Consider the following 56,546-nt stretch of genomic DNA (forward strand, 5'->3'; position numbering starts at 1 on the left):
CCGGTCCTCCCGGCGGACAAGAAAACTGTCACCCATGCTATCGGTCCATTCTGTTACCTATCTATCCGGTTCGGACACCAGCCCCTTCTCCCCGTCGCCATACGGGGAGAAGTGCCCGGCAGGGCGATGAGGGGCGGCGCAAACTTCTGTAGTAGTTGGCCACCCCGACTTAGGGCAAATCGTTACAGCTTGCCGTTGCGCTGCTGGACCATCATGAAAGTGTCGTAATTGTATTCGGCCACCTGCGCCCAGAGATAGTGCTCCTTGCGGAAGCCCTTGATCGATTCCCAGATCTTCTTGAACGGCGCGTTCGAGGCTTCCATTTCGGCATAGACCTCGTTTGCCTTCTCGAAGCAGGCGGCCATGATCTCCTGGCTGAACGGGCGCAGTTTGGCGCCGCCGGCCACCAGCCGCTTCACCGCCGGAGGGTTCACATAGTCGTATTTCTGCAGCATGTCGGCGTCGGCGGCCTGGGCGCACGTGCGCAGCAGCGACTTGTAGGTCGGCGAAAGCTCGTCGTATTTCGCCTTGTTGAACATCAGGTGGACGGTCGGGCCACCCTCCCACCAGCCGGGATAGTAGTAATAGGGCGCGACCTTGTAGAAGCCGAGCTTCTCGTCGTCATAGGGGCCGACCCATTCGGCGGCATCGATGGTGCCCTTTTCCAGCGCCGGGTAGATGTCGCCGCCGGCGATCTGCTGCGGCACGACGCCGAGCTTCTGCACCACTTTGCCGGCAAAGCCGCCGATGCGCATCTTGAGGCCGGAGAGGTCGGCGACGGTGTTGATCTCCTTGCGGAACCAGCCACCCATCTGCACGCCGGTGTTGCCGCCCGGCAGGCCGAACAGACCTTGCGTGGCGAGGAACTCGTTGAACAGGTCGATGCCGCCGCCATGGTAGTGCCAGGCATTCATGCCGCGCGCGTTGAGCGAGAAGGGCACCGCCGCACCCAGCGCCCATGTCGGATCCTTGCCCCAGTAATAATATGCCACCGTGTGGCAGGCCTCGACCGTACCGGCCGTGGTGGCGTCGGCGGCCTGCAGGCCGGGGACGAGTTCGCCGGCGGCAAAGACCTGGATCTGGAAATTGCCGTCGGTGGCCTCCGACAGCATCTTGGAGAACACTTCGGCCCCGCCATAGATGGTGTCGAGCGACTTCGGGAAGGACGACGCAAGCCGCCATGTCACCTTGGGATTGGACTGGGCTATTGCCGGTGCGGCGAGCGTGGCCGCTGCCGCTGCTGCGCCGACGCCGGTGACGCCGGCCTTGCGGATGAATGAACGACGATCCATGCAGTTCCTCCCTTTTGGATCAATAGACCGACGCTCGGGAAATCCTCGGCTCCCCGCATCGGTTCGCACGGAACAATACACGGGCAAAGAGTCGAGTCCAGCACGGCGGCCGTAATTGGCGGCGAAGCCATGCTAGCCTGCAACTATAGTCTAATAGCCGATTTCGTGGCCCATGCGACGCGCTGAAACTTGGCTGGAAAAATGCCCGGGGATCGCTTATTTTAAAGGCAGGACATCCCTTGCCAGATGGAAAACAGACCCAAAATGCAGCAGCCGCTCGTCGCCATATCGACCGACGTCCGTCAATTCGACAACTACACCTGGCATGCCGCCCCCCAACAATATCTGGAAGCCGCAATCGTAGGTGCCGGCGTTTTCCCCCTGCTGGTGCCCTCGTTCGGCGACCGGCTCGACTTCGACGAACTTCTGTCGTCGGTCGACGGAGTCATGCTGACCGGCTCGAAATCCAACGTCGACCCCTCGCTCTATGGCGGCGATGCCAGCGAAGCGAATGGCCCCTATGACACCGCGCGCGACTCCACGACGTTGCCGCTGATCCGCAAGGCGATCGAGCGCGGCGTGCCGCTGCTTGCCATCTGCCGCGGCATTCAGGAACTGAACGTGGCGCTTGGCGGTACGCTGGGCACCGAGATCCAGGAGCGCGAGGGGTCGCTGGACCATCGTGCGGCGGTGAGCGACAAACAGGATGAGCGCTTCGCCATTCACCAGACCATTTCGATCAAACCAGGCAGTTGCCTGGCCGGCGTGTTCGGCGCGGGCGACATCAAGGTCAATTCGTTGCATCGCCAGGCGATCGACCGGCTGGGGTCGAAGCTCGAGATCGAGGCAGTCGCCACAGACGGCACCGTCGAAGCGGTTTCGGTCAAGGGCGCGCGCGCCTTCGCCGTCGGCGTGCAATGGCATCCCGAATACTGGGTCAAGTCGGACAGCAATTCGGCCAAGATTTTTCGCGCTTTCGGCGATGCGGTGCGCCTGCATGCCGCTGCGAAAGCCGGCGCGCGGGCCGCGGCCGAGTAGTCAGTCTCGCCGCTTCAAGTCACCATCGGCCGCGAGCGACAGCAATGGTAGCGCCGGGGCGTAGGATTCGTAGCCGTCGCCGTCAGCCGCGGCGAAGGTGACGATCGGATCGATGCCGTTGGCGCTGAAGGCGACCGTTCCGTCGTTTTGCTCGCGCCAGAATTTCGCCTGCTCGAGGCCCGGCAGGAGCCGGTGGCAATTCGGCGCCGCGGACAACAGCGACAAGCCATCCGAGACCGAGGCACCGCGCATGCCCCCTCGTCGCCATTGGCGACCAGCCTGTAGGTGTTGGACGGTGTGGCCTCTTCGCCGATGCTTTCAACACCGCCGCCATGAAACAGCTGAACGCCGCCGAACAAGGCGGCGGCCCCGATCAATGTGGAAAGCGTCTTCATCCTGATCTCACCCACGCATACACAGGATGAAGAATGATTTCAAAGGGTCAAGCGGGCGTTAACATGTGTGGCAAAGGCGTCTTATCGGCGACCACCGAAATTGACTATTGCGGAGCAGCCAGCGAATAGCGCTCCGAAAGGAGCTTGAAGAGCCATTCACGCTCGACATCGGTGGCGGCTGAAGCAAGCTCGACCCTCTGGGCTCCAGCATCGACTGTCAGGCGGCTACGAGTATCGCCCTCCCTCAGTCGCAAGGATACGAGCTGTGCGCGGTCGATCTTGATCAAACTCCGCTTGGGAAACAGCGATGACCATGCAGCAAACGTCCTGTACATCGGCATCCTAAATGGGGGCACTCCTGAATCGTAGGCAAGTCCAGCCGCTTCCAGTTTTAGCAATTCGGGAGCGGACCGTTGGAAAATCCGTCGAATTGTCAGCAATGCGAAAAGGCCGCCAATTGACCAGGCACAAAGCCAGAATACCAGAAATGCAGTCCCGCCTCCGACTGGCATCGTCATAATCTGGTGGAGAGCGGCAACCTCTCCCATAGCCCAGCCGCCAAGCCAAAAGACAACGAATACGCCTGCTAGATAGGTGGCTGTGGGTGGTTTTGGGTATGGGATCGAAACGACCTGTTCCCGGCCATTGGTGGCGATCGAGATCGAGGAATTTTCAGGCCGCTGTGTCGCCATCGAATCCATCTTTCGCTAGCTGCGAGCCTTCACATGCGCCGTCTCGGGCACCGGTGTCAGCGGCCGGCGCTCGCTGAACCATGACACCAGATTGTCGACGCAAAGATCGGCCATGGCGCGGCGCGTGTGCTCCGAGGCCGAGCCGACATGCGGCAACAGAGAGGTGTTTGGCAGGTCGAGCAACGCCTTGGGGACATTCGGCTCGTCGGCGAAGACATCGAGCCCGGCGGCGGCGATGGTGCCGTCGGCGAGAGCGGCCGCTAGCGCCGCCTCGTCGACCGTGCTGCCGCGGCCGATGTTGACGAAGACGCCGTTGGCGCCGAGCGCCGACAGGATTTCGGCATTGACCGCTTTCTGTGTCGAAGCACCGCCGGGCGCCACAGAAATCAGCGTGTCGACTGCCTCGGCAAGGCTCTTCAGCGTCGGATGGTACTGGTAAGCAAGACCTTCGACACGACGCCGGTTGTGATAGGCGACCGGCAGTCCGAACGCCTCCAGCCGCCGTGCAATGGCCTGCCCGATGCGGCCCATGCCGAAAATACCGACACGGCGCGCGCGCAAGGTCAGCCGGCTCAGCGGATAGTTGCCCCTGCGCACCCAACTGCCGTCCCGCAGCCAGGTCTCGGCGCGCGGCAGGTCGCGCACCGTGTTGATCAGCAGCCCGATCGCGGTGTCGGCGACTTCCTCGGTCAGGACGTCAGGGGTGTTGGTGACCATGATATTCTTCGTCGCGGCATGGCCGACATCGACCGAATCGTAGCCGACGCCGAACGAGGCGATGAGTTCGAGGTTGGGCAACGCATCCATCATCGCCGCACTGATGCCGGCAAAGGATGCAATGCCGCGCACGGTGCGGCGCATCTCCTCGGTGACCAACGCCGGATCGGCGCGCTCGATGCCGACGCGCCTGAATGTCCGCTCGATGCGCCCAATGGCGTGGTCGCTGAAGTCCGCCGGCACCAGAATGGCAACGGCTTGCAGATTTTCGGCCCTGGTCATGCACGCTCCACCGGTTTGCCGGTCGACTGGCGCACATGCAGTTCCGGCTTGATCAATTCCTGCGAGGGCCGCACCGTCTGCCCGTTGAGCTTGTCGAGCAGCGCTCTGGCGGCGCGGCGGCCAACCTCGCGCTGGCCGTTCCAGACGGTGGTCAGCGCCGGCGTGGCGATCGCCGCCTCTTCGAGATCGTCATAGCCGGTGACGGAGATGTCGATGCCCGGCACAAGGCCGGCGCGCGCGATGCCGTTCATCAGGCCGATGGCGACGAGGTCGTTCCAGCAGCAGGCGGCGGTCGGTCTGTCCTTCAGCGCCAGGAATTGGCCGGCGGCCTCGAAACCGGCCTGCTTGGTGCGCGGGCCGGCGATACGCCAGGACGGGCTGACCTCGAGCCCCGCAGCCTCCATGGCGTTGACATAGCCCTGGTAGCGGTCACGCCCGGTCGAGGTCTGGTCGGTGCCGCCGATCATGGCGATGCGCTTGTGGCCGAGCGAGATCAAATGGTTTGTGGCGAGGCCCGTGCCATAGGCATCGTCGCCGCGAAACACCGGCACGTCGGCGCCCTCGACGGTGCGGGCGATCAGTACCGCCGGCAGACCGTTCTCCTCGGCCATGACGATGTCGGACGCGGGCGTGCCAATGGCCGGCGACATGATGACGCCATCGGCGCCGAGTTGCAGCAGCGTATCGATGAAGGTGCGCTGCTTTTCGAGCTGATCATAGTGATTGGACAGGATGAAAGTCTGCCGGCTGCGGTCGAGTTCGCCTTCGATCGAGCGCAGGATCTCGGCGAAGAACGGGTTCATGATGTCGTGCACGACGACACCGACAATGCCCGAGCGCGAGGTGCGCAGGCTGGCGGCGCGGCGGTTGTAGATATAGCCGATGGTGCGGGCGTGTTCCTTGATGCGGTCGCGTGTCGAGCCGGCGACAAGCGGACTGTCGCGCAGCGCCAGCGAAACCGTGGCCGTGGACACGCCGAGCGCATCCGCGATCGTCGAAAGCTTGATCTTCTGTGCCAGTGACCCGCGCTCCCCGAAGGCCTGAATTCCAGACCTAAACTGTTTAAAGGCGGCGTTATGCCACCGATCGGAGGCAAATCAAAGTTTTTTTGCCAGCGCTTCCGCTTCCACATCGGAGGCCGCGCGGCTGCGCAGCCGAAGCCGATGTTCGCGATGGACGACGTAGAGGCCGCTGGCGACGATGATGGCGGCGCCGACCAGCGTCCAGCGGTCCGGGAACTGCTTGAAGACGATCCAGCCGGAAAGGATCATCCACACCATCTGCGAATAGGGATAGGGGGCGAGCGCCGTCGTCGTCGCCAGCCGATAGGCCTGCACCAGCAGCCAGTGGCCGACGCCGCCGAACACGCCAAGCATGAGCAGGACGAACCAGTGCCAGCCATCATGCGGCAAGGAGAAGGAAAACGGCAGCAAGGGCAAGAGCAGCACGGCCGGCGCCAGCGCCGAGAACAGGATCAGGCTTTCCGGCGTCTCGGTCGCCGACATGCGGCGCGTCATGATCACATAGAAGCAGTTCGACAGCATCGAGCCGAGCGCGAAGAGATGTCCGATGCCGAAAACACCGACACCCGGCCTCGTGATGATCAAGACCCCCGCGAAAGCGGCGAGGATCGCCAGCCAGCGCCGCCAGCCGGCCCATTCGCCCAGCAGCGGGCCGGCAAGGGCGGTGATCACCATCGGCCCGAAGAAATAGATCGATGTCGTCTCGGCCAGTTGCAGGGAGCGCAGCGCCAGGACGTTGAAAATGGTCGAGCCGAACAGGAAGGCGCCGCGCATCACATGCGCCGGCAGGTTGACCGGGCGAAATCGCACCGGCTCGCGCCAGCCACGCAGCAGCGCCCCGACCAGCACGACATGCACGGCAAAGCGCACCCAGGCGACGATCAGGACGGAGACGCCAGCCAGGACGAGATACTTGCTGGAGGTGTCGAGGAAGGTGAAGAAGACATAGGTGGTCAGCATGCACAGGATCGCCACCGGCGGCGTCGCGCTTTCGACATATCTTTGGGAAGGATTCACGTGCAGGCCGGGGAGAAGCTGGGCTGGAGCCCCACCTTTGCGGGAATTGCCGCTTGCCGGCAAGCCAAAAGCGTCTGGCACAACGACACGCCAGGACAGGCTTAGTACCCGCTCAGCTCAAGTCTGAGTGCAGGCTCCGTGGTCTTTTTTGTTGATCGACGCCGAAAGCATGCTGCCTTGACGACATGCACCTTTCCGCCTAGCCCTGATAGCATGAACATCGCAATGATTTTCATCGTGGTAAGAGAGCGCATGGGCAGGATGGTGTAACCATCCGGCGAAAGCACCCATGCGCGGTAAGCAGGCTCCTGACGGGGCCTTTTTTTATGCCCGGAATCGAGGCCGCCCCGTCAGACCCTCACTTTAATCCCACTGACAAGGCGAACGAGATCATGGCGAGCGATAACCCCATTCCGAGTCCGACCACGGACACAATCAGGAAAATGACATTCTCCGAACCGGCAGTCCCACCCCGGCTAACTACTCTTATCTTGCTTTCGGCTCTTGCGGTGTTGCCGGTGAACATGATTTTGCCGTCGCTGCCGAACATTGCCGCAGCGTTCCAAGCTGATTTCGCATTGGTCAATCTGTCGGTTGCCGGGTTTGCGACTATCACCGCCCTCATAGAGGCCGTCGGCGGCATGATATCGGACCGATTTGGGCGCAGGCTGGTCGTCTTGGCATCTCTCTCGATCTTCGTCGCCGCGTCCATCGGCTGCGCCCTGGCCCCCAACATCGGCATTTTTCTTCTGTTTCGCGCTATGCAAGCTTGCATTGGCCCCTGCTACTCCGTCGCCCTGGTCATCATCAAAGAGACATCAGGTGAGCGCGAAGCCGCCAGCAAATTTGGCTATCTTGCCATGGGTTGGGCGCTCGCACCCATGGTCGGCCCTTTGTTTGGGGGGTCGCTGGACGAACTGTTCGGATGGCGATCGAGCTTCATTGTCTTCGCTATCCTCGGCGCGGCCGCCTTGGCCTTATCCGTGCGCGAGCTCAGAAGAACGGCCATCCCATTGTCGCGATCCAATGGGAACTACGTTGCCTCGTATGGACTGCTCCTCCGGTCAGCGCGGTTTTGGGCACACACCTTGTGCATGGCCTGCTCGATGGGCGTGCTTTATGTGTTCCTCGGAGGAGCGCCATTGATCGTCGGTGCTGCGCTCGGTGGATCGAGCATGAAGCTCGGCTTTTACATGGGATTAATCCCGACCGGCTTCATTCTCGGCAGCTATTTGGCGGGGCGTTACGCCTCGAAGATCTCGCTGAGCGCCACACTTGTTTTTGCACGCCTCCTGACCTGCGCGGGTCTGCTGATCGGCCTGGTTCTGTCAAGCTTTGGCACCACTCACGTTCTGGCCTTCTTTGGACCTTGCATGTTCATCGGTGTCGGCAACGGGTTGACCATGCCCGCCGCCAACAGCGGCGCGTTGTCGGTACGGCCGGATCTGGTTGGCACCGCGGCAGGACTAGCCGCCGCAATGAGGATCGGCGGCGGGGCACTCATCGCCTCCATCGCCGGGCTGTTTCTTGCAGATTCAACTCCAGCGCTTTTTTCCATGATGCTGGTGTCGGCGGGATTGGCATTGCTGGCGGCACTGTATGCCGCTCTTCTCGATCGGCGGCAGCCGGTCGATTGAGTTTGTGAGTTTGCCTCTATGCATGCATGCGGGCACCCTTGGTGATCTTGTCGACGACCTTCTTGCCGTCGCGCAGCGCGATGCCGACCACCTTGGCGTCTTCGGGCGCGAATTCGGCAAAGACGGCGCGGTTGGCGGCGTCGAAGCCGGTGGAAAACATCTCCTCGACATAGAGCGAGGTGCCGACGCCGCGTTCCAGCGCGCGCCGGTGGATCGCGGCGAGCGTTGCCTGGTCCGCGGACAGCACGATGACCGGCTGGACCGACAGCGGGTTGTAGAGATTGCCGGCGCGGTCGCGATAGGGCTCGCCAATGATGTCGGGAAACTGCGCGACGACGCCGCTGGTCAGGAAGGCGGTGACGTTGAGTTTCTGCCAGACGGGCAGATCTTCCCGCAGTACGATTGCAAATTTCGTATCGAACATGAGAAAATGGACCATTCGAGGTTGGGCCCCGTATCGCGAGGCGGAAGGAGACGATGTCGTTCGAACTAGACCGCCAGGCCTTCGAGGGTCTTGGACGTTTGTGCGCCGATGCCGCTGAAAACTGCATCATCTCCGCTCCAGACCCTGCGGGGATGGAGCGCATCGAGGCCCGGTTTCACGGCAGCGCCTTCGATCCGCATCGCCACGACACCTATGCGATCGGAGTGACGTTGCGCGGCGTGCAGACCTTCCGCTATCGCGGCGCGGCAAGGCTGAGCCTGCCCGGTCAGGTCATCGTGCTGCATCCGGACGAATTGCACGATGGCGGCGCCGGCACCGAGGAAGGCCTGCGCTACCGGATGCTCTATCTCGAGCCGTCACTGATGCTCGACTGTCTCGGCGGCACGGCGCTGCCGTTCGTCAGGGACGGGGTGGTGACGGACGATACCTTCTGCGCGACGCTGCTTTCGGCGCTCGGGCCGTTGGAGCAGGAGCTCGACGAGCTGTTCGTCGACGACTTCCTGGCTCAACTGATGCAAAGCCTGGCCCGGCATGCCGGCAAGCCGGCAAAGCCAATAGCCGGGACGGCGTGGCGGGCGGCGACACTGGCGCGTGAATATCTCACGGAAAACCTCGACCGTCCCGTGCGTTCGGACGAGTTGGAAGCCATCACGGGTCTCGACCGCTATGCCCTGTCGAGACATTTCCGCGCGGCCTTCTCGACCAGTCCGCATCGTTTCCTGGTGATGCGCCGGCTTCAGAGCGCGCGCAGGATGATCGCCGCGGGCGAGCCCTTGGCGCAGATCGCGATCGAAGCCGGCTTCAGCGACCAGAGCCATTTCAACAGGCAATTCAAGAAAGCGTTCGGCATGACGCCAGGACGCTGGTCGTCCTTAACCCACGGAGCTGCCACGGCGGCTTGATTGTCGAAGAGATCAGTCGTCCGTCTCGGCGTCGTCATCGATCAGCACCAGTTCCTCGTTGGAGAGGTTGGCCTCGATGCGGGCAAGCAGCTTGAACAGCGCCTTCTGGTCTTTCTTGTCGAGACCTTTCAGCGCCTGCTTTTCGGTCTTCTTCACCGACTTCTCGATGGCGCGGATGGTTTCACGCCCGGTATCGGTGAGAAAGATGTGCGCCTGGCGGGCATCGGCCTCGGAGGCGCGTTTTTCCAGAAAACCCTGCGCCTGCAGCCGGTTGATGGTCTTGGTGATGGTCGGCGGACGCACGCCAAGACGCCCGGCGAGATTGCCCGGTGTTTGGCCGTCCTCGCGGTCCAGCGACAGCATGATCTGGTCCTGGCCGGCGTAGAAGCCGTGCGCCAGAAGCCGTGCCGCCAGTGCGGTCCTTGCCAGCCTTGCCGCTGAATGCAGCCGGCTCATCGTTGCAGTCTTGTCCGCCTTGGCCATGGTCATCCCTCTTCGGCCGTACCGGTGCGCACAGCATAGACGCAGCCGGCCGGTTGGCAATCGACGATCGAAAAGATTCCGGCATACCAAACAGCTTTGCCGGCAAGCATTTGCGGTGCCCGCCGTGGTGATGCCAGATGTTTATTTCAGTTAGATGACAAACGAGTTTCGCGTGAAGGGAATTCGGAGCAACCGCCGCGCGAATGCGATCCGACGACCGACAGCCCTGGCAAGAAGCCCCTTGATCATTCCATCGCCAAGGCGGCGACCGCTTTCCTCAGCCACGATGTCACTTTGGCCCATGGTTTGCCCGTGCAAAAGCCCGGCGCACATCCTATATGGAACCGACAATCCCCTTTCGTGGCCTGAATTTCAGGGCCCAGTCATTTCGAGGCAAGCCATGAGCGACGCACAGACGCAGATTCCCGTAACGGTTCTCACCGGCTATCTCGGCGCCGGCAAGACGACGCTGCTCAACCGCATCCTTTCGGAGAACCACGGCAGGCGCTACGCCGTCATCGTTAACGAATTCGGCGAGATCGGCATCGACAACGACCTGATCGTGGAATCCGACGAGGAAATCTACGAGATGAACAATGGCTGCGTCTGCTGCACGGTGCGCGGCGACCTGATCCGCGTCGTCGAGGGCCTGATGCGCCGGCCCGGCCGCTTCGACGCCATCGTCGTCGAGACCACCGGGCTCGCCGATCCGGTACCGGTGGCGCAGACGTTCTTCATGGACGACGACGTGCGTTCCAAGACCAAGCTCGATGCGGTGGTGGCGCTGGTCGACGCCAAGCATTTGCCGCTGCGGCTGAAGGATTCCAAGGAAGCCGAGGACCAGATCGCCTTCGCCGACGTCGTCGTGCTGAACAAGACCGACCTCGTCACCCCGGAAGAACTCGCCAAGGTCGAAGCGACGATCCGAGCCATCAATCCGGCGGCCAGGATCCACCGCACGACGCGCGCCGGCGTCGCCCTGTCGGAGGTGCTCGACCGCGGCGCTTTCGATCTGTCCAAGGCTTTGGAAAACGATCCGCATTTCCTCGAGGCGCATGACGACCATGAGCACCATGACCACGATCATGACCATCACGACCATGATGGCCACGACCACGATGGGCACGACCACCACCATCATGCGCATCCTTCCGACATCCATGACGTGACGGTGCAGTCGGTATCGCTGCGCGGTGGCGAGATGGACCCGAAGAAATTCTTCCCGTGGATCGAGAAGATCACCCAGATGGAAGGCCCCAACATTTTGCGGCTGAAAGGTATCATCGCGCTCAAGGGCGATGACGAGCGCTATGTCATCCAGGGCGTGCACATGATCATCGAAGGCGACCACCAGCGCGCCTGGAAGGACGGCGAAAAGCACGAAAGCCGGCTGGTCTTCATCGGCCGCGAACTGGATGCCGAGCGGCTGAAGAAGAGCTTTGACGCCTGCCAGGCCTCGTAAGGCTGTATCGATGGGCCTTCGAGATTGACTATGGGTCCATGTACACATATCATGTGTACATGGACCCGAGGAGATTTCCGATGCCCAGGTCGGCCGACACCAAAACCGAGCGCTATCAAATCCGCATCGCGCCTGCACAGAAGGCGATGATCGCTCGCGCCGCCGCGCTGTCTCATCAGGACGTTACCGACTTCATTCTCAACAAGGTGGTTCCCGAAGCACAGGCCGTAATCGAAGCAGCCGAGGTTGCGAAAGTGTCCGACCGCGATTTCACACGTATACTCGATCTGCTGGAGAACCCGCCGAAACCCAATGCCAAGCTCCGAGCAGCGATCGCGGCCTTGCCGGATACTCTGTGACGCTTCCCGCCTGGCACGAGGAGCCGATTGCGAAACGCCATGATCGGGCCTCGTTCGATTGCGGCGATGCGCAGATGAACGATTTTCTGCGGCGGTTCGCGCGGCAAAGCCACGAACAGAATGCCGCCAAGACTTTCTGTGCGATCGACGATGCGGCTTTGGACCGGATCCTTGGCTTCTATACGATCGCGCCGTCAGCCATTGCTCACGAAACCGTGCCGCAGACGATGACGAGAGGCTTGGCGCGGCACGAGGTTTCCGGCTTCAAGCTTGCCCGGCTGGCGACCGACCGCAGCGTCGCCAGGCAAGGCCTCGGAGGTCAACTGCTTGCCGCCGCCGCGTTGCGCTGCTTGCGACTTGCCGGCGAAGGTGGCGGCATCCTGCTCATCATCGATGCCAAGAGCGAGCGGGCCGCAAGATGGTATGCCAGCTACGGGGCCGAGCGCCTCCAGGGATCGAACCTGACCTTGGTGATGCCATTGGCGACGTTCGCAACCGATCTGCGGGCGAAGGGGCTGCTTTGATGACAGCTCTCGCGATCTGATCTGCCGGTTGCCGGAACCGCAAACGTCGAGTAAGCCGCCTCTGTAATCTCATCCAGTTGAACGAAGACAATCATGCCCACAGTCGCCCCGCTTGATCTCGAAGGCCATTGCGTCGCCGCCGTCTTCCTCGGCGACGTGCCGCATTTCGCGCTGGCCGATGGTGCTGTCCACCGGCTCGACAATGGCCACAAGACGGTGCAGGCCAACGATGGGCTGCTTGCCGCCTTCCATGACGCGGCCAACGACCGGCTGATCACCGGCGGCGAGGACGGCAAGGTGTTTGCCGTCAAAGCCGGCGGTGAGGCCCGGGAGGTGGCGAGCGCCGGCAAGAAATGGATCACCAGCGTTGCCGCCGGGCCGCAAGGCGCCATCGCCTATGCCACGGGCAAGACCGCCTTCGTGCGCTTCGCCGATGGCAAGACCCGGGAATTTGCCCATCCGCGCTCGGTCGAAGGGCTGGCCTTCTCGCCAAAGGGGATGCGCTTCGGCGTCGCCCGCTACAATGGCGCGACGCTGCATTTCCCCGCCGCGGAGGGCAAGCCTGTGGAACTCGAATGGGCGGGCGCCCACACCGGCATCACCTTCTCGCCGGACGGCGCCTTTCTGGTCACCACCATGCAGGAAAACGCCCTGCATGGCTGGAAGCTCGCCGACGGCAAGCACATGCGCATGAGCGGGTATCCGGGCAAGGTCAAAAGCCTGTCCTGGAGCGTGAAAGGCAAATGGCTGGCCAGTTCCGGCGCGCCGGCGGCGATCGTCTGGCCGTTCTCGGCCAAGGACGGCCCGATGGGCAAGGCGCCGCTGGAACTCGGCACGCGCGGCAATGCCATGGTGACGGCGGTCGCTTGCCACCCGAGCCAAGACGTCGTCGCCGTCGGCTATGACGACGGCATGGTTATGGCGGTGCGCTTCGCCGATGCCAAGGAAGTGCTTTTGCGGCGCCCGGGCAAAGGCGCCATCACCGCGATGATGTGGGACAAGGAAGAACGCCGTGTCGCCTTCGGCAGTGCCGCCGGCGACTGCGGCGTCATCGACATCACTGCGTAGTCCGGATGGCCGATCACTCGGCGCCGCAGGACACCTTGCCAATCAGATCGACGGGCTTGCCATCGCTGTCCTTGTCGGCCGTGCCGTCATAGACACCGAGCTTGTAATCTCCATCATAGACCCCTTCGTCGCTGGCCCTGGTCAGGATCGTCAGTTCGACCGAACTGTAGGTCTTGGCCACCTCCTGCTCGTGGTAGATGTTCAGCCGCAATTCCTTGTCGTCGAGCCAGTACTGGGTGAGGTTGGAGTTCTCAAAAGTGGTCTTTCGCAGTTGATCGCCGGTGGGCCTTGCCTTGATTTCGAGGTCACCGCGAAAATTGAAGGTCGGGCCGCCCATCCCGGTGGTGACGCCGGTATCGACCTGGAATTTCACCTGTGGATCATCGACGGAGCACCAGATACCGCCGGTCGCGGACGCCGTGCCAGCCGACGGGAACAGTGCCGCTACGCAGATGATCGTCCGCATTTCCCTTGCCCCAATTGCCGTTCCCATTGACGCCGACTTCGCGCAGAGCGTCAAGCGCGCCCAGCACGGGCTGAGCCAATGCAGAACGGACGCGCGGCCAATTGCCGTTGAGGAGGTGGATTGGCTATGAGGGGCGCGCCAGAGGGGTTTTCATGCACAACGACAGTTCGACGACCGTAGGCGGCATCAGCCGCGACCGCATTGCGCAATTGCGCGAGGCGGAAGGCGCTGCCTTCCGCAAGGCGCGGCCTAGATCGCAAGCCAAGGTCGGCAACGGCCTGCCCGGCTTCTTCGGCGGCGTGCCGATGCACTGGATGAACGACTGGCCGACGCCGTTTCCGATCCTGGTCGACAGCGCCCGAGGCGCCACGATCACCGACATGGACGGCAACAAGCTCGACGATTTCTGCCTCGGCGATACCGGTTCGATGTTCGGTCACTCGCCGCCACCGGTGGCGCGTGCCATTCGCCGCCAGGCCGGGCGCGGCCTGACCTACATGCTGCCTTCGGAAGACGCACTCGCCATCGGGCCGCTACTGCAGCAGCGGTTCGGCCTGCCGTTCTGGCAGATCGCGACGACGGCGACCGACGCCAACCGCTTCGCGCTGCGCGTCGCCCGCGCCGTCACCGGAAGAGAAAAAATCCTGGTCTTCAATGGCTGCTATCACGGCTCGGTGGACGAGACGATGGTGCGGCTGATCGACGGCAAGCCCGTCAACCGGCCGGGACTGGCGGGCGAGTTCCGCGACCTGACCCGCACGGCCAAGGTCATCGAATTCAACGATGTCGCCGCACTGGCAGCCGCGCTGAAGGACAGGGATGTCGCTTGCGTCATTGCCGAGCCGGTGCTGACCAATTCCTGCATGGTGCTGGCCGATCCTGGCTACCACGAGACACTGCGAAAGTTGACGCGCGAAGCGGGCACGCTGCTTTTGATCGACGAGACGCACACAATCTCGACAGGTCCCGGCGGCTACACCAGGAAATATGGGCTGGAGCCGGACTTGTTCGTGCTGGGCAAGCCGATTGCCGGCGGCGTGCCGGCGAGCGTGTGGGGCATGAGCGACGATGTCGCCTCGCGCTATGCCGACTACAACAGGACGAAAGAACCGGGTTATTCCGGCATGGGCACGACGCTGTCGGCCAACCCGCTGCAATTCGCCGCCATGCGCGCCACGCTCGAGGAGGTGATGACGCAGGAGAATTACGACCGCATGGATCATCTGGCACGGCGGCTCGATGCCGGACTGACCGGCGTGATCGATCATTACAATCTGCCCTGGCATGTTTCCCGTGTAGGGGCCCGCGTCGAGTTCATCTGCGCGCCCGGACCGCTGCGCAATGGCGCCGAGGCCGAGGGTGCGCATGCGCCGGAACTGGAAGCCGCAATCCATGTCGCGCTGGTCAATCGCGGCGTGCTGATCGCACCCTTCCACAACATGATGCTGATCTCGCCAGCGACGTCGGGCGCCCAGGTCAACCGGCTGATCAGCGCGTTTGGCGCGGTTGCGGCAAAGCTCGCGGCATGAGACAAGCCACCAAGCCAAACTCGAGTTCCATCATGAGTTCACCTTCGGGCTCGACGCCCACCGAGGCGCAAGCCTTCCTCGACGCCCATCCCGAGATCGAGGCCTTCGATATCGTGCTGACCGACGCCAATGGCGTCGGGCGCGGCAAGATCGTGCGCCGGCATGAGCTGAAAAGCATTTTCGAGGGCGGCCGGCACATGCCGATCTCCATCCTCGGCCTCGACATTACCGGCGAGGATGTGCATGAAACCGGGCTGATCTGGGACAGCGGCGACGGCGATCTCAGGGCCTGGCCGATTCCCGGCACGCTGGTGCCGCTTTACGGCACGAACCCGCCGCGCGGCCAGGTGCTGATGGCGATGTATCATCTCGACGGCCAGCCAATGTCATCGGACCCGCGGCTGGCGCTTGCCCGGCAGGTCGACATACTGGCTGCCAAGGGCCTCTATCCGGCTGGCGCCTTTGAACTCGAGTTTTTTCTGCTGGCCAATGAGCGCGATGCCGACGGCAAGGTGCAGCCGGCGCGCGCGGTGCTCGACGGCCGCGTCTCGGGCAAGACGGAAGTCTATTCCGTCGATCATCTGCACGGCATGGAGCCGCTGTTCTCCGACATTTACGCCGCCGCCAAGGCGCAAGGCATTCCGGCCGAGACGGTGATTTCCGAATATGCGCCTGGCCAGTACGAGCTGACGCTGAACTACCGCAAGGACGTGATGCGGGCGGCAGACGATCTGGTCATGCTGAAGCGGCTGGTGCGGGCGCAGGCGCGCCGTCACGGCGTCACCGCCTGCTTCATGGCCAAGCCGATCGAGAAATATGCCGGCTCCGGCATGCATTTCCACGTCTCGCTGCAGGACAAGGACGGCCGAAACGTCTTTTCGGAAACCGCCGGCGAGAACTGGTCGCTGCCGCTGCTGCGCGGTCTCGGCGGGCTGATCCAGACCATGGCGGAATCGATGCTGGTGTTTGCGCCGCACGCCAATTCCTGGCGCCGCTTCGTCTCGCAATCCTATGCGCCGGTGGCACCGACCTGGGGCGTCAACAACCGCTCGGTGGCGCTACGCGTGCCGGCGGGCGATGCGAAAAACCGGCGCATCGAGCATCGTCCGTCCGGCGTCGACGCCAACCCCTATCTGATTGCGGCGACGGTGCTCGCCGGCATCGTCAAAGGCCTCGACGAAGGGCTCGATCCAGGCCCCGAAACGACCGGCAATGGCTATGAGGCGGCCGTCACCCGTACGACGATGCCCGCCGATTGGCGCGCCGCCATCGAAGCGGCCAAGGCGTCCAGCTTCCTGAAGGGCGCGCTCGGCGAGGATCTGCACCGCACCTTCGTGGCGATCAAGCAGTCCGAATACCTGCGCGTGGCGCGTACGGTCAGCGAGCTGGACTATCATCTCTACCTGCATGAAGTCTGATGGCTGGACGACCCGACGGCGATCGCTTTTTCGCCGTCACCCTCAAATCAGGTGGCGTACCGGCCCTCCAGACAGAAATATCGGCGGAACCTTCCCGAGGCCTCGCTCATTCCTGACGTGATCGCGGGAGCGGACAAGGCCGCCAGAGATATGATTGCGAAGATGCCGACAACGCCTGCGCCGCACCATGCCAAGGTGCAGGCGAGGCACTGGCCGAAGCGTGAGCCAGCCGAGATGCCTGATGACGATGCCGCCGACACGGTTCCCGAATTGCGCGAGGCCGCGAAGGGATGCCGCCGCTGTCCGCTTTGGCGCGATGCGACGCAGACCGTATTCGGTGAAGGGCCTGACAATGCCAAGGTGATTTTTGTCGGCGAACAGCCGGGCGACCAAGAAGACCTCGTCGGCCAGCCGTTCGTGGGGCCGGCCGGCAAGATCTTTGATGCCATATTGGATGATGCCGGGGTCGACCGCCTGAAGGTCTACGTCACCAACGCGGTCAAGCACTTCAAATTCGAACCGCGCGGCAAGCGGCGCATCCATTCCAAGCCCAATGTCGGCGAGGTTCAAGCCTGCCGCTGGTGGCTCGACCAGGAGTTTGACCTGATCAAGCCGAACCTCGCCGTGGCGCTCGGCGCCACGGCAGCATTGTCGCTGCTCGGCAAAGCCACACCGGTGACGAAAATGCGCGGCCAGATGATCGAACGCGAGGATGGCTTGCGTGTCTTCATCACCGTCCATCCCTCCTTCATCCTGCGCATTCGGGATCACGCCGACAAGGAAGCTGAACGCGAGCGGTTTTTGCGCGATATGAAGCAGGTGAAGAAGCTGATGGCCGCTTGAGCATTAAGGACAGCGACGCAGCGCAGACCCGAGGATGACGAACGTTTGAGGCTGTGAAGCTAACGAACGAGAATTGCCCTCAAATCGTTGACGTTCGTGCCGGTCGGGCCGGGCACGAAGAGATCGCCGACGGCATTGAAGGCCGTCCAGGCATTGTTACCGGCCAGCATCGCCTTGGCATCCACACCCGCCGCGCGCATGCGCGAAACGGTCGAACCATCGGCGAAGGCGCCGGCATTGTTTTCCGAACCGTCGATGCCGTCGGTGTCGGCGGCCAAGGCATGAATGCCATCCATGCCGCTGATGCCGATGGCGAAGGCAAGCAGGAATTCCGAGTTGCGGCCGCCCTTGCCTTTGGCCCGCAAAGTCACGGTGGTCTCACCGCCCGAGAGGATCAGAACCGGCTTTTGAAAGGGCCGGTTGCGCGTCGCCACTTCGCGGGCGATTGCCGCATGGACGCCGCCGACCTCGCGTGCTTCGCCTTCGATGGCATCGGAAAGGATGACGGCTTCTATGCCTTGCCGCCTCGCTTCCACTGCTGCCGCTTCCAGCGACACGCCGGCAGAGGCGATCAGATGCACCTCGTTGCGCGAAAAGCGCTGATCGTCGGGATCTGGTGCATCGGCCCCAGGCGACCGGATGTGCGCCATGACCGCGTCCGGCAGGTTCATGCCATAGGCGGATATCGACGCCAGCGCGTCTTCACGGCTGCCGGTATCGGGAACGGTTGGGCCTGAGGCGACCAGGGCCGGATTGTCGCCGGGAATGTCGGAGACCACCAGCGACACCACCTTGGCCGGCCATGCGGCGGCAGCCAGCCGACCGCCCTTGATGGTGGAGAGATGCTTGCGGATGGTGTTCATCGCCGCGATCGGCGCGCCCGAGGCAAGCAGCGCCTCGTTGACGGCGATCTCGTCGGCCAGTGTCAGGCCGGCAGCGGGAGACGGCAGCAGCGCCGAGCCGCCGCCGGAAATCAGCGCCACGACCAGATCGTCCGCCGTCAGCCCTCGCACCTTCTCCAGCAGCCGCCGCGAGGCCTCTAGCCCCGCGGCGTCCGGCACCGGATGCGCCGCCTCGATGATCTCGATGCGCTCGCATTGGGCGCCATAGCCGTAGCGGGTGACGACCAGCCCTTCGATCGGGCCATCCCAAACCTTCTCGAACGCCGCCGCCATCTGCGGCGAGCCCTTGCCGGCACCGATGACGATGGTGCGGCCCCTGGGCCTGGCCGGCAAATGGTCGCGGATAGTGCGCTCCGGGTCGGCGGCTGCGACCGCCGCATTGAAGATCGAGGTAAGAAAAGCCTTGGGATCGGGCACGGTCATTCGGGGTCCGCGGACAGCGCCAGTCCGCGCCTGTCCATGCCCAGGTGATCGCACAGCGCATCGACCACCACGCCATGATCCTGGCGCTCCGGCAGGCCGGACACCGCGATCACGCCGATGACACCGGCACCCTTGACCGCGACCGGGAACCCGCCGCCGGCGAGCACATAGTCAGCAATATCCAGCCCCTCGCCGATCTTGAAGGTGCGGTCGGAGCGCTGCTGCTCCAGAACCAGACGGTAGGTGCTTTTGAGGTAGCGCTTGACAACATTGATCTTGCGCCGCGCCCAGTCGGGATTGGATGCATTCGACCCCGGCATGGCGGCATAGAAAAGCGGCCGATCCCATAGCCTGATATCGACGATGATCGGCAGATTCTCGGCAATTGCACGACCACGGATGGCTGCGCCGATCTCGAAGGCGACGGCCTCGTCGAAAGCCTTGAAGACAAGGGTCTCTTCCTGTCTCTTGATCAGAGCGATGTCGTCAGCAACGGCCATGTCGTTCCCCTGTCAACTTCGTCGCACGCTTTGACCGATGGCTGCCGCCGGGTCAAGCAAGGAACGCACGAGCAGCGCCTAATTCGCCATGTCGCTCTTGGCAGGCCGCCCCGCGACATAGACCTCGCGCACGGCGCGGTCGTCGCCCAGCGTCTGCAGCAGGAACAATTCCTGCGCCAGCGTCTCGGCCGTTTCCATCCTGAGCCGCATGGCGGGCGTTGCGCGGGCATCGAGCACGACGATGTCCGCATCGGTGCCTTGCTCCAGCGTGCCGATCTTGTCAGCCACCGACAGCGCCTCGGCATTGCCGCGCGTGATCTGCCAGAAGGACTGGAACGGGTTCAGCTTCTCGCCATTGAGCGCGATCACCTTGTAGCCCTCATCCATGGTGCGCAGCATGGAATAGTTGGTTCCGCCGCCGACATCGGTGGCGGACGCTATGCGCAACCGCTTGTCGCGGCGGCGAAAGCGCTGATAGTCGAACAGGCCTGAGCCGAGGAACAGGTTCGAGGTCGGGCAGAAGACGGCCACCGAACCACTATCCGAAAGCGCGTCCGCCTCGCGCTCCGACAGATGGATGCAGTGGCCGAACAGGCTCTTCTTGCCCAGCAGCCCGTAATGCTCGTAGACGTCGGTGTAGTCGCGCGACCAAGGGTAGAGCTGCTGCGTGAAGGCGATCTCGGCGTGGTTTTCCGACAGATGCGTCTGCATGTGCAGGCCGGGATGTTCGCGGCTCAGCGCGCCGGCCATCTCCATCTGCTCCGGTGACGAGGTGATGGCGAAGCGTGGCGTGATGGCATAGTGCTGCCTTCCCTTGCCGTGCCACTCCGCGATCAGTGCCTTGGTATCGTCATAGCCGGATTGCGGCGTATCGAGCACACCTTCGGGCGCGTTGCGGTCCATCATCACCTTGCCGGCGATGTTGAGCATGTCGCGCGCATGCGACTCGGCGAAGAAGGCTTCCGCGGAGGCCTTGTGCACCGAGCAATAGGCGGCAACCGTCGTGGTGCCGTGGCGCACCGTCTCGTCAAGGAACAGGCGCGCGATGCGGCGGCCATGCTGAGCGTTGGCGAATTTGGTTTCTTCGGGAAAGGTGTAGGTGTTCAGCCAGTCGAGCAGTTCGGCGCCATAGGACGCGATGATCTGCATCTGCGGGAAATGCACATGGGCATCGATGAAGCCCGGCAGCAGCAGATGCGGCCGGTGATCGATTTTTTTCACCGTCTCGCCGGCCTGTTTCTCGACATCGGCGTAAGCGCCTGATGCAACAATCCTGCCGTCGCTTATCAGCAGACCGCCATCCTCCTCGTAGCGCCAGGCGGAGCGGTCGTCGATGGTTTGCGGCCAGCGCACGAAGGACAGCGTGCGGCCACGCAGAAGTGTCGAGGCCATGTCTATTTCCCCGCGCCTTCGAACCAGGCCACCAGCAGCGCCCTTTCCTTGTCTGATATCTGCGAGACATTGGCGGGCGGCATGGCGTGGCTGCGCCCGGCCTGCAGGTAGATTTCGCGGGCATGCTCGGCAATGCCGGCGTCGGTGTCGAGCATCACCCCCTTGGGTGCGTGATAGATGCCCTCATAGACCGGCTCGGCCGCGTGGCACATCGAGCAGCGGCCGAGCACGGTGTCGCGCACGGCCGGGAAATGCGCCGAGGCGATATAGACCTCAGCCGCGGCGGAGGCCTTCGGTTCGCCCGTCAGCACCTTCGGCACCGTCGACAGCCAGATGATGATGAGGAACAGGACAAGGGCGCCGAGCCACGTCCAGTGCGGATTGCCGGCACGCTTGTGCACGGTGTTGAAATAGTGGCGGATCAAGACGCCGATGATGAACACCAGCGAGGCGATGACCCAGTTGAACTGGGTGCCGAACGCCAGCGGATAATGGTTCGACAGCATCAGGAACAGTACGGGCAGCGTCAAATAATTGTTGTGGAGCGAGCGCTGCTTGGCGATCTTGCCGTATTTCGGATCCGGCTTGCGGCCGGCGATGAGGTCGGCGACGACGATCTTCTGGTTGGGAATGATGACCATGAAGACATTGGCCGACATGATCGTGGCGGTGATGGCGCCCAGATGCAGGAAGGCGGCGCGGCCGGTGAACAGATGCGTCAGCCCCCAGGCGATGAACACCAGCACGCCATAGAGCACCAGCATCAGGCCGGTGTCGCTTTTGCCGAGCGGCGAGCGGCATAAGAGATCATAGACGACCCAGCCGACGCCGATCGTGGCCATCGACAGCAGGATGCCAACCGGCACCGACATCGGCAGCACATTGGGATCGATCAGGAACAGATCGGCCCCGGCGTAGTAGACCACGCAAAGCATGGCGAAGCCGGACAGCCAGGTGGCGTAGGATTCCCATTTGAACCAGGTCAGGTGTTCCGGCATCTCGGACGGCGCCACCAGATATTTCTGGATGTGATAGAAGCCGCCGCCATGCACCTGCCATTCCTCGCCGAAGGCGCCGACCGGCATGCCAGGGCGCTGGCGCAGCCCAAGATCGAGCGCGACGAAGTAGAAGGACGAGCCGATCCAGGCGATGCCGGTGACGACGTGCAGCCAGCGCACGGCGAAGCTCAGCCAGTCCCAGAAAATCGCGAAATCCATCATTGAAGTCGTCCCTGCCGATCGGGTGACTTTACGGTGTGGCGCGCAAACGAAAAGAGGCGAGGTGTACGATGACTTTCAAAAAAAATTGGAAAATACTAGGTTGATGGCCGCAAACCGGCGAAGGTGCTCCGCATGGCCTATCTCGACAACATCGCCGTCTTCGTCCGCGTCGTCGAGCTCGGCAATCTGTCGGCGGCCGGGCGCGACATGCGCATTTCGCCGGCGGTCGCCTCCAACCGCATCAAGGAACTGGAGAAGCATCTCGGCGTGCGGCTGTTCAACCGCACCACCCGGCAATTGATGCCGACCGAACATGGCACTGTTTTTTATTCCGGCGCCAAGCAGGTGCTGGAGGCGATCACCGAGGCGGAAGCGGCCGTCTCGGCGCTGTCCGGCCAGCCGCGCGGCACCATTCGCGTCACCGCACCGCTCGGTCTCGGGCGACGGCTGGTGGCCTCGGGCATTCCCGATTTCCACGACAAATACCCTGACATCGAGGTGCGGCTCAGGCTTTCGGACCACAATGTCGACATCATGAAGGAAGGCATTGACGTCGCCTTCCGCCTCGGCATCATCGAGGATTCCAGTCTTCGGATGCGCGGTATCATGGAATGCGAGCGTGTGCTGGTCGCCGCACCCAAATATCTGGAGGCGCGCGGCGAGCCTATGGAGCCGCAGGAGCTGATCGGCAGGAAACATGACTGCCTTATGCTGCGCTATTCCGGCGCGCTCGAATATGTCTGGACCTTGCAAACGCCGGCCGGCCCACAGAAATTCGAGGTGCATGGACCCTACGACACCGACGACGGCGACGTGCTGACGGGCTGGGCGCTGTCGGGACGCGGCATCATCAACAAGCCGCGCTTCGAGGTCGAGCCGTTCATCCGCGACCGCCGGCTGAAAGTGATCTTGACCAGCACGCCGCCGACTCCGGTACAGTTCGCTGCCGTCTATCCGCACAAGAAGCTGCAGGACCCCAAGGTGCGGCTATTGCTCGATTTCATGGCCGAGCGCTGCCAGCGGCTGATCAAGGATCTTCTGGCCGGCAAGTGATGGCCTCCTGGCCCATCCGATCCGGTTGCCTTGCGCGAAAGCCAGCCGGGGTTGGTAGCCGGATGGCTGCCGTCGCGGGCAGCCAAATGGCCGCTTTAACGTCATGCCGTCCTTTTTGCCCTGTGAACTCAATGCCTTTGCCACCCTGATCGTGCCGGAGCTGCAGCGGCGCGGCCTGTTCCGCAAGGACTATGAAGGCACCACGCTGCGCTCGCATCTCGGCCTGAAATGGCCTGACTGAGGCAGGTGCGGTTATGCCTCGTCCATCATCCGTGCGGTGCCGGAAACCCTGATCGAACTGCCTATCTCCACAGGAATATCGGCATGCAGGCGTGAGCGCATGCCCATGTCCTCGCCTTGCACGACATCTATCGCGCCGCCATGCGGCCAGCCAATGTCTCTGAGATAACCGGCAAAGGCGGCTGTCGACGCGCCCGTCGCGGGATCCTCATAGACCCCACCGGATGCAAAGGGATTGCGCGTGTGAAACAAGCGCGGCGTTTCGGCGTAGGCGAGCAGGATCGTCACCAGCCCTTCCCTCCGCATGAAGAGCTGTCCGGCCTTAAGGTCGTAGCGCATGGCCGCCAGCGCCTCGCGCGAGTTGAAAGCCAGCACAAGATGGTCGGCGCCGCCATGGATCAGCGCCGGTGGAATGGCCGGATCGAGATCGGCCACAGCGTAGCCGAATAGCGCCAGCGATTCGCCAATCAGCTCCGAAGCGGCGGGCTTGCTGCGTGTGGGCGGCGACTGCAGCGCGGCGGCAACGTTCGCGCCATCTCGAAAGCCTTCAACGGTAATGCTGGCTTGGGCGAGCTTGAGTGGGAAGAGCCCATCGCCAAACCGCCGAACCAACGCGGCGCCCAGTGCAATGGTGGCGTGGCCGCAGAAGGGGACCTCGGATTCCGGCGAGAAATAGCGGACGCGCCAGCTGTCGCCATCGGGCGCGGCGAAGGCGGTCTCCGAGAATCCGACCTCCGCCGCGATATGCTGCATTTCGGCGGCATCGGGCAAGGCGTCATTTATCAGGACTCCGGCCGGATTGCCGCCGGAGCTGCCATCCGAAAAAGCCGCGATTTTGAGAACGCCCATATGCCTTCGCCTCATGCTGCAACGCCGGTTGCATATAGCAAATGCGTGCTTCGGGCGATTGAAAACGACAGGCCGCCGGCGAGCGGCCTCGGCTAACCGGCCATGATCCCGGCCTGATGGCCCTGATGGTCGGCATTCGACACGGCCCGGTGAATGACCAGCGCAGTCATGATCTCGGCGGCCGCCAGCGCGGCGATGACGGACGGGCGCTTGTCCTTGACGGCGTCGCCGCCGATCGGCGAGACCAGGCGGGCAAACTCTGCCTCGTCGCCGTCCGCCGATTTCAGGAACCAGCTCCTGAATGTCGCCTTCTTGGTCTTCGAGCCGATCATGCCGACATAGGCCGCGTCGCCGCGCTTCAGCGCTTCGGCGACGATCAGGAAATCGAGCGCATGGTCATGGGTGAGGATGGCGAAGGCGGCGCCGGCCGGAGCGTTGCGTACCTCGGCCTCCGGCAGCGGCGTCAGCCGCGTCTCGACGGTTTCCGGCATGCCTTCCAGCGCCTCGGATCGGGTCTCGACGACGACAACGTGGATCGGCAGCAGCGCCAGCGACGCGGCCAACGCCTGGCCGACATGGCCGCCACCGAAGATATAGACATGCGGGAGATGCGCCTCTTCCGATTCAGCGTTCGCTATCAGCTTTTCCTCGATTGTGCCGTCGACCAAGCGGATCAACACTTCGACCCGGCCCCCGCAGCACTGGCCGATTTCCGGCCCGAGCGGAACGTCGAGCGTGACGACAGTTTCGTCAGCGTCGCGCTGCCCCTCACCCTTACCCTCTTCCCGTAAGGACGGGGGGTCGCCGGCGTTACGGCCGTTTCCCTTCTCCCCGTCACTATAGGTGCCGGTCCACCCTCCGCATCTGCTGCGCAGCTGCTGCGGAGGACGGTCAGGCGGATGAGGGGCGGCGCCGACATCGGCAAATTCGCTGGAAGGTGCGGAGCGCAAAGAGCCCAGTATCTGCCGCGCCTTGTCGATCGCCATATATTCGAGCTGACCGCCGCCAATGGTGCCGAAAATCGCCGATGCCGAGACAAGCATGAAGGCACCGGCCTCGCGCGGCGTCGAACCCTTTGTCGCCGCAACTTCGACAAGCGCGACCCGACCGGCATGGTCGAGAAACACTTTCAGCTCTTGAACCTTCGAGTTCATCGTCTGCACTTCCATCCACGAAATATAGTGTTTTTCGGCGCGATTTGCACGTTTTGGAGCCTCAAGACGGCTCTGAAGCCTCCCGCTTCAACCGTTCGATCGCCATCAGCACGCGTTCTGGCGTTGCCGGCGCGTCGAGGCGCGGGCAGATCTTGTGGTCGGCGACGCTGGCCACGGCATCCGACAGGGCGTGCAGCACCGCCATGCCGTGCGGCAGCGGCGGTTCGCCGACCGCCTTGGAGCGATGGATGGTCGGCTCATAGGCCTGCGACCAGTCGGTCAGCGCCACGTTGAAGATTTTTGGGCGGTCCGACGCCAGCGGAATCTTGTAGGTCGACGGCGCATGCGTGCGCAGCCGGCCCTTGTCGTCCCACCACAGTTCCTCGGTGGTCAGCCAGCCCATGCCCTGGACGAAGCCGCCCTCGACCTGGCCGAGGTCGATGGCCCGGTTCAGCGACCGGCCGCAATCGTGCAGGATATCGGCGCGCTCGACGACATATTCGCCGGTCAGCGTGTCGACCGACACTTCGGCGCAGGCCGCGCCATAGGCGTAGTAGTAGAAGGCGTGGCCCCGGCCCTTGCTGCGGTCCCAATGGATCTTCGGCGTCTTGTAGAAGCCGGCGGCCGAGAGCTGCACACGCGCGACATAGGCCTGCTTGACCAGATCGTTGAAGCTGACCTCCTGGTTGCCGACGCGCACCCGGTTGGGCAGGAACACCACCTGGTCGACGGGGATCTGGTATTTCTCGGCGGCGAAGTCGGTCAGCCGCTGGCGGATCTGGCGCGCCGCATTCTGCGCCGCCATGCCGTTGAGGTCGGCGCCAGAGGATGCCGCCGTCGGCGCGGTGTTAGGCACCTTGGCGGTGGTGGTGGCGGTGATCTTCACGCGGTCGAGGTCGATCTGGAACTCCTCGGCCACGACCTGGGCTACCTTGAGGTGCAGGCCCTGCCCCATTTCGGTACCGCCATGGTTCATGTGCACCGAACCGTCGGCATAGACATGCACCAGCGCGCCGGCCTGGTTGGCCTCGGTCTTGGTGAAGGAGATGCCGAACTTGACCGGCGTCAGCGCCAGGCCGCGCTTGACGAAGCGGCTGTTGGCGTTGAACGCGGAAATCTCGCGGCGGCGGCGCGCATAGCTGGCGCTCTCCTCCAGTTCCGCCACGATGCGCTGGATGATGCAGTCCTCGACCTTCTGGTGATAGGGCGTGACGTTGCGGCCGCCGATCGCTTCCATCGGATCGTAGAAATTCAGCTTGCGGATTTCGAGCGAATCCTTGCCGACCGCGAAGGCGACCTCGTCGATGACGCGCTCGGCGCCGACCATGCCTTGCGGGCCGCCGAAGCCGCGAAAGGCGGTGTTGGACACGGTGTTGGTAAAGAGCGGCGCCGACTTGGCGTGCACCGCAGGATAGAAATAGGCGTTGTCGCAGTGAAACAGCGCACGATCGCCGACCGGTCCGGACAGGTCTGCGGAAAAGCCGCAGCGCAAGGCGTAGGTGAAATCGACGCCGAGGATGTTGCCCTCGTCGTCGAAGCCGACCTCGTAGTCGATGGCGAAATCGTGCCGCTTGCCGGTTGCGGTCATGTCCTCGTCGCGGTCGAGCCGGATCTTGACCGCGCGCTTCAGCTTCTTGGCCGCGATGGCGGCGATCGCGGCGCACTGGTTGGCCTGTGTTTCCTTGCCGCCGAAGCCGCCGCCCATGCGGCGCACCTCCACCGTCACCGCGTTGCTCGGCACGCCGAGCGTGTGGGCGACCAGATGCTGCGTCTCGCTCGGACCCTGAGTCGAACAGTAGACAGTCACCTCGTCGTCCTCGCCGGGAATCGCGAGCGACACCTGGCCTTCGAGGTAGAAATGGTCCTGGCCGCCAAGCCACATGCGGTTCTTGATGCGGCGGGGCGCTGCCTGGATTGCCGCGGCCGCATCGCCGCGCTTCAGGATCAGCGGCGTGGTCACCTGCTTGTCCTTCGTCGGATCAAGGTCCCAGATGTCGATCACGGCGGGAAGCTCATCATACTCGATCCTGGCCAGGCGCGCGGCGCGCCGGGCTGCCTCGCGCGTCTCGGCAATCACCGCGAAGATCGGCTGGCCGAAGAACTGCACCTTGCCTTCCGCGAGCACCGGATCGTCATGCATGTTGCTGGGCGAGACATCGTTTTCGCCCGGCACGTCGGCATAAGTCAGCACGTCGACGACACCAGGGGCCGCGCGCACCGCCGAGAGATCGACGCTTTTCAGAACGCCATGTGCCACCTTGGACAGGCCAAGGCCGGCATGCAGCGTGCCTGCCGGTTCCGGCATGTCGTCGATATAGACGGCGCCGCCGCTGACGTGCTTGTGGGCTGAATCATGCTGCTGGTCGGTGGCGACGCCACCGACGATCTTTTCCGCCTTGAGGTTTGATGGTGCGTGGTCGTTCATTCAGCCTCCTTCCCTTCACCCCGTTCACGGGGAGAAGGTGGCCCGAAGGGCCGGATGAGGGGCAGCGCCGACATTGACGAGTTTACCAGAAGCGATCGACGCTGGCGCCGCCCCTCATCTGCCTGCCGGCATCTTCTCCCCGTGAACGGGGAGAAGGACGCTACCCGCGACCGTTTGCCTGTCTGCTCACTCGCCTTGATTCGCATCAGGCCGCCTCGTCGCGCGACACCTGGAACGGCGCTTTCGTTCCTGTCGTCTCGACGTAAAAGCGCAGCAAGAGGTTCTTTGCCGCCAGCGCTCGATATTCGGCGCTCGCGCGCATGTCGGTGAGCGGCGTGAAGTCCTTGGCGTATTCGGCCATCGCTGCCTCCACCGTCGCTTCGCTCCAAATCTTGCCGATCAAAGCCTGTTCAACCGCCGACGCCCGCTTCGGCGTTGCCGCCATGCCGCCATAGGCGATGCTGATATCGGCTACCGTGCCGTCCTTGGCCAGAGCCAGACAAAAGGCGCCCAAGGTCGCGGTGATGTCCTCGTCACGGCGCTTGGTGACCTTGTAGACGGCGAATTTCACATCCTTTGCCGGCACGGGCACATGCACAGCCTCGACAAACTCGCCTGGCTGGCGGTCCTGCTTGCCATAGGCGATGAAGAAATCCTGCAACGGGATCGTGCGCCGCTTCTTGCCCTTGCGCAATGTCATCCGTGCGCCGAGCGCGATCAACGGTGGCGGCGTGTCGCCGATCGGCGAGCCGTTGGCGACGTTGCCGCCGATCGTGCCCATGTTGCGAACCTGTTCGCCGCCGATGCGGTCGAACAACGGCCCCAGCGCCGGGATGCGTTTCGACAGTGTCGAAAAGGCTTCGGTGTAGGTGACGCCGGCGCCAATCGATATGACGCCATCTTCTTCCGTGATGGTGCAAAGCCCCGGCAGATCGCCGATGAAGATCGCCGGCGAGATGTCGCGCATATGCTTGGTCACCCACAGGCCAACGTCGGTCGAACCGGCGACGACGGTGGCGGTGGGTTCTTTTTCGAAGACAGAAGCGAAATCGTCGGCATCGGCCGGCACGACCAGCCGAGTCTTGCCGGAGCCAATCTCGATCCTGGCGCCATCGCGCAACGCCCGCAGCCGTGTCGTGATGTCCCGGCGCTCCGCCGCCAGCGGATCCTTCGCCGCCTTGCCATAGCTCGAGATGGCATGCGCGGCGCGCATGATCGCCTCATAGCCGGTGCAGCGGCAGAGATTGCCTTGCAAGGCCTTTTCTATCGCCGCATCCGACGGGTCCGGCGACTTCATCCACAAGCCATAGAGCGACATGACGAAACCCGGCGTGCAGAATCCGCATTGCGAGCCATGGAAATCGACCATCGCCTGCTGCACAGGATGCAACTGACCAGCTTCGCCGCGCAGATGCTCGACCGTCACGACATGGGTGCCGTCGAGCGAGCCGAGGAAGCGGATGCAGGCATTGACGCTTTCATAGACCAGTCCGGTGGCCGATAGCTTGCCGACGAGCACGGTGCAGGCGCCGCAATCGCCCTCGGCGCAGCCTTCCTTGGTGCCGCGCAGCGAACGGTCGAGCCGCAGCCAGTCGAGCAAGGTCGCGTCTGGCGCCACGGATGACAGCGCGACATCCCTGCCATTCAGAATGAAGCGGATTTCGTCGCGAATGTTGACCTTGGCCATGCCTCAGCTCCCCCTGTAAGTGGAATAGCCGTATGGCGAGATCAGCAATGGTACATGATAGTGCACCGCCTCCGCCATGCCGAAGCGGATCGGCACGCTGTCGAGGAAGGCAGGCTCCGGCAGCTTCGTGCCCTGGACACGCAGATAATCGCCAGCCGCGAACACCAGTTCGTATTCGCCGGGGCGGAAGTCGGCGCCTGCCAGCAGCGGCGCGTCGCAGCGGCCGTCTGCATTGGTGACGACCGTCTTCAGAAGCGTGCGGGCGGAACCGTCAAGATGGTAGAGCGCGATCGACAATCCAGCCGCCGGCTTACCGGTCGCGGTATCCAGGACATGGGTCGTCAGACGCCCGCCATCGGCTTTCGACGTTTCTGCCATTGGCCGCCTCCCATTTTCCAATACGAACAAATTGGCCGGTACAATCGAGCACTAACGATGAATTGTGCGCCAATTAAAGGCGATGCATAAGTCCCGGTCGAGCGGAGTGCGACAAAAACACTTTCAAAAATTTTGAGGGGAATGCGAGAAGCACCCTTTCGATATTCTGATCATACTTCCGGTGATGCCGGGTGCGGAGGGACGATGCGTTACACCAGGGACATGCGTGGCTACGGAGCTAATCCGCCGGATCCGAAATGGCCTGGCGGCGCGCATGTCGCCGTGCAGTTCGTCGTCAACTACGAAGAGGGCGGCGAGAACTGCGTGCTCCACGGCGACAAGGCTTCGGAAGCTTTCCTGTCGGAAATCGTCGGCGCGGCGCCCTGGGTGGGCCAGCGCCACTGGAACATGGAATCGATCTACGAATATGGGGCGCGGGCCGGCTTCTGGCGGCTGCTGCGCCTGTTCAGCGAAGAGCAGGTGCCTGTGACCTGCTACGGCGTCGCCACGGCGCTCGCGCGCTCACCCGACCAGGTCACGGCCATGCAGGAAGCCGGCTGGGAAATCGCCTCGCACGGACTGAGATGGATCGACTACCGCGACCACGACGCCGAGGACGAGCGCCGCGATCTCGAAGCGGCGATCAAGCTGCACTATGAGGTGACCGGCCAGCGCCCGACCGGCTGGTATACGGGCCGCACATCGGTCAACACGGTGCGGCTGGTGGCCGAAGAAGGCGGCTTCGACTACGTCTCGGACACCTATGACGACGAACTGCCTTACTGGTTCGAGCATAGCGGCAGCACGCAGCTCATCATCCCCTACACGCTCGACGCCAACGACATGCGCTTTGCCACGCCGCAGGGTTTCAACTCGGGCGACCAGTTCTTCGCCTATCTCAGGGACAGTTTCGACACGCTCTATGCCGAGGGCAAGGCAGGCAGGCCGCGCATGATGAATATCGGCCTGCATTGCCGTCTCGTCGGACGGCCGGGCCGGGTAGCGGCGCTGAAGCGCTTCGTCGATTACGTCAAGTCGCACGACAAGGTCTGGCTGGCACGGCGCATCGACATCGCCAAGCACTGGCAGGAGAACCATCCCTACAAGCCGGCCGCTTTGCGCCCGTCGAAGATGGAATTCGAGACGTTCGTTCACACCTTCGGCGGCGTGTTCGAGCATTCGCCGTGGATCGCGGAACGGGCCTACGAGCTGGAGCTTGGCCCGGCGCACGACACGGCGGGCGGCCTGCACAATGCGCTCTGCCGCATCTTCCGTTCCGCCAGCGAGACCGAGCGGCTCGGCGTGCTCAACGCCCATCCCGACCTCGCCGGCAAGCTCGCCAAGGCCAGGCGGCTGACGGCGGAATCGACCAGGGAACAGGCTTCCGCCGGCCTCGACGCGCTGACCGACAAGGAACGCGAACTGTTCTCCAAGCTCAACGCCGCCTACGTCACCACCTTCGGCTTCCCCTTCATCATCGCGGTGAAGGGCAAGACAAAGGAGGAAATCCTCGCCGAATTCGAAGCCCGTATAGGCAACAGCCGCGGCGTCGAGTTCGAGACCGCCTGTAAACAGGTCGAGCTCATCGCGCTGCTCCGCCTCAAGGACATGCTTCCACAATAGGTTTGAACCATGGATACGATCAGGATGCCCGAGCGCACCTATTATGCCCCGCAGGGCGGCCATTCCGGCCAGACCGAGCTTCTGACCGGCCGCGCCGTCTTCACCGAGGCCTATGCGGTCATTCCCAAGGGCGTGATGCAGGACATCGTCACCAGCGCCCTTCCGTTCTGGGACAAGACCCGCGTCTGGATCCTGTCGCGGCCGCTGTCCGGCTTCGCCGAGACGTTTTCGCAATACATCGTCGAGGTCGCGCCCGGCGGCGGCAGCGACCGGCCGGAGCCCGATGCCGGTGCCGAAGGCGCCCTGTTCGTGGTCGAGGGCGAACTGACGGTTCTGCTCGACGGCAAGAAGCATAGCTTGAGGCCCGGCGGCTTTGCCTTCCTGCCGCCGGCCAGCGGCTGGACAGTCCGCAACGAAAGCAAGGCGGCTGTCCGCTTCCACTGGATACGCAAGGCTTATGAGGCAGTCGACGGCCTCGAGATTCCCGAGGCTTTCTTCACCAACGAACAGGAGATCGCGCCGACCCCGATGCCGGGCACCGAGGGCCGCTGGGCAACGACGCGGTTCGTTGATCCCGCCGATCTGCGCCACGACATGCATATGACCATCGTCACGCTCGAGCCGGGCGCGGTCATTCCCTTCGCCGAGACGCATGTCATGGAACACGGGCTCTATGTGCTCGAGGGCAAGGCTGTCTACCGGCTCAATCAGGACTGGGTCGAAGTCGAGGCCGGCGACTATATGTGGCTGCGCGCCTTCTGCCCGCAGGCCTGCTATGCCGGCGGCCCCGGCAAATTCCGCTATCTGCTTTACAAGGATGTCAACCGGCACGCCAAACTCGGCGGGGCAGATATCGCGAAGCGCACGTCATGACCCCCATCGTCGCGCGGCCGCTGACCCGCGAGGCCTTTGCCGAATTCGGCGACGTCATCGACATGGGCGGCGACAACCACTACCCGATCAATGGCGGCAAGGCCGAGCGCTACCACGACCTCGCTACCGCGCAGGCGACAGGACCAAATGCGCGCGTGCTGATCTCGATGGTGCGCGGCACGCCTTATGAGATGCCGCTGAAGCTGACCATGGTCGAGCGCCACCCCTTGGGCAGCCAGGCCTTCATCCCGCTGTCGCCGCGTCGGTTCCTGGTCGTCGTCTGCCATGACGGCAAGGAGGGGCCGGACGAGCCGCATGCCTTCATCACCGCGCCGGGGCAAGGCATCAACTATTCCCGCAATCTGTGGCACGGCGTGCTGACGCCGCTCGGCGAGGCGCAGGATTTTTTGATCGTCGACCGCGGCGGCGACGGGTCCAACCTCGAAGAATTCCATTTCTCGCACGCCTACGAGATCCATCTTCCTGACGAGAGCTTGTGATGACCGACATTTCGCTGATCGACCGCCTGCTCGACGTCATCGAGCAAGATATCGTGCCGAAGACGGCAGAAGGCGTCGCGCTCGGCAACAAGCTGTTCGGCGCGGCGATCCTGCGCAAGGACGACCGGTCGCTGGTACTAGCCGAGACCAACAACGAGATGGAAAACCCGCTCTGGCATGGCGAGGTGCATTGCCTGAAGCGCTTTTACGAAATGCCCAAGGCCGAACGTGTCGACACGAAAGACGCCATCTTCATCGCCACGCATGAGCCCTGCTCGCTCTGCCTGTCGGCGATCACCTGGACCGGCTTCGACAATTTTTACTACCTCTTCAGCCACGAGGATTCGCGCGACAGTTTCGCCATTCCGCATGATCTCAAAATCCTGAAAGAGGTCTTCACCCTCGACCCCGGCGGCTACAATGCCGAGAATGCCTATTGGAAAAGCTTTTCCATCCGTCGGCTGGTGCGCGCACTGCCCGAGGTCGAACGCCAGCGGCTGGAGGCGCGCATCGCCAGGATTTCCGCACGCTATGACGAGCTGTCCGACGCCTATCAGGCGAACAAGGCCGAAAACGACATTCCGCTTAACTGAGTTCCGTCTCAATAACCGCCACTTGAATTACCCCCTTTAAGGGGGCATATTGGCTTATGGAGAAACGTAGGCCCACTTACGATCTTGATGCAATCAAGTCGATGTTTGGGTCTGTCGACACCCTGGCGATCACAACGTCCGCACTGCGGGATGCTGTCGGGCTGGGCTTCGATCGCGCCGGCATGGTCGAGGTGATCGACAGCATGACGCGGAAGATGTTTGTGAAGTCGATGACGACTTTCGCGGATCATCGAGTGTGGCAGGATGTCTATCACGTGCCAGCGCGCGACATGCTTCTCTATGTGAAATTCCAGGCGGATGTCGTGACCGAATTCACGATCATATCGTTCAAGGAGAAATGACCATGGCGACAAGGGAGAGCAGTGAAACGAATATGATGGTCTCTCCCGAAACCGGAGAAACGTTGGCGCGCGGGGTCCGTCCATTCACCGTAACCTATAAGGGCGAGAGCATGATCGTCGACCTGCCCGGCTACTATCCGCCATCGGATGGCGAGGGTGTACATGTCGGCGACGACATGGCCGCTGTAGATGCCGCCTTGCGCGCCCTCAAGGAGAAGATCGACGGCGTGCCGGCCCCGTCAACCATCCGCCGCATGCGCGCGAAGCTCAAGCTTTCGCAGCGCGAGGCGGGATCCCTGTTCAAGGTCGGAGAAAATGCCTTCGACAAGTACGAAAGAGGCTTGATCGAACCGAGTGGCCCGACAATTCAGTTGATGACACTGCTGGAGAAACATCCCGAACTGCTCGACGAATTGCGGTAGCGGCACAGGTCGCATATTTCGCTGCTCCAGTCGCGAATGACGATTGAAAGTTCTCGTGCCGCGGGGCGTTATGCCTGCCATGAAAACCATCACCGAATTTCCCCGCAAGGTCGTCGAATTTCCCGACATGGGCATCGTCATGCCCGATGGCTGCCGGCTGTCGGCGCGGGTGTGGATGCCGGAGGATGCGGGCGATGACCCGGTACCTGTCATCCTCGAGCACCTGCCCTACCGCAAGCGCGACGGCACGATCTTTCGCGATCAGCTTACCCATCCCTATTTCGCCGGCCACGGCTACGCCTCGATCCGCGTCGACATGCGCGGCAATGGCGATTCCGAAGGGCTGATGGACGACGAATATTCCGAGCAGGAACTGCAGGACGCCTGCGATGTCATCGCCTGGGCGGCGGCGCAGCCCTGGTGCAACGGCAATGTCGGCATGATGGGTATTTCCTGGGGCGGCTTCAATTGCCTGCAGGTGGCGGCCAAACAGCCGCCGGCGCTCAAGGCGGTGATCAGCCTGTGCTCCACCGTCGACCGCTATGCCGACGACATCCACTACAAGGGCGGCTGCCTTTTGAACGAGAATTTCGGCTGGGCCTCGACCATGCTGTCCTACTCGTCGCGGCCACCAGATCCGCTGCTTGCCGGCGACAACAGATGGCGCGACCTGTGGCTGAGACGGCTGGAGAACCAATCGTTCCTTTTGCCGCTGTGGCTGAGCCACCAGCATCGCGACGCCTATTGGAAGCGCGGCTCGATCTGCGAGGATTTTTCCGCTGTTCATGCCGCGGTGCTGTCGATCGGCGGCTGGCATGACGGCTACCGCAACACGATCTCGCACCTCGTCACCAATATCGAGGCACCGGTCAAGGGCATCGTCGGGCCGTGGATCCACAAATACCCGCACTATGCCGGACCCAAGCCCGCCATCGGCTTCCTGCAGGAAGCGCTGCGCTGGTGGGACCACTGGCTGAAGGGCGTCGAGACCGGCGTCGAGGCCGATCCCGACTACCGCGCCTATGTGATGGACAGCGTGCGTCCCGCCCGCTGGCATCCCGAGCGGCCCGGCCGCTGGATAGCCGAGCAGGAGTGGCCGTCGTCCAACATAGCGGTCGAAGCGATCGAACTAATTCCCCCTGATGCAGGGCCTTCCACGGTCGCTTCACCGCAGACCTGCGGGCTCGCCGGCGGCGAATATTTTCCGTTCACCTTCGGGCCGGAATTGCCGGGTGATCAGCGCCCTGACGATGCGCTGTCGGCGTGTTTCGACCAGCCTGAGCTCACCAAGCCGATCGAGATTGTCGGGGCGCCGGAGCTTAAGATCCAGCTTGCCTCCGATCGGCCCCAGGCCAACATCGCGGTCCGGCTTTGCGACGTGCATCCCGACGGTGCCTCGGAACTTATATCCTATGGCGTGCTCAATCTGACGCACCGCAACTCGCATGAATTCCCCGAAGCGCTGGTCCCCGGGGAGACAGTTTCGGTGCGTGTCGTGCTCGATCAATGCGCCTACCGCGTGCCGGCCGGCCACCGTCTGCGCGTTGCCATTTCGGCCGCCTACTGGCCAATGATCTGGCCTTCGCCGGAACCGGCACGACTGACCCTGTCGGACGCCACGCTATCGGTGCCGTTGCGCCTGCTGGCAACAGGCGACGAAGCCGTTTTCGGCGAGCCGGAAGGTGCCGCGCCCTGGGCGACCGAGACGATCCGTGCCGCGAATTCCGAACGCCATGTCGACCGCGACGAAAAGACGGGAATCGTCACGCTTTCCATAACGGACGACTTCGGCGAGGTGCGCGATCTCGACCATGGCCTTGTCAACGGCAGCATCGCCCGCGAAACCTGGACCATCCATCCTGACGATCCTCTGTCAGCCTCGGGAAAAACACATTGGACGCAGACCCTGTCGCGAAACGGATGGTCGGTCCGCACCGAGACATGGGCGCAAATGCGGTCGGATGCGCAAAACTTCATCGTCAGCGCCAGAATCGAGGCTTACGAGGGCGAAAACCTCGTCTTCGAGCGCGATTTCGACGAAAAGGTCCCGCGAGCGCTGGTTTGAGTGCTGAAATCGTTGGTCCAAATGCGACGTGCGATTTACGCCACGGCATGTCGCATTCGGTCTTGCTTACCGCTTTCCGTTGCGGTCATTATTCCCTTTAACAACAAGCAAGAAAATCGACCACAGAGTCGAACCAACAGAGTGAGGAACTCAAATGTCAAACGAACTGGAATTCCTTAGCCGGCGCGTCGCGTCGGGCAAACTGAGCCGTCGTGATTTCCTTGGCCGTGCGGCAGCGCTCGGCATCGCCGCACCCTTCGCCAACGCATTGCTTTCGAGCGCGGCGCGGGCGGCGGGGCCGGTCAAGGGCGGCACGCTAAAGGCCGGCCTGGTCGGCGGCGAATCCACCAACAGCCTGGACCCGGCGCTGATGATGACGCAGGTGCCGTTCGCCTTCGGCAAATGCTGGGGCGAAATGATCGTCGAGCTGTCGCCCGAGGGCAAGCTCGAGAACCGCATCGCCGAAGACATCGGCTCATCCAAGGACGCCAAGGTCTGGACGCTGAAGATCCGCGACGGCATCGAATTCCATAACGGCAAGACGGTGACCGCCGAGGACGTCGCCGCCACGCTCGAACGCCATTCGGACGAGAAGTCGAAATCCGGCGCGCTTGGCTACATGAAGGGCATCGACACCATCAAGGTCAACGGCAAGGAAGTGGTGCTTACCCTGAAGGAGGCCAACGCCGACCTTCCGTACCTGCTCAGCGACTATCACCTGATCGTCCAGCCGAACGGCGGCAAGGACAAGCCCGACGCCGGCATCTCGGCCGGCCCCTACAAGGTCAAGACCAACGAGCCTGGCGTGCGCCATGTCGGCGAGCGCTTCGCCAATTACTGGCAGGGCGACAAGATGGGCCATGCCGACCAGGTCGAAGTCGTCGTCATCAACGACGCGACGGCGCGCACGGCGGCCCTGCAGGGCGGCCAAGTCAACATGATCAACCGCGTCGAGCCGAAGATCGTCGACCTGATCAAGCGCGTACCGGGCGTCACCATCCGCAACCATTCCGGCCCCGGCCATTACGTGTTCATCATGCATTGCGACACGGCGCCGTTCGACAACAACGACCTCAGGATGGCGCTGAAGCTGGCGATCGACCGCGAGGAAATGCTGAACAAGGTGCTGCGCGGCTACGGCTCGCTCGGCAACGATTTCCCGATCAACGCGTCCTATCCGCTGTTCACCGAAATCGAGCAGCGCAAATACGATCCCGACAAGGCCAAGTTCCACTACAAGAAGTCGGGCCATGACGGCACAGTGCTGCTGAGGACCTCGGACGTCGCCTTCCCGGGCGCTGTCGATGCGTCCCAGCTGTTCCAGCAGAGCGCGGCCAAGGCCGGCATCAAGATCGAGCTCAAGCGCGAGCCCGGCGACGGCTACTGGAACGAGGTGTGGAACAAGCAGCCCTTCTGCGCTTCCTACTGGGGCGGCCGCTCGACCCAGGACCAGATGTACTCGACCGCCTATCTGTCGACGGCCGACTGGAACGACACGCGCTTCAAGCGCCCGGACTTCGACAAGATGGTGCTGGCGGCGCGCGCCGAACTCGACGAGGCCAAGCGCAAGCAGATGTACCACGACATGGCTGTCATGGTGCGCGACGAAGGCGGCCTGATCCTGCCGATGTTCAACCAGTTCATCGACGCAACGGGACCGAAAGTCGCCGGTTGGGTGGAGGATCCGCACCAGGAGCTGTGCAACGGCTACGCTTTGGCGAAGTGCTGGCTCGAAGCCTGAGCACGGCCCTGCGGAGATGTCCTCGCCCCTCGTGAAACTGGTGGCCCAGCGCATCGCGCTGGGCATCCTCCTTCTGCTGGCCGTTTCGGTCCTGATCTTCGCCGGCACCCAGATCCTGCCCGGCGACGTCGCGCAAGCCATCCTCGGACAGTCGGCGACGCCGGAGTCGCTGGCCAACCTGCGCGAGCAGCTCGGGCTCAACCAGCCCGCCTATATCCGCTATTTCCACTGGCTGGGCGGCGTGCTGACCGGCGATCTCGGCACCGCCATGTCGAGCGGGCAGGACATCGCGACATCGATCAAGGAACGGCTGTGGAACACGCTGTTCCTGGCTTTTTGGGCGGCAATCGTGGCCATTCCACTGGCGATCACGCTCGGCCTGATCGCGGTGCGCTACCGCAATGGCTGGGTCGACAAGCTGATTTCCGGCTTGGCGCTCGCCTCGACGTCGTTCCCGGAATTCTTTATCGGCTATGTGCTCGTCTATTTCTTTGCCGTGCAGTATCAATGGTTCCCTGCCATCTCGACGGTCTATGACGGCATGCCGTTCGGCGAGCGCATGCAGGCGATCGCGCTGCCGGCGGCCGCGCTGACGCTGGTGGTGCTCGCCCACATGATGCGCATGACGCGGGCGGCCATCCTCAACGTCATGCAGTCGGCCTATGTCGAGACAGCGGAACTGAAGGGCCTGTCGGCGTTCAGCGTGATCCGGAAGCACGCATTTCCGAATGCCATTGCGCCAATCATCAACGTCGTGATGCTCAATCTGGCTTATCTGATCGTGGGTGTCGTCGTCGTCGAGGTGATCTTCGTCTATCCCGGCATGGGCCAATATCTCGTCGACCACGTCACCAAGCGCGACGTGCCGGTGGTGCAAGCGGTCGGCCTGATTTTCGCCGCCGTCTACATCAGCTTGAACATCATCGCGGACATAGCGGCGATCGTCGCCAATCCGCGTCTCAGACATCCGAAGTAGGGAGCGACCGATATGCTCGATGTCAGACGCATTCCCATCCCGGCGCTGATCGGCCTGGCGCTCACCGCTCTGTTCGTGCTGGCGGCAGTCTTCGCGCCATGGATCGCGCCGCACGGCAATGCCGAGATCGTCAGCGACACTCCCTGGGAACCCATGTCGGCGCTGCATTGGCTGGGCACCGACAATCTTGGGCGCGATTTGTTGTCGCGCATGATCTACGGTGCCCGCATCACCTTGTTCATCGCCGTGCTCGCCACCGCGCTCTCCTTTTCGCTCGGCGCCATTCTCGGCTTTTCGGCGGCGGTTTTCGGCGGCTGGTTCGACACGGGACTGTCGCGCCTCGTCGATCTGCTGATGTCGATCCCGACGCTGATCATGGCTCTCGTCGTGCTTTCGGTGCTGCCATCCAACTTGGTGACGTTGATACTGGTGATGGGCGTCCTCGATTCAACCCGCGTCTATCGTCTGTCGCGCGCGGTCGCTGTCGACATCAACGTCATGGACTATGTCGAGGCAGCGAAGCTGCGCGGCGAAGGCAGCGTCTGGATCATCTTCCGTGAGATCCTGCCCAACGCGCTGTCGCCACTGGTTTCTGAACTCGGCCTGCGCTTCATTTACGCGGTGCTGTTCCTGTCGACGCTGTCCTTCCTCGGCCTTGGCGTGCAGCCGCCGGATGCCGACTGGGGCGGCATGGTGAAGGAGAACAAGGACGGCATCGTGTTCGGTATAGGCGCCGCGCTCATTCCGGCGGCCGCGATCGCGGCCCTAGCGATCTCGGTCAATCTTGTTGCCGACTGGGTGCTGAACCGCACGACAAGCCTGAAGGGAGGACGCGGCTGATGGCTGACGGCAAGGCAAAGTCCACCCCTCTGCTCGACATCCGCAATTTGCGCATCGAGGCGACGGTCTATCCCCCTGGCGAGACACCAAAGACCATCACGCTGGTCCACGACGTGTCGCTGACACTGGAGAAGGGCAAGGTGCTCGGCCTGATCGGCGAATCCGGCGCCGGCAAGTCGACCATCGGCCTGTCGTCCATGGGCTATGGCCGCGGCGGCGTGCGCATCACCGGCGGCGAAGTCATCCTCAACGGCCGCGATATCCTGAAGGGCGGCAAGGACGGATTCCGCAAGCTGCGCGGCCGCGAGGTCTGCTATGTCGCGCAGTCGGCGGCGGCCGCCTTCAATCCGGCGCACAGGCTGATGGACCAGGTGGTGGAAGCCACGCTTCTGCACGGAACGGCGACACGGGCCGAGGCAGAGAAACGCGCGATCGCGCTGTTCAAGAAGCTCAGCCTGCCGAACCCGGAAACCATCGGCGAACGCTTTCCGCATCAGGTGTCGGGCGGACAGTTGCAGCGTGTGATGACGGCGATGGCGCTTTGCTCGGAGCCTGACCTGATCGTCTTCGACGAACCGACCACGGCGCTCGACGTGACGACGCAGATCGACGTGCTGTCGGCGATCAAGGACGCCATCCGCGACACCCATGTGGCGGCGCTCTACATCACCCACGACCTTGCCGTCGTTGCCCAGGTCTCGGACGAGATCATGGTGCTGCGCCACGGCCGGCTGGTCGAATGGGGGGGCACCCGCCAGATCATCAAGGAGCCGCGCCAGGAATACACCAACGCGCTGGTCTCGGTGCACGAGATCGAACATGCCGAACAGAACCCGGGCGCGACGCCGTTCCTGTCGGTCAAGAACGTCACCGCCGCCTATGGCGGCGGCCACGTCAAGGTGCTCAAGAACGTTTCGGTCGACATTTATCCGGGCCAGACACTGGCCGTGGTTGGCGAGTCCGGTTCAGGCAAGTCGACGCTGGCGCGCGCCATCACCGGCCTGTTGCCGCCCGAGCAGGGCACGGTGACCTTCGATGGGCGCCCACTGGCCAACCGGCTCGCCGACCGGCCGAAGGAGGATCTGCGCCAGTTGCAGATGATCTACCAGATGGCCGACGTGGCGATGAATCCGCGCCAGACCGTCGGCACCATCATCGGCCGGCCGCTCGAATTCTATTTCGGTATCCGCGGCAGGGAACGCGACCGCCGTGTCGCCGAGCTGCTCGACGAGATCGAGATGGGCAAGGGCTTCGTCGACCGCTATCCGGCCGAGCTTTCGGGCGGCCAGAAGCAGCGCGTCTGCATCGCCCGTTCGCTCGCGGCGAAGCCGAAGCTGATCATCTGCGACGAAGTGACATCGGCTCTCGACCCGTTGGTGGCCAACGGCATCCTCAAGCTGCTGCTCAACCTGCAGCAGCATGAGAAGGTAGCCTACCTCTTCATCACCCACGACCTGGCGACGGTGAAGTCGATCGCCGATTCGATCGCGGTGATGTATCGCGGCGAAGTGGTGCGCTATGGCTCCAAGAGCAAGGTGCTCACACCTCCCTTCGATGCCTATACCGACCTGCTGCTGTCGTCCGTTCCGGAAATGGAGATCGGCTGGCTGGAAAAAGCGATCAAGGGGCGGCGCATGGCCAGCGCGGGGAACTAGCCAAGCGCAACATGGCTATGCCGATGCGCGCGAAGGCGGGTTGATCGTGCGCTTCTTCAGCCAATTCATCGACGCCGCCGCCACCGACAGACAATCGCATGGAGCCGTCCGTGGCGCTCAAGACCAAGCTTCTGCTGATCATCCTCGACGGCGTTCCATACCGCAACTGGCGCCGGCTGATGGGCAATCTCGAAGGCTGGGTGCAGTCGGGCGAGGCTCGGGTGTGGAAGATGCGCTCGGTGCTGCCGTCGACCTCGGCCTGCTGCTATGCCTCGATCCACACGGGCGTGTCGCCGCAGGTGCACGGCATCCTGTCCAACGAGAACCGCTTTCGCGTCGGGCAGCCCGACATCTTCTCGGAAGTCAGCAAGGCCGGCGGCAAGACCGGCGCGGTCACCCATTCCTACTGGTCCGAATTCTTCCGCTCCTACCCGTTCGACCTGATCGAGGACATGGAGTATGACGAGCCCGGCGGGCCGATCACGCACGGCCGCTTCCACTCCATGACCGGCTACAATCTCAAGAACCAGATGACGCCGAGTGATGTCGACCTGTTCGCGACACTGACCATGCTCACCCGGCGCCATGGCATCGATTACGGCATCCTGCACACCTGCACGCTGGACTCGATGGGCCATCGTTTCGGCCATGACTGCCACGAGATGGACCATGCCTGCTACGCCGTGGACGGCATGCTGGCGGCCTTCTTGCCGGGCTGGATCGAGGCCGGCTACGAGGTCATGGTCACCGCCGACCACGGCCAGACCGACCGCGGCCATCATGGCGGCCATGACGACGAGATGCAGGATTTCGCGCTGTATTATTTCGGACAGGGCAAGGGGCCGCAGGCCGACACACTGCTCGACCAGTTACAACTGGCACCAACGGTGTTGAGCCGGCTGGGCGTGCCGGTGCCGGCGACGATGAAGGCGAAGGCTTTTCTCACCTGATCAAGCGGCTGGCACCGCCCCTCATCCGCCTGCCGGCATCTTCTCCCCGTGAAACGGGAGAAGGGATGCTCTGGCCACGTCCCCGCTCTTCGGTTAGCCTCCCAGAATTCCTTGGCGGAGGATGAACCTTTTTGGACCGATCGGCGACAGAGCAGACAGGAGCCAGGCGGCTCGACCGGCCATGACGGCGGCGACGGAGACCGATCGCGCGCTTGTCGACCGGGTCGCGAAGGGCGACCGGGCCGCCGTGCGGCTCCTGTTCATGCGTCACCACGCGCGGATCTACCGCTTCGTGGCGCGCCAGACGGGATCGGAAATGATGGCTGACGATATCGCGAACGAGGTGTTCCTCGAACTGTGGCGCCAGGCTCCGGGCTTCGAAGGGCGCTCCGAAGTCTCGACATGGCTGCTCGGCATCGCCCGCTTCAAGGCGCTCTCGCTGCTGCGCAAGAAGAAGGAAGACTGGATCGACGACGAGGCCGCCGCCGCGGTCCCCGACAGCGCCGACACGCCCGAAGTCGTCACCATGAAGGAGGACAAGGCCGCTGCCTTGCGCCGCCTCATCGACGCCTTGCCCGAGGAGCACCGCACGGTGATCGACCTCGCCTATTATCAGGGGCAATCGGTGACCGAGATCGCACAGGTGCTCGACATCCCGGTAGCGACCGTCAAGACCCGTATGTTCTACGCCCGCAAGAAACTCGGCGAAGCCCTGAAGGCCGCCGGTTACGACAGGGGGTGGCCATGAGCGCCGCTGAAAAGATGTCGCGCCGCGACGAAATGGAAACGCTGCTGCCGTTCTACCTGAACGGTTCGCTCGAAGGTTCGGATCTGGAAGCCATCGAAGAATGGCTGGCCAACGATCCCGCGGCACTTGCCGCGCTCGGCGAGGCGGAAGCCGAGTTCTCCGGCACGGCGGCCGCCAATGAGACGATCCGTCCGCCGGCCGATGCGCTCAGCCGCTTCGCCAAGGCGCTCGACGCGGAGGCAGGGCCGGCTCGGGCGCCTGCTAGCGCATCCTGGCTGGCGCAGGCCTGGGGCCGCTTCATGGCGGTGCCGGTCGGCGTCGCCTGGGCGGCGGCTGCGGTGCTGCTCGCCTTGATCGCGGTGCAGTCGCTGATGCAGCCCGGCGGCAAGGGCGGCAATTTCGAGGTCGCCGGCGCACAAGACGATCTGGCCAAATTGCCGTTCGCTCTGGTCAAATTCAAGCCGGATGCCAGGATGGCCGATATTGCCGCCTTCCTCGACGCCAACAAGCTCAGGATCATCGGAGGACCGACCGCCGACGGCGTCTTCAGGCTCGCCATTCCGGCGACGACAGCCGCCGACTATGAGAAACTGCGCGGCCTTATTGCCGCCCAGCCTTTCGCGGAGACTGTGATCGAGGGAAGGAAACCTGTTGATGGCGGCTGAGGCGGTCATTCGATTTGCGGCTATCCTTGCGGCGGCGATGACAATCGCCGCCGTGCCTGCGTCGGCGCAGAGCAACGATGCCACTCCCGAGCGGACGAAAATCGATTGCAGCAAAGAGGCCAATGCGACAGCAGCCGAATGCGTCAAGAACGGCGGCGGCACCAAGGGCGGGACGGGTGCGGCCCAGGCCGGCGCCGTTTTTCTGCCCGCCTTGATCGTCGACCTCTTCCCCAACCCGGTCGCCCCTCCCGCACCGGTGCCGACGCCACAGCCGGAGCCCGCGACACCCCCTGGAGGCAACCAGGCCGGCCTGCCAGCAAGTGGCCCGATCGTCTCGCCGACCGATCTGATCGCCGTTCAGCCGCCGCGCGCCGTGACCGGCGAGTTCGTGCCCGACGAGGTGCTGGTGACCGTCAATGGCGATGCCGGCGCCGTGCAGCAGATCGCCGCCTCCTTCGGCCTTGAAGTGCGCTCGCAGCGCCAGTCCCGCCTGCTCGGCACCACCTTGGTGCGTTTCGGCATTCCCGACGGCCGTCCGGTCGGCGTCGTTCTGGCGCAGCTCGCCGCCGATGGCCGCACCGAGCGCCGCGAGCCCAACCACATCTATTCGCTGCAGCAGGCGGCCAGCATCGTCAACTATGCCTTCGACCGCATCGCGCTCGACGCCAAACAGGCCAGTGGCGAAAACGTCCGCGTCGCCGTCATCGATACCGGCATCGACGACACCAATCCCGCACTTGCCGGAGTCATTGCCGCGCAGTTCGACGCGATGCCCGGCGTGCCGATCGAAAAGCGCGATCATGGCACCTCCGTCGACGGTCTGATCGCCGGCGTCGGCCCTCTGGAAGGCATGGCGCCGGGCGCGAAAATCTACCATGCGCGCGCCTTCGAGGGCGGCAAGTCGACCATGGACGTCATCCTGACGGCGCTCGACTGGGCGGCCGACCAGAATGTCAGCATCGTCAACATGAGCTTCGTCGGCCCGAAAAACGACCTGCTCGGCACCGCCTGCCGCAATGCACGGGCGCTCGGCATGGTTCTGGTCGCGGCAGCCGGCAACAACGGCCCGAAGGCGCCCTATGGCTACCCAGCCGCCTTTGACGGCGTCATCGCGGTGACAGCCACCGACGCCAAGGACGGGCTGATGCCGCAGGCCAATCGCGGCGCTTATGTCTTCATCTCGGCGCCGGGCGTCGAGATGGTGGCGCCGAGCGGCGCCGGCTCGGACGTCGTTACGGGCACCTCGTTTGCCGCGGCTGTTGTCAGCGGCGCCATCGCCAACCTCATCCACGCCGCGCCCGACCGCTCGGCCGACGAGATCGAGAAGGCACTTGCCGACACCGCGAGGGACCTCGGCCCGAAAGGGCGGGACAATGATTTCGGCTACGGCCTGCTGGACATCAGGGCAGCCGGAGCGGCGAAGGAGTAGTCCGACCGCTCATGAGAGAATTGTGAAACGAGAAGTCCCTACAACAAGGCCGATGGATGACTAGCTCTCAAATGGAGAAATACGTCTGGTCTTCCGTCCTATATTACATCGCGGCTGTAGCCGCATCTCTAATTATTTTTTTCTATGTCGAGACGCTTGGTAGGCTATTGGGTTTCGTTGTACTACTCGGATATATTATACTGATTATACTTCTCAACGCATGGCGACGGAGAAGGCATCCGAGAAGCGCCTACCAAGTGAAATTGGCTCAACGAGAATTAAACGACTGATCTCTACCTCGGCGCCCCCGCCACCGATCCCCTGACCACAAGGTCGACCGGCCAGACCTCGCCGCGGGCGCCGTCCTCGAGCCCCGATATCCGGGCCGCCAGCCGCTCGGCGATGCGTGCGCCGGCCAGCCGGATCGAGGAGCGCGTCGTGGACAGCGGCACGGAAAAATTCTCCGGCTTCAGCCAGGGAAAGACGTCGTCATGGGCGATCAGCGAGACATCGCCGGGAATGCCGAGGCCAAGATCACGCACCGCGCGCACGACGCCGAGCGCCATGATCAGGCTTGAGCAGGCGATTGCCGTCGGCGCCCCGTCCTGCTCGAGCAGGCGCCGGGCGGCGCGATAGCCGTTCTCTTCGGTCATGACGACGGAGCAGACGTGTCGCTCGCCCAATGGCAGGCCGCTTGCGGCCAGCGCCCGGCGCATGCCGCGCTCGCGATGAATGGCGAAGGTTTCCCTGTCATCGCCGTTGATCAGCGCCAGCCGCCGGTGGCCGAGCTGCACGAGCAGCCGCGCCGCCTCGTGGAAAGCGCCTTCATTGTCGATGTCGAGAAAGGGATAGTCGAAGTCCAGGCCCTCGCTGCGGCCATGGACGATGAAGGGAATGCCGAGCGTGTCGACCAGCGCCACGCGCCGATCCTGCGGCCTCGGCGAAGAGATGTAGACAGCGTCAACCTGCCGGTTGGCGACGATGCGCCGGTAGGTCGTTTCCTGGTCGTCGGCATCGGTCGGGGACAGGACAAGGTCGAGCTCGTGCGAGCGGGCATAGTCGCCAAGGCCGGACAGGAATTCGACGAAGTGGGGATCGATGTCGACGGCGGCACCTGTCGGCAGGACGTAGCCGATCATTCCGGACTTGCCTGTGGCCAGCCGGCGCGCGCTCGGATTGGGACGATAGCCGTGGCGCTTGGCGGCGTCCATCACGCGCCTGCGGGTTTCCTCGTTGACTTCGGGATAGCCGTTCAGCGCCCGGCTTACCGTGGTCTGCGAAAGCGCCAGCATATGCGCGAGTTGCTTGAGGTTCACGAGAGGCCTCCCTGCCTCAAAGCGCTTTTAAATTGAATCGACCCAAACATGATCCGGGATGCGGCCATATCGCAGAGACCATAAGCGTGCCGGACCCGGGTTTGAAACAGAAATTGCTGTTGCACCGCCAAAAAAGCATGTTGCGGCGCACTTTTCGAGCCGTGGCTGCTGGCAATTAAATCGATTAACTTGCGAACCCTATTGACTCCTGATCGATTCAATGGCGAGATCGACAAAGCCAAAGCGCTTTGGAAGACTCTTCGAAAGGTTGCGGTTCCCTTGCGACTGAGTCACAGTCCTGCGGCGTCGGCGGGCGGAATGGAGGTTCCGTCCGGTGTGTGTGACCCACTGGGAGGAATACCGATGAAGAAAATGCTTTTGCTGGGCGTTGCGTCTGCCGCATTCGCCCTGAGCGCGCCCGCGCACGCCGACTTGAAGTTCAAGCCCGGCGAGGACCAGCGCTTTCACTGGGCGAATTATGAAGACCTCAAGAAAGTCGACCTCAAGGGCGAGACCCTGTCGATCTTCGGACCGTGGCGCGGCGAGGACGAGACGCTCGTCCGGTCGGTACTCGATTATTTCTCCGAGGCCACCGGCGCAGAGGTCAAATATTCCTCGTCCGAGAATTACGAACAGCAGATCGTCATCGACACCCAGGCCGGCAGCCCGCCCAACATCGCTGTCCTGCCGCAGCCGGGCCTCATCCAGGACCTTGCTTCCAAGGGCGTGCTGACCCCGCTCGGCGACGACGTCGCGGCCTGGGTCAAGGAGAATTACGCCGCCGGCGACTCCTGGGCCAAGCTTGGCACCTATACGGGCAAGGACGGCAAGCCGGGCTTCTATGCCTTTCCCTACAAGATCGACGTCAAGGGACTGGTCTGGTACTCGCCCGACAATTTCCAGGAAGCCGGTTACAAGGTGCCGAAGACGCAGGAAGAGCTCGCCGAACTCGAGAAGAAGATCATCGCCGATGGCGGCAAGCCGTGGTGCATCGGGCTTGGTTCGGGCGGCGCGACCGGCTGGCCGGCGACCGACTGGGTCGAGGACATCATGCTGCGCACGCAGCCGCCCGAAGTCTACGACAAGTGGGTAAAGAACGAGATCCCGTTCACCGATCCGGCAGTGGTCAACGCCATCGACATCTTCGGCAAGATCGCCACCGACGACAAGATGGTCGACGGCGGCGCCAAGGCGGTCGCGGCGACCGACTTCCGCGACAGCCCGAAGGGCCTCTTCACCGTCCCGCCGAAATGCTACATGCATCACCAGGCATCGTTCATCCCCTCTTTCTTCCCCGAGGGCACAAAGCTCGGCCAGGATGCGGACTTCTTCCCCTACCCGCCCTACGCCTCCAAGCCGGAACTGGGAACGCCGCTGGAAGTGGCCGGAACGCTGGTGATGATCACCAAGGATTCCAAGGCCTCGCGCGAATTCATCAAGTTCCTGCAGATGCCGCTCGCGCATGAATTGTGGATGGCGCAGAAGAGCTTCGTCACCCCCTTCAAGGGGGCCAACAAGGACGCCTATGGCAGCGATGCGCTGAAGAAGCAGGGCGAGATCCTGGTCGGCGCCACGACGGTCCGCTTCGACGGCTCCGACCTGATGCCCGGCAAGGTCGGCGCCGGGTCCTTCTGGACCGGCATGATCGACCTGGTCGGCGGCAAGTCCGCCCAGGACGTCGCCACCGACATCCAGAAGAGCTGGGACGCCATCAAGTAGGCGGCCGCGGCGCGAGCTGATCCTTCCTGATCTTGCTACTGGATCCGGGCTACGCCCGGATCCCGACCGGCGATGCCCGCCGTAGCCTTCGCGTTTCGATTGTTCCGAATGACTGAAAGTCGGCGCATCCGGTCGCCAGCATGGCCTGGCCGATCATGCGCAGGGAGAGGGACCCATGGCGGCTCAGATTTTCTCGGCAATATTCGTCATCATCATCGGCGTCGGTGGCTGTGTCGCCTATTTCTGGGGCGCCAACAAACTGCTCGACCTGATCTTCCCAGCGCGTGGGGTGTCCGGGACGGCCGCCGTCAACAATCTACGCCGGCAGGGATTGGTGCGGCCCTGGCTGTTCGTGGGTCCGGCGCTGATCATCCTGACCATCTACCTGATCTATCCGGTGATCGCGACGCTGTGGCTGTCTTTCTTCGGCCGCGGCGGCACGAATTTCGTGGGGGTCTCCAACTACGAGTGGGCGCTGCGCGACCCGGATCTGCGGAACGCGATCCTGAACAACATCCTGTGGCTGGCGGTGGTGCCGGCGGCCTGCACCTTCCTCGGCCTGATCATCGCCGTGCTCACCGACAAGATATGGTGGGGCACGATCGCCAAGAGCCTGATCTTCCTGCCACTGGCCATCTCCTTCGTCGGCGCCAGCGTGATCTGGAAGTTCATCTACGAATATCGTGGCGACGGCCAGATCCAGATCGGCCTGCTCAACGCCATCATCCAGCATTTCGGCGGCCAGCCGCAGGTCTGGATATCACTGCCGTTCTGGAACAACTTCTTCCTGATGATCATCCTGATCTGGATCCAGACCGGTTTCGCCATGGTCATCCTGTCCTCTGCGCTGCGCGGCATCCCCGAAGAAACGCTGGAAGCCGCGGTCATAGATGGCGCCAATCCGTTCCAGATCTTCTGGAAGATCATGGTGCCGCAGATCTGGGGCACCATCGCGGTGGTGTGGACCACCATCACCATCCTGGTGCTGAAGGTGTTCGACATCGTCCTGACCATGACCAACGGCCAATGGAACAGCCAGGTGCTGGCCAATCTGATGTTCGACTGGATGTTCCGCGGCGGCGGCGACTTCGGCCGCGGCGCGACCATTGCCATCATCATCATGATCGCGGTCATTCCGATCATGATCTGGAACATCCGCCAGGCCAACAAAGAGACGGGAGGGCACTGATATGGCCGTCGCGACCGGAAATTCCTTCGCCAGCCGTTTCGGCGTCCATATCGCGGTGCTCGTCTTCGTGGTGATCTGGACCATCCCCACGCTCGGCATCCTCGTCTCGTCGCTGCGCGACAAGGACCAGATCATCGCCTCGGGCTGGTGGAATTCCTTCGCCAGCTCCAGCCAGACCGAGGCTGGGCGCCTGCCGCCCGCCTCCGCGCAGACCCAGAAGGACGGCAAGTTCGTCCTCGAGGGCAACATCTTCGGCGACGGCGCCAAGCGCAACATCAGCGCCTTCGGCGTCAAGGCAGCAGCACCTACACAATATCCGGCCGGCACATCGGCCGACCTCGGTGACGGGGTGACCCTGCAGGTCAGTGCCGACGGCAGCTTCGTCATGGCATCGCCCAAGGCCTTCGAAGGCGATCGCGGCCAGCGCGTCTACTATGCCTCGTCGGCGCCGCCGAAATTCACCCCCGACAACTACCAGACCGTGCTGTTCTCCGAAGGCATCGGCCGCTCCTTCATGAATTCGCTGACGGTCACCATACCGGCGACCGTGATCCCGATCCTGATCGCGGCCTTTGCCGCCTACGCGCTGGCCTGGATGCGGTTTCCCGGACGCGCCTTGCTGATAGCGGTCATCATCGGCCTCCTGGTGGTGCCGCTGCAGATGTCGCTGATCCCGCTGCTCAGGCTCTACAACGGCGTCGGCACTTTCTTCGGCGTGCCGTCCAAAACCTATCTCGGCATCTGGCTGGCGCATACCGGCTTCGGCCTGCCCTTCGCCATCTATCTGCTTCGGAGCTATATTGCCGGCCTGCCGCGCGAGATCATGGAATCGGCGCGCATCGACGGCGCCAGCGATTTCGAGATCTTCGTCAAGATCGTGCTGCCGCTGTCCTTCCCGGTGCTTGCCTCCTTCGCCATCTTCCAATTCCTGTGGGTATGGAACGATCTCCTGGTGGCAATGGTTTTCCTCGGAACCGCGCCCGACCAGATCGTGCTGACGGCCAAGCTCAATGCGCTGCTCGGCTCGCGTGGCGGCAACTGGGAGATCCTGACGACATCGGCCTTCATCACCATCATCGTGCCGCTGATCGTCTTCTTCTCGCTGCAGCGCTATTTCGTCCGCGGGCTGCTGGCCGGCTCGGTGAAAGGAGGTTGAGACCATGCAATCGGCTTTGAAGGCGACTTCGAAACCAGACCCCGCCGTCGACCGCGACTGGTGGCGGGGCGCGGTGATCTACCAGATCTATCCGCGCAGCTACCAGGACTCCAATGGCGACGGCATCGGCGACCTCAAGGGCATCATCGGCAGGCTGCCCTACATTGCCACCCTTGGCGCGGATGCCATCTGGATCTCGCCGTTCTTCAAATCGCCAATGAAGGATTTCGGCTACGACGTCTCGGATTATTGCGACGTCGACCCGATGTTCGGCACGCTGGCGGATTTCGACGCCCTGACGGCGGAGGCACACCGGCTGGGTCTCAAGGTGATGATCGACGAGGTGCTGTCGCATACCGCCGACATCCACCCCTGGTTCAAGGAAAGCCGCTCCAGCCGCGCCAATCCGAAGGCCGACTGGTATGTCTGGGCGGACGCAAGGCCCGACGGCACGCCGCCGAACAACTGGCTGTCGATCTTCGGCGGCTCGGCCTGGCAATGGGACACAAGTCGCCAGCAATACTACCTGCACAATTTCCTGGCCGAGCAGCCCGACCTCAACTTCCACAGCCGCGAGGTCCAGGACGCGCTGCTCGACGTCACCCGCTTCTGGCTGGAGCGCGGCGTCGATGGCTTCCGCCTCGACACGATCAATTTCTACTTCCACAGCCAGGGACTGGAAAACAACCCGCCGCTGCCGCCGGAAGAGCGCAACGACCAGACGGCGCCGGCGGTCAACCCCTACAACTACCAGGATCATATCTACGACAAGAGCCGGCCGGAGAACCTCGCCTTCCTCGAGCGTTTCCGGGCGCTGCTCGACGAGTATCCGGCCACCGCCGCGGTCGGCGAAGTTGGCGATTCGCAGCGCGGGCTGAACGTGGTCGCCGCCTATACCGCCGGCGGCAAGCGCGTGCATATGTGCTATTCCTTCGACTTCCTGGCGCCGGAAAAGATCAGCGCCGCCAAGGTCCGCTCGGTGCTGGAAGCTTTTGGCAGGGTGGCCAGCGACGGCTGGTCGTGCTGGGCGTTTTCCAACCATGACGTGATGCGCCCGGCTTCGCGCTGGGCCGCCGACGAAGCCGACCCGACCGCTTATCTCAAGGTCATCTCGGCATTGCTGATGTCGTTGCGCGGCTCGGTCTGCATCTACCAGGGCGAAGAACTCGGGCTCGGCGAGGCCGATCTGCGCTTCGAGGACCTGCAGGACCCCTATGGCATTCGCTTCTGGCCCGAATTCAAGGGCCGTGACGGCTGCCGCACGCCCATGGTATGGGATGGCAGCGCCAGGAATGGCGGCTTCTCCCAGGCAAAGCCCTGGCTGCCGGTGCCAGCCAAGCATCTGTCAAAGGCGGTCAACGTGCAGCAAGGTGACGAAACCTCGCTGCTCGAGCATTACCGGCGCTTTCTTGCCTTCCGCCGCGCCCATCCGGCGCTGGCCAAGGGCGACATCACCTTCATCGAAAGCCAGGGCGACACCGTCGCCTTCACCCGCCGGGCGGGCAATGAGGAGGTCGTCTGCGTCTTCAATCTGGCTGCCGCGCCGGCGAAGGTTGACCTCGGCAACCGAACCCTGCAACCTTTGGCGGGACACGGGTTTTCCGGGCAGGCGAGCACCGGCTCGATCGAACTCGGCGGTTACGGCGCCTGGTTCGGGCGCATAGGCTGAAACATCTGAGGAATCACTGGAGGAAATCAATGGCCGATGTCAATTTGAGGCAAGTGAAGAAGTCCTACGGGAATCTCAACATTCTCCACGGCATCGACCTCGACATCAAATCGGGCGAGTTCATCGTCTTCGTCGGTCCGTCGGGCTGCGGCAAGTCGACCTTGCTGCGCTCGATCGCCGGGCTCGAGGAGATCACGTCGGGTGAACTCAGGATCGACGGCCAGGTGGTCAACGACGTGCCGCCGTCGAAGCGCGGCATCGCCATGGTGTTCCAGTCCTACGCGCTCTATCCGCACATGACCGTCTACGACAACATGGCCTTCTCGATGAAGATCGGCAAGGAAAGCAAGGCCGAGATCGACAAGCGGGTGCGGCAGGCCGCCGAAATCCTGCAGCTGACCAAATATCTCGACCGCCTGCCCAAGGCGATGTCGGGCGGCCAGCGCCAGCGTGTCGCCATCGGGCGAGCCATCGTGCGCAATCCGAAGGTGTTCCTGTTCGACGAACCGCTGTCGAACCTTGATGCGGCACTGCGCGTCGCCACGCGTATCGAGATCGCCAAGCTCAAGGAATCGATGCCCAACACGACCATGATCTATGTCACGCACGACCAGGTCGAGGCGATGACGCTGGCCGACCGCATCGTCGTGCTGAAGGACGGCCACATCGAGCAGGTCGGCACGCCCATGGAGCTCTACAAGAACCCCGGCAACCTCTTCGTCGCCCAGTTCATCGGCTCACCGGCCATGAACATCCTGCCGGCGACGGTCGACAGGACGGGCGACCCAACCATCATCAGCCATGTCGGCGGACGCAAGGCGACGGTACCGATCGCGACGCCTGCTTCGGCAAAGGGAGCGGCGGTCAGCTTCGGCGTGCGGCCGGAAGATCTCGCGATCGCCAGTGGTAGCGACTATCTGTTCGAGGGGACGGTCGATTATCTCGAGCAGCTCGGCGAGGTCCAACTGGTCTATATCGACATCGGCCGTGCCGACCTGCCGCTGGTGACCAAGTTGCCGGGCAATGTCGAGGTCAAGCGCGGCTCGACGCTGCGGCTGACCGCCAATGCCGGAGACCTTCATATCTTCGATGCGGATGGACGGTCGTTCGCGCTGCACGAAGCGGAAGCAAAAGCCGCCTGAGACCACAACCTGTCTCGACGACGCAAAAAGAGAGCGGCGGGCAAGCCCGCCGCTCTCTTTTGTATATCACCACGGCTGGTTAGTTGTTGCCGAAGAGATTGCGATCAGCACCCTGATGCGCCGGCTTCTGCACGTCGCCGGACGAATTGAGCAGCTTGTAGACGGGCGAGTCGCTGTTGCGGATCGAACCCGTATGCGACGTATCGACGTTGACGGTCGCCTGCTTGTTGATGTCGGTGCCGCCAACGTTGTCGTTGCCGGCATAGGCGCCGCCAGCGGCAATCAGAAGAGCGGCGGCGGTAAGAACAATCTTTTTCATTTTTTTACTCCGATATTTTCGAATTCAAGGGACGGGCTGAGCGCGCCGTCCCTGCTTGACGAGATGTTAGTTGTTGCCGAACAGGTTGCGATCGGCGCCGTGCTGGACGGGCTCCTGGTTGGCAGGAGCCGACTTGTCGACCGAAGCGGTGTACGAGTTGTCCACCGCGGCAGCAGGCTGGTTGGCACCGTTGGAGCCATAGTTGTCGCTGGCAAAAGCGCTGCCGGAAATAGCCAGAACGGCGGCGGCGGCAATAAGGATCTTGTTCATTTTAGACACTCCTGAATTTCTTGAATTCCACCGGACCGGCGGGCAAGCCCGCCATCCGTGCGGATAGGCCGTTAGCGGCCGAAGAGGTTGCGATCGCTGCCCTGAGCAGGCGCCTGAGCAACCGGCTCCGACGTCTTGGTGGAGGTCGAAGCGGTGTACGAGCTGTCCACGGCTGCTGCGGGCTGATTGGCGCCGTTCGAACCGTAATTGTCGCTACCAGCGAAGGCGCTGCCGGAAATCGCCAGAACGGCGGCGGCAGTGAGAACAATCTTTTTCATTTTGGGTACTCCAGTATTTTTCCGTCCGTCTAGCGGCGTGTCTTGGGATTAAAATCGCGTCGTTCGGACAGCCCCGATGTGGGAGAGCCCCCCGGCCGTTTCCAATCACGAAGTTGTTCAGCGTGGACCATGACCCCACCACTTGAAATTGTACCAGGGCTTTCCAAATCCGCTCTTTTTCTTCGTGATATCAATTGGTTATCTAAAGCCAACGCCTCGATCATCAACTGTGTCGGAGGCTCGGCGTTCACACGGTCTTGCACGCACCGTCAACAGAAACGAACCGTTCGGTTCGATTTTAGACTCTGCTAATAGTCACTTTTTGAAACCGTTAACCTTCTCGCCCGCGGCAAAGGGGTCGAAAACGGTGCCGGCGCGTCTGGCGACGGAGTTCGATTCCAACGGCTACGACCCTGTCACGACGATCCAGCGTGCGTGTCGCGCCGCATGGATGCGATGTCGCTTTCGTGCCGATGTCGCAAAGCCTGTCGTGATTAGATCAGGCATCTCAGGTGCCGCTGCGTGACGATGGAGCGGAGAATTGGGAAGCCGGTCAGATTCCGGCGCTGCCCCCGCAACGGTGGTGGAGTTCAAGTCGCAACGGGAGACCACTGGGCGAAGGCTTGGGAAGGTGTCGCGATGGTCCGCAAGGACAACTCCAGAGCCCGGAAACCAGCCCGAGATGGCTAGAACTCGACTGATCGCGGTGGGCGGTCAAGAGGCGGATGGTGTTTGTCCGGCTTTTCGCCGATCTGCGTCCAGTCCTTCCTCAATCACCACCAGTTCAGTCCTTGAAACTGAGGACAGGACATGGACGCGCGCAACGACATGCTGAGGCTCTTGAACAGCCGCAAACAAGGCTTTTCGCTGGAACAGCCCTTTTACACCGACCCGGACTACTTCAAGCTGGACATGGAGCTGATCTGGTATCGCGACTGGTTGTTCATCGGCCATGATTGCGAATTGCCCAAGCCGGGCAGCTTCATCACCGTGCAGATCGGCGATTATCCAGTCGTGCTGGTGCGCGATCAGCAGGGCAAGATCAACGCCTTCCATAATTCCTGCCGCCATCGCGGCAGCCGCGTCTGCAACACCGACAAGGGCATGGCCGCCAAACTGGTCTGTCCCTATCACCAGTGGACCTACGAGCTCGACGGCCGGCTGCTGTTCGCCCGCCAGATGGCCGATGGGTTCGACAAGAGCCAGTTCGGGCTGAAGCCGGTCGCCTGCGAAAGCGTCGCCGGCTATGTCTTCATCTGCCTGGCCAAGGAGCCCGCCGACTTCGCGCCGATGCGGGCGATGATCGAGCCCTATCTGAAGCCGCACCGGCTCAGCGAGGCCAAGATCGCCTTCGAGAGCACGATCATCGAGAAGGGCAACTGGAAGCTGGTCTGGGAAAACAACCGCGAATGCTATCATTGCGCGGGCAATCATCCGGAGCTGTGCAAGACCTTCCCGGAAGCACCGACCGTGACCGGCGTGCAAGGGGCCGACAGCGATCCGGAGATGCTGGCGCACTGGGCGAAATGCGAGGCTGCTGGCCTACCCAGCAAATTCCGCATCGACCCGGCCGGGCAATACCGCGCCACCCGCGCGCCGCTGCTGCGCGATGCCCAGAGCTACACGATGACCGGCAGGCGGGCGGTGAAGAAGAACCTGTCCGACAGCGTCTCGGGCGACCGGATCGGCACGCTGATGCACTATCACTACCCGACAACCTGGAATCATATCCTCATCGACCATGCCGTCACCTTCCGCGTGCTGCCGGTCAGCGCCACGGAGACGGCGGTGACGACCAAATGGCTGGTACACAAGGATGCGGTCGAGGGCGTCGACTACGATCTCGCCGAACTCACCCATGTCTGGACCGAAACCAACGACCAGGATCGCCGCATCGTCGAAGAGAACGCCTTCGGTATCCTATCGCCCGCTTACGAGCCCGGCCCCTATTCCGAGCTGCATGAGGGCGGTGTGATCCAGTTCGTCGACTGGTATGCCCGCTTCATCGGACCGCGCCTTGCCGAAGGTGGCCGGCCCGCGCTGCGCAGCGTCGCATGAGAGGCTGAGGGATGAATGCGATGACCGACCTTGGCCTTTATCGTCATCTCGACCAGATGGCGCCCTGGAACGACAGGCTGCAGGTGCTGGAAGTGACCGGCGTCAGCGACGAGGCGCCGGACGTGAAGACCTTCACCTTCCGGTCCGACAACCAGACCTGGTTCCGCTATAAGC

General features: G+C 63.0%; 54 protein-coding genes, 2 pseudogenes and 1 riboswitch (1 of these 57 running past the window's edge). Of the genes and pseudogenes, 34 read left to right on the plus strand and 22 right to left on the minus strand.

Annotated elements, in window-relative coordinates; translation table 11 throughout:
• Positions 1–182: 182 nt before the first annotated feature.
• The gene (locus tag FJW08_RS13320) at positions 183–1,292 is read right to left on the minus strand and encodes a TRAP transporter substrate-binding protein (protein WP_140810946.1); all 1,110 of its coding nucleotides are present in this window, start codon (positions 1,290–1,292) and stop codon (positions 183–185) included.
• Between the two features lie 264 nt (positions 1,293–1,556).
• On the opposite strand from FJW08_RS13320, the gene FJW08_RS13325 reads away from it, so the two are divergent.
• On the plus strand, positions 1,557–2,330 hold the full coding sequence (locus tag FJW08_RS13325; RefSeq protein WP_140810947.1) for a gamma-glutamyl-gamma-aminobutyrate hydrolase family protein: 774 nt from the start codon (positions 1,557–1,559) through the stop codon (positions 2,328–2,330).
• Here the strand turns inward: FJW08_RS13325 and FJW08_RS13330 are convergent.
• From FJW08_RS13330 to FJW08_RS13350, 5 genes and pseudogenes are all read right to left on the minus strand, one after another.
• A pseudogene (locus FJW08_RS13330) lies at positions 2,331–2,725 on the minus strand (hypothetical protein).
• A 104-nt stretch (positions 2,726–2,829) separates the two neighbouring features.
• Complete coding sequence (locus FJW08_RS13335; RefSeq protein ID WP_140810948.1) at positions 2,830–3,417, minus strand: hypothetical protein; 588 nt, start codon at positions 3,415–3,417, stop codon at positions 2,830–2,832.
• A gap of 15 nt (positions 3,418–3,432) precedes the next feature.
• On the minus strand, positions 3,433–4,416 hold the full coding sequence (locus FJW08_RS13340; protein WP_140810949.1) for a 2-hydroxyacid dehydrogenase: 984 nt from the start codon (positions 4,414–4,416) through the stop codon (positions 3,433–3,435).
• Positions 4,413–5,435: a LacI family DNA-binding transcriptional regulator gene (locus tag FJW08_RS13345; RefSeq protein ID WP_140810950.1), complete on the minus strand. Its 1,023-nt coding sequence runs from the start codon at positions 5,433–5,435 to the stop codon at positions 4,413–4,415. Before FJW08_RS13345 ends, FJW08_RS13340 begins: the two co-directional genes overlap by 4 nt.
• Positions 5,436–5,513: 78 nt before the next feature.
• Complete coding sequence (locus tag FJW08_RS13350) at positions 5,514–6,455, minus strand: DMT family transporter (RefSeq protein WP_140810951.1); 942 nt, start codon at positions 6,453–6,455, stop codon at positions 5,514–5,516.
• Between the two features lie 443 nt (positions 6,456–6,898).
• Between FJW08_RS13350 and FJW08_RS13360 the strand changes: the two genes are divergently transcribed.
• Entirely contained in the window at positions 6,899–8,092 is a 1,194-nt protein-coding gene (locus FJW08_RS13360) for an MFS transporter (protein WP_246682335.1), read from the plus strand.
• Positions 8,093–8,108: 16 nt separating this feature from the next.
• Here the strand turns inward: FJW08_RS13360 and FJW08_RS13365 are convergent, their stop codons facing one another.
• Positions 8,109–8,516: a DUF2000 family protein gene (locus tag FJW08_RS13365; protein WP_140811085.1), complete on the minus strand. Its 408-nt coding sequence runs from the start codon at positions 8,514–8,516 to the stop codon at positions 8,109–8,111.
• 53 nt (positions 8,517–8,569) lie between these two features.
• Between FJW08_RS13365 and FJW08_RS13370 the strand changes: the two genes are divergently transcribed.
• Entirely contained in the window at positions 8,570–9,439 is an 870-nt protein-coding gene (locus tag FJW08_RS13370) for an AraC family transcriptional regulator (protein WP_140810954.1), read from the plus strand.
• 12 nt (positions 9,440–9,451) lie between these two features.
• On the opposite strand, the gene FJW08_RS13375 is transcribed toward FJW08_RS13370, so the two are convergent.
• Entirely contained in the window at positions 9,452–9,922 is a 471-nt protein-coding gene (locus tag FJW08_RS13375; RefSeq protein ID WP_140810955.1) for a MarR family transcriptional regulator, read from the minus strand.
• A gap of 400 nt (positions 9,923–10,322) precedes the next feature.
• Between FJW08_RS13375 and FJW08_RS13380 the strand changes: the two genes are divergently transcribed.
• The 4 genes from FJW08_RS13380 (at position 10,323) to FJW08_RS13395 (ending at position 13,335) form a co-directional block, all read left to right on the plus strand.
• Positions 10,323–11,384: a GTP-binding protein gene (locus FJW08_RS13380; protein WP_140810956.1), complete on the plus strand. Its 1,062-nt coding sequence runs from the start codon at positions 10,323–10,325 to the stop codon at positions 11,382–11,384.
• Positions 11,385–11,464: 80 nt separating this feature from the next.
• Positions 11,465–11,743 carry a DUF1778 domain-containing protein gene (locus FJW08_RS13385; protein ID WP_140757121.1) on the plus strand — a complete coding sequence of 93 codons (279 nt, stop codon included), beginning with the start codon at positions 11,465–11,467 and terminating at the stop codon, positions 11,741–11,743.
• The gene (locus FJW08_RS13390) at positions 11,740–12,267 is read left to right on the plus strand and encodes a GNAT family N-acetyltransferase (RefSeq protein ID WP_140810957.1); all 528 of its coding nucleotides are present in this window, start codon (positions 11,740–11,742) and stop codon (positions 12,265–12,267) included. The genes FJW08_RS13385 and FJW08_RS13390 overlap by 4 nt, the downstream gene beginning before the upstream one ends.
• 93 nt (positions 12,268–12,360) lie before the next feature.
• Positions 12,361–13,335, plus strand: a complete 975-nt coding sequence (locus FJW08_RS13395) for a WD40 repeat domain-containing protein (RefSeq protein WP_140810958.1) — start codon at positions 12,361–12,363, stop codon at positions 13,333–13,335.
• A 13-nt stretch (positions 13,336–13,348) separates the two neighbouring features.
• Here the strand turns inward: FJW08_RS13395 and FJW08_RS13400 are convergent, their stop codons facing one another.
• Entirely contained in the window at positions 13,349–13,801 is a 453-nt protein-coding gene (locus FJW08_RS13400; protein WP_140757127.1) for a hypothetical protein, read from the minus strand.
• Positions 13,802–13,953: 152 nt separating this feature from the next.
• Between FJW08_RS13400 and FJW08_RS13405 the strand changes: the two genes are divergently transcribed.
• The 3 genes from FJW08_RS13405 to FJW08_RS13415 all read left to right on the plus strand — a co-directional run bounded on the left by FJW08_RS13405 (position 13,954) and on the right by FJW08_RS13415 (position 17,591).
• The gene (locus FJW08_RS13405; protein ID WP_140810959.1) at positions 13,954–15,330 is read left to right on the plus strand and encodes an aspartate aminotransferase family protein; all 1,377 of its coding nucleotides are present in this window, start codon (positions 13,954–13,956) and stop codon (positions 15,328–15,330) included.
• 32 nt (positions 15,331–15,362) lie between these two features.
• Entirely contained in the window at positions 15,363–16,748 is a 1,386-nt protein-coding gene (locus FJW08_RS13410) for a glutamine synthetase family protein (RefSeq protein WP_181182914.1), read from the plus strand.
• A 117-nt stretch (positions 16,749–16,865) separates the two neighbouring features.
• Complete coding sequence (locus FJW08_RS13415; RefSeq protein WP_281408436.1) at positions 16,866–17,591, plus strand: UdgX family uracil-DNA binding protein; 726 nt, start codon at positions 16,866–16,868, stop codon at positions 17,589–17,591.
• Between the two features lie 59 nt (positions 17,592–17,650).
• Here FJW08_RS13415 and FJW08_RS13420 read toward each other — a convergent pair whose 3' ends face one another.
• The 4 genes from FJW08_RS13420 to FJW08_RS13435 form a co-directional block, all read right to left on the minus strand.
• Positions 17,651–18,916, minus strand: coding sequence for a glycerate kinase (locus tag FJW08_RS13420; RefSeq protein ID WP_140810963.1), 1,266 nt, complete (start codon positions 18,914–18,916; stop codon positions 17,651–17,653).
• On the minus strand, positions 18,913–19,416 hold the full coding sequence (locus FJW08_RS13425) for a heme-degrading domain-containing protein (RefSeq protein ID WP_140757137.1): 504 nt from the start codon (positions 19,414–19,416) through the stop codon (positions 18,913–18,915). The genes FJW08_RS13420 and FJW08_RS13425 overlap by 4 nt, the downstream gene beginning before the upstream one ends.
• 78 nt (positions 19,417–19,494) lie before the next feature.
• Positions 19,495–20,808: a guanine deaminase gene (guaD, locus tag FJW08_RS13430; RefSeq protein WP_140810964.1), complete on the minus strand. Its 1,314-nt coding sequence runs from the start codon at positions 20,806–20,808 to the stop codon at positions 19,495–19,497.
• Positions 20,809–20,810: 2 nt separating this feature from the next.
• Complete coding sequence (locus FJW08_RS13435) at positions 20,811–22,028, minus strand: urate hydroxylase PuuD (protein ID WP_140810965.1); 1,218 nt, start codon at positions 22,026–22,028, stop codon at positions 20,811–20,813.
• A gap of 132 nt (positions 22,029–22,160) precedes the next feature.
• Here FJW08_RS13435 and FJW08_RS13440 point away from each other — a divergent pair, with 132 nt between their 5' ends.
• The gene (locus FJW08_RS13440; RefSeq protein WP_140757143.1) at positions 22,161–23,081 is read left to right on the plus strand and encodes a LysR family transcriptional regulator; all 921 of its coding nucleotides are present in this window, start codon (positions 22,161–22,163) and stop codon (positions 23,079–23,081) included.
• Between the two features lie 94 nt (positions 23,082–23,175).
• Positions 23,176–23,322: pseudogene (locus FJW08_RS13445) on the plus strand (nitrilotriacetate monooxygenase); the annotation flags it as partial.
• A gap of 11 nt (positions 23,323–23,333) precedes the next feature.
• On the opposite strand, the gene FJW08_RS13450 reads toward FJW08_RS13445, so the two are convergent.
• From FJW08_RS13450 to uraH, 5 genes are all read right to left on the minus strand, one after another.
• Positions 23,334–24,170: a PhzF family phenazine biosynthesis protein gene (locus FJW08_RS13450; RefSeq protein WP_140810966.1), complete on the minus strand. Its 837-nt coding sequence runs from the start codon at positions 24,168–24,170 to the stop codon at positions 23,334–23,336.
• Positions 24,171–24,262: 92 nt separating this feature from the next.
• Positions 24,263–25,324, minus strand: coding sequence for a xanthine dehydrogenase accessory protein XdhC (gene xdhC, locus FJW08_RS13455; RefSeq protein ID WP_140810967.1), 1,062 nt, complete (start codon positions 25,322–25,324; stop codon positions 24,263–24,265).
• A gap of 61 nt (positions 25,325–25,385) precedes the next feature.
• Entirely contained in the window at positions 25,386–27,749 is a 2,364-nt protein-coding gene (gene xdhB / locus FJW08_RS13460) for a xanthine dehydrogenase molybdopterin binding subunit (protein WP_140810969.1), read from the minus strand.
• A gap of 205 nt (positions 27,750–27,954) precedes the next feature.
• Entirely contained in the window at positions 27,955–29,436 is a 1,482-nt protein-coding gene (gene xdhA / locus FJW08_RS13465) for a xanthine dehydrogenase small subunit (RefSeq protein ID WP_140810970.1), read from the minus strand.
• A 3-nt stretch (positions 29,437–29,439) separates the two neighbouring features.
• Entirely contained in the window at positions 29,440–29,814 is a 375-nt protein-coding gene (uraH, locus tag FJW08_RS13470) for a hydroxyisourate hydrolase (RefSeq protein WP_140757153.1), read from the minus strand.
• A gap of 204 nt (positions 29,815–30,018) precedes the next feature.
• On the opposite strand from uraH, the gene puuE reads away from it, so the two are divergent.
• The 15 genes from puuE to FJW08_RS13545 all read left to right on the plus strand — a co-directional run bounded on the left by puuE (position 30,019) and on the right by FJW08_RS13545 (position 45,256).
• Positions 30,019–31,437 (plus strand): allantoinase PuuE, encoded by a 1,419-nt coding sequence (puuE, locus tag FJW08_RS13475; RefSeq protein WP_140757155.1) that lies wholly within the window; start codon positions 30,019–30,021, stop codon positions 31,435–31,437.
• A 9-nt stretch (positions 31,438–31,446) separates the two neighbouring features.
• Positions 31,447–32,310 (plus strand): bifunctional allantoicase/(S)-ureidoglycine aminohydrolase, encoded by an 864-nt coding sequence (locus tag FJW08_RS13480; RefSeq protein WP_140810971.1) that lies wholly within the window; start codon positions 31,447–31,449, stop codon positions 32,308–32,310.
• Positions 32,307–32,810 carry an ureidoglycolate lyase gene (locus tag FJW08_RS13485; protein ID WP_140810972.1) on the plus strand — a complete coding sequence of 168 codons (504 nt, stop codon included), beginning with the start codon at positions 32,307–32,309 and terminating at the stop codon, positions 32,808–32,810. Before FJW08_RS13480 ends, FJW08_RS13485 begins: the two co-directional genes overlap by 4 nt.
• Positions 32,810–33,403, plus strand: a complete 594-nt coding sequence (locus tag FJW08_RS13490; protein WP_140810973.1) for a nucleoside deaminase — start codon at positions 32,810–32,812, stop codon at positions 33,401–33,403. Before FJW08_RS13485 ends, FJW08_RS13490 begins: the two co-directional genes overlap by 1 nt.
• 56 nt (positions 33,404–33,459) lie before the next feature.
• Complete coding sequence (locus FJW08_RS13495) at positions 33,460–33,765, plus strand: type II toxin-antitoxin system MqsR family toxin (protein ID WP_140810974.1); 306 nt, start codon at positions 33,460–33,462, stop codon at positions 33,763–33,765.
• A 2-nt stretch (positions 33,766–33,767) separates the two neighbouring features.
• Positions 33,768–34,187 carry a type II toxin-antitoxin system MqsA family antitoxin gene (locus FJW08_RS13500; RefSeq protein ID WP_140810975.1) on the plus strand — a complete coding sequence of 140 codons (420 nt, stop codon included), beginning with the start codon at positions 33,768–33,770 and terminating at the stop codon, positions 34,185–34,187.
• A 79-nt stretch (positions 34,188–34,266) separates the two neighbouring features.
• On the plus strand, positions 34,267–36,252 hold the full coding sequence (locus FJW08_RS13505) for a CocE/NonD family hydrolase (protein WP_140810977.1): 1,986 nt from the start codon (positions 34,267–34,269) through the stop codon (positions 36,250–36,252).
• Between the two features lie 154 nt (positions 36,253–36,406).
• Positions 36,407–37,993 (plus strand): ABC transporter substrate-binding protein, encoded by a 1,587-nt coding sequence (locus FJW08_RS13510; RefSeq protein WP_140810978.1) that lies wholly within the window; start codon positions 36,407–36,409, stop codon positions 37,991–37,993.
• A gap of 16 nt (positions 37,994–38,009) precedes the next feature.
• Positions 38,010–38,969 (plus strand): ABC transporter permease, encoded by a 960-nt coding sequence (locus FJW08_RS13515; protein ID WP_140757169.1) that lies wholly within the window; start codon positions 38,010–38,012, stop codon positions 38,967–38,969.
• Between the two features lie 12 nt (positions 38,970–38,981).
• Positions 38,982–39,809, plus strand: coding sequence for an ABC transporter permease (locus FJW08_RS13520; RefSeq protein WP_140757171.1), 828 nt, complete (start codon positions 38,982–38,984; stop codon positions 39,807–39,809).
• On the plus strand, positions 39,809–41,464 hold the full coding sequence (locus FJW08_RS13525; protein WP_140810979.1) for an ABC transporter ATP-binding protein: 1,656 nt from the start codon (positions 39,809–39,811) through the stop codon (positions 41,462–41,464). The genes FJW08_RS13520 and FJW08_RS13525 overlap by 1 nt, the downstream gene beginning before the upstream one ends.
• A 110-nt stretch (positions 41,465–41,574) precedes the next feature.
• Positions 41,575–42,414 carry an alkaline phosphatase family protein gene (locus FJW08_RS13530; RefSeq protein ID WP_140810980.1) on the plus strand — a complete coding sequence of 280 codons (840 nt, stop codon included), beginning with the start codon at positions 41,575–41,577 and terminating at the stop codon, positions 42,412–42,414.
• Between the two features lie 181 nt (positions 42,415–42,595).
• Positions 42,596–43,162: a sigma-70 family RNA polymerase sigma factor gene (locus FJW08_RS13535; protein ID WP_140810981.1), complete on the plus strand. Its 567-nt coding sequence runs from the start codon at positions 42,596–42,598 to the stop codon at positions 43,160–43,162.
• Complete coding sequence (locus FJW08_RS13540) at positions 43,159–43,827, plus strand: anti-sigma factor (protein WP_140810982.1); 669 nt, start codon at positions 43,159–43,161, stop codon at positions 43,825–43,827. Before FJW08_RS13535 ends, FJW08_RS13540 begins: the two co-directional genes overlap by 4 nt.
• Positions 43,817–45,256 (plus strand): S8 family serine peptidase, encoded by a 1,440-nt coding sequence (locus tag FJW08_RS13545; protein ID WP_140810983.1) that lies wholly within the window; start codon positions 43,817–43,819, stop codon positions 45,254–45,256. The genes FJW08_RS13540 and FJW08_RS13545 overlap by 11 nt, the downstream gene beginning before the upstream one ends.
• Positions 45,257–45,549: 293 nt before the next feature.
• On the opposite strand, the gene FJW08_RS13555 is transcribed toward FJW08_RS13545, so the two are convergent.
• Entirely contained in the window at positions 45,550–46,572 is a 1,023-nt protein-coding gene (locus FJW08_RS13555) for a substrate-binding domain-containing protein (RefSeq protein WP_140810986.1), read from the minus strand.
• A gap of 363 nt (positions 46,573–46,935) precedes the next feature.
• Here FJW08_RS13555 and FJW08_RS13560 point away from each other — a divergent pair, with 363 nt between their 5' ends.
• The 5 genes from FJW08_RS13560 to ugpC all read left to right on the plus strand — a co-directional run bounded on the left by FJW08_RS13560 (position 46,936) and on the right by ugpC (position 53,447).
• The gene (locus tag FJW08_RS13560) at positions 46,936–48,291 is read left to right on the plus strand and encodes an ABC transporter substrate-binding protein (protein WP_140810987.1); all 1,356 of its coding nucleotides are present in this window, start codon (positions 46,936–46,938) and stop codon (positions 48,289–48,291) included.
• Positions 48,292–48,466: 175 nt separating this feature from the next.
• Positions 48,467–49,480: a sugar ABC transporter permease gene (locus FJW08_RS13565; RefSeq protein WP_140810988.1), complete on the plus strand. Its 1,014-nt coding sequence runs from the start codon at positions 48,467–48,469 to the stop codon at positions 49,478–49,480.
• Between the two features lies 1 nt (position 49,481).
• Positions 49,482–50,636, plus strand: coding sequence for a carbohydrate ABC transporter permease (locus FJW08_RS13570; RefSeq protein ID WP_140810989.1), 1,155 nt, complete (start codon positions 49,482–49,484; stop codon positions 50,634–50,636).
• 4 nt (positions 50,637–50,640) lie between these two features.
• A complete protein-coding gene (locus tag FJW08_RS13575; protein ID WP_140810990.1) occupies positions 50,641–52,305 on the plus strand; it encodes an alpha-glucosidase family protein in 1,665 nt (554 codons plus the stop codon).
• Between the two features lie 29 nt (positions 52,306–52,334).
• Entirely contained in the window at positions 52,335–53,447 is a 1,113-nt protein-coding gene (gene ugpC, locus FJW08_RS13580) for a sn-glycerol-3-phosphate ABC transporter ATP-binding protein UgpC (RefSeq protein WP_140810991.1), read from the plus strand.
• A gap of 79 nt (positions 53,448–53,526) precedes the next feature.
• Here ugpC and FJW08_RS13585 read toward each other — a convergent pair whose 3' ends face one another.
• The 3 genes from FJW08_RS13585 to FJW08_RS13595 all read right to left on the minus strand — a co-directional run bounded on the left by FJW08_RS13585 (position 53,527) and on the right by FJW08_RS13595 (position 54,314).
• Complete coding sequence (locus FJW08_RS13585; RefSeq protein ID WP_140757197.1) at positions 53,527–53,766, minus strand: DUF680 domain-containing protein; 240 nt, start codon at positions 53,764–53,766, stop codon at positions 53,527–53,529.
• Positions 53,767–53,832: 66 nt separating this feature from the next.
• The gene (locus FJW08_RS13590; RefSeq protein WP_140757199.1) at positions 53,833–54,036 is read right to left on the minus strand and encodes a DUF680 domain-containing protein; all 204 of its coding nucleotides are present in this window, start codon (positions 54,034–54,036) and stop codon (positions 53,833–53,835) included.
• A gap of 71 nt (positions 54,037–54,107) precedes the next feature.
• Positions 54,108–54,314 carry a DUF680 domain-containing protein gene (locus tag FJW08_RS13595; protein ID WP_140810993.1) on the minus strand — a complete coding sequence of 69 codons (207 nt, stop codon included), beginning with the start codon at positions 54,312–54,314 and terminating at the stop codon, positions 54,108–54,110.
• 493 nt (positions 54,315–54,807) lie between these two features.
• Positions 54,808–55,010, plus strand: a riboswitch (cobalamin riboswitch).
• Positions 55,011–55,124: 114 nt separating this feature from the next.
• Between FJW08_RS13595 and FJW08_RS13600 the strand changes: the two genes are divergently transcribed.
• Positions 55,125–56,372 (plus strand): aromatic ring-hydroxylating dioxygenase subunit alpha, encoded by a 1,248-nt coding sequence (locus FJW08_RS13600; RefSeq protein WP_140810994.1) that lies wholly within the window; start codon positions 55,125–55,127, stop codon positions 56,370–56,372.
• A 20-nt stretch (positions 56,373–56,392) separates the two neighbouring features.
• A protein-coding gene (locus FJW08_RS13605; protein ID WP_140810995.1) for a hybrid-cluster NAD(P)-dependent oxidoreductase crosses the window boundary here: on the plus strand, positions 56,393–56,546 show its start. 947 nt of this gene lie beyond the right edge of the window; only the first 154 of its 1,101 coding nucleotides appear in the window; the start codon lies at positions 56,393–56,395; its stop codon lies off the right edge, out of view.

It is taken from the genome of Mesorhizobium sp. B3-2-1, from assembly GCF_006439515.1.
Taxonomy (GTDB): domain Bacteria; phylum Pseudomonadota; class Alphaproteobacteria; order Rhizobiales; family Rhizobiaceae; genus Mesorhizobium.

Bases quoted from the DNA above. Each gene is read 5' to 3' on its own strand.
- FJW08_RS13320 (WP_140810946.1), bottom strand. From the start codon at position 1,292: ATGGATCGTCGTTCATTCATCCGCAAGGCCGGCGTCACCGGCGTCGGC.
- FJW08_RS13325 (WP_140810947.1), top strand. From the start codon at position 1,557: ATGCAGCAGCCGCTCGTCGCCATATCGACCGACGTCCGTCAATTCGAC.
- FJW08_RS13335 (WP_140810948.1), bottom strand. From the start codon at position 3,417: ATGGCGACACAGCGGCCTGAAAATTCCTCGATCTCGATCGCCACCAAT.
- FJW08_RS13340 (WP_140810949.1), bottom strand. From the start codon at position 4,416: ATGACCAGGGCCGAAAATCTGCAAGCCGTTGCCATTCTGGTGCCGGCG.
- FJW08_RS13360 (WP_246682335.1), top strand. From the start codon at position 6,899: ATGACATTCTCCGAACCGGCAGTCCCACCCCGGCTAACTACTCTTATC.
- FJW08_RS13365 (WP_140811085.1), bottom strand. From the start codon at position 8,516: ATGTTCGATACGAAATTTGCAATCGTACTGCGGGAAGATCTGCCCGTC.
- FJW08_RS13370 (WP_140810954.1), top strand. From the start codon at position 8,570: ATGTCGTTCGAACTAGACCGCCAGGCCTTCGAGGGTCTTGGACGTTTG.
- FJW08_RS13375 (WP_140810955.1), bottom strand. From the start codon at position 9,922: ATGGCCAAGGCGGACAAGACTGCAACGATGAGCCGGCTGCATTCAGCG.
- FJW08_RS13380 (WP_140810956.1), top strand. From the start codon at position 10,323: ATGAGCGACGCACAGACGCAGATTCCCGTAACGGTTCTCACCGGCTAT.
- FJW08_RS13385 (WP_140757121.1), top strand. From the start codon at position 11,465: ATGCCCAGGTCGGCCGACACCAAAACCGAGCGCTATCAAATCCGCATC.
- FJW08_RS13395 (WP_140810958.1), top strand. From the start codon at position 12,361: ATGCCCACAGTCGCCCCGCTTGATCTCGAAGGCCATTGCGTCGCCGCC.
- FJW08_RS13400 (WP_140757127.1), bottom strand. From the start codon at position 13,801: ATGCGGACGATCATCTGCGTAGCGGCACTGTTCCCGTCGGCTGGCACG.
- FJW08_RS13405 (WP_140810959.1), top strand. From the start codon at position 13,954: ATGCACAACGACAGTTCGACGACCGTAGGCGGCATCAGCCGCGACCGC.
- FJW08_RS13410 (WP_181182914.1), top strand. From the start codon at position 15,363: ATGAGTTCACCTTCGGGCTCGACGCCCACCGAGGCGCAAGCCTTCCTC.
- FJW08_RS13420 (WP_140810963.1), bottom strand. From the start codon at position 18,916: ATGACCGTGCCCGATCCCAAGGCTTTTCTTACCTCGATCTTCAATGCG.
- FJW08_RS13425 (WP_140757137.1), bottom strand. From the start codon at position 19,416: ATGGCCGTTGCTGACGACATCGCTCTGATCAAGAGACAGGAAGAGACC.
- guaD (WP_140810964.1), bottom strand. From the start codon at position 20,808: ATGGCCTCGACACTTCTGCGTGGCCGCACGCTGTCCTTCGTGCGCTGG.
- FJW08_RS13435 (WP_140810965.1), bottom strand. From the start codon at position 22,028: ATGATGGATTTCGCGATTTTCTGGGACTGGCTGAGCTTCGCCGTGCGC.
- FJW08_RS13440 (WP_140757143.1), top strand. From the start codon at position 22,161: ATGGCCTATCTCGACAACATCGCCGTCTTCGTCCGCGTCGTCGAGCTC.
- FJW08_RS13450 (WP_140810966.1), bottom strand. From the start codon at position 24,170: ATGGGCGTTCTCAAAATCGCGGCTTTTTCGGATGGCAGCTCCGGCGGC.
- xdhC (WP_140810967.1), bottom strand. From the start codon at position 25,324: ATGAACTCGAAGGTTCAAGAGCTGAAAGTGTTTCTCGACCATGCCGGT.
- xdhB (WP_140810969.1), bottom strand. From the start codon at position 27,749: ATGAACGACCACGCACCATCAAACCTCAAGGCGGAAAAGATCGTCGGT.
- xdhA (WP_140810970.1), bottom strand. From the start codon at position 29,436: ATGGCCAAGGTCAACATTCGCGACGAAATCCGCTTCATTCTGAATGGC.
- uraH (WP_140757153.1), bottom strand. From the start codon at position 29,814: ATGGCAGAAACGTCGAAAGCCGATGGCGGGCGTCTGACGACCCATGTC.
- puuE (WP_140757155.1), top strand. From the start codon at position 30,019: ATGCGTTACACCAGGGACATGCGTGGCTACGGAGCTAATCCGCCGGAT.
- FJW08_RS13480 (WP_140810971.1), top strand. From the start codon at position 31,447: ATGGATACGATCAGGATGCCCGAGCGCACCTATTATGCCCCGCAGGGC.
- FJW08_RS13485 (WP_140810972.1), top strand. From the start codon at position 32,307: ATGACCCCCATCGTCGCGCGGCCGCTGACCCGCGAGGCCTTTGCCGAA.
- FJW08_RS13490 (WP_140810973.1), top strand. From the start codon at position 32,810: ATGACCGACATTTCGCTGATCGACCGCCTGCTCGACGTCATCGAGCAA.
- FJW08_RS13495 (WP_140810974.1), top strand. From the start codon at position 33,460: ATGGAGAAACGTAGGCCCACTTACGATCTTGATGCAATCAAGTCGATG.
- FJW08_RS13500 (WP_140810975.1), top strand. From the start codon at position 33,768: ATGGCGACAAGGGAGAGCAGTGAAACGAATATGATGGTCTCTCCCGAA.
- FJW08_RS13505 (WP_140810977.1), top strand. From the start codon at position 34,267: ATGAAAACCATCACCGAATTTCCCCGCAAGGTCGTCGAATTTCCCGAC.
- FJW08_RS13510 (WP_140810978.1), top strand. From the start codon at position 36,407: ATGTCAAACGAACTGGAATTCCTTAGCCGGCGCGTCGCGTCGGGCAAA.
- FJW08_RS13515 (WP_140757169.1), top strand. From the start codon at position 38,010: ATGTCCTCGCCCCTCGTGAAACTGGTGGCCCAGCGCATCGCGCTGGGC.
- FJW08_RS13520 (WP_140757171.1), top strand. From the start codon at position 38,982: ATGCTCGATGTCAGACGCATTCCCATCCCGGCGCTGATCGGCCTGGCG.
- FJW08_RS13525 (WP_140810979.1), top strand. From the start codon at position 39,809: ATGGCTGACGGCAAGGCAAAGTCCACCCCTCTGCTCGACATCCGCAAT.
- FJW08_RS13535 (WP_140810981.1), top strand. From the start codon at position 42,596: ATGACGGCGGCGACGGAGACCGATCGCGCGCTTGTCGACCGGGTCGCG.
- FJW08_RS13540 (WP_140810982.1), top strand. From the start codon at position 43,159: ATGAGCGCCGCTGAAAAGATGTCGCGCCGCGACGAAATGGAAACGCTG.
- FJW08_RS13545 (WP_140810983.1), top strand. From the start codon at position 43,817: ATGGCGGCTGAGGCGGTCATTCGATTTGCGGCTATCCTTGCGGCGGCG.
- FJW08_RS13560 (WP_140810987.1), top strand. From the start codon at position 46,936: ATGAAGAAAATGCTTTTGCTGGGCGTTGCGTCTGCCGCATTCGCCCTG.
- FJW08_RS13565 (WP_140810988.1), top strand. From the start codon at position 48,467: ATGGCGGCTCAGATTTTCTCGGCAATATTCGTCATCATCATCGGCGTC.
- FJW08_RS13570 (WP_140810989.1), top strand. From the start codon at position 49,482: ATGGCCGTCGCGACCGGAAATTCCTTCGCCAGCCGTTTCGGCGTCCAT.
- FJW08_RS13575 (WP_140810990.1), top strand. From the start codon at position 50,641: ATGCAATCGGCTTTGAAGGCGACTTCGAAACCAGACCCCGCCGTCGAC.
- ugpC (WP_140810991.1), top strand. From the start codon at position 52,335: ATGGCCGATGTCAATTTGAGGCAAGTGAAGAAGTCCTACGGGAATCTC.
- FJW08_RS13585 (WP_140757197.1), bottom strand. From the start codon at position 53,766: ATGAAAAAGATTGTTCTTACCGCCGCCGCTCTTCTGATTGCCGCTGGC.
- FJW08_RS13590 (WP_140757199.1), bottom strand. From the start codon at position 54,036: ATGAACAAGATCCTTATTGCCGCCGCCGCCGTTCTGGCTATTTCCGGC.
- FJW08_RS13595 (WP_140810993.1), bottom strand. From the start codon at position 54,314: ATGAAAAAGATTGTTCTCACTGCCGCCGCCGTTCTGGCGATTTCCGGC.
- FJW08_RS13600 (WP_140810994.1), top strand. From the start codon at position 55,125: ATGGACGCGCGCAACGACATGCTGAGGCTCTTGAACAGCCGCAAACAA.